The 40453-nt window shown below is 66.0% G+C and carries 39 protein-coding genes; 29 read left to right on the forward strand and 10 right to left on the reverse strand.

Going from position 1 to position 40453, the window contains the following annotated elements; genetic code table 11:
• Window positions 1–106 precede the first annotated feature (106 nt).
• From QQL87_RS34930 to QQL87_RS34940, 3 genes are all read right to left on the reverse strand, one after another.
• Window positions 107–691 carry a tautomerase family protein gene (locus QQL87_RS34930; RefSeq protein WP_284423636.1) on the reverse strand — a complete coding sequence of 195 codons (585 nt, stop codon included), beginning with the start codon at window positions 689–691 and terminating at the stop codon, window positions 107–109.
• Complete coding sequence (hisS, locus tag QQL87_RS34935) at window positions 592–2190, reverse strand: histidine--tRNA ligase (protein ID WP_284423637.1); 1599 nt, start codon at window positions 2188–2190, stop codon at window positions 592–594. Before hisS ends, QQL87_RS34930 begins: the two co-directional genes overlap by 100 nt.
• Before the next feature lie 399 nt (window positions 2191–2589).
• Complete coding sequence (locus QQL87_RS34940; RefSeq protein WP_284423638.1) at window positions 2590–3669, reverse strand: branched-chain amino acid aminotransferase; 1080 nt, start codon at window positions 3667–3669, stop codon at window positions 2590–2592.
• 346 nt (window positions 3670–4015) lie between these two features.
• Here QQL87_RS34940 and QQL87_RS34945 point away from each other — a divergent pair, with 346 nt between their 5' ends.
• From QQL87_RS34945 to QQL87_RS34955, 3 genes are all read left to right on the forward strand, one after another.
• Window positions 4016–4567, forward strand: a complete 552-nt coding sequence (locus QQL87_RS34945) for a MarR family winged helix-turn-helix transcriptional regulator (RefSeq protein WP_284423639.1) — start codon at window positions 4016–4018, stop codon at window positions 4565–4567.
• Window positions 4564–5295, forward strand: a complete 732-nt coding sequence (locus QQL87_RS34950; protein ID WP_284423640.1) for a response regulator — start codon at window positions 4564–4566, stop codon at window positions 5293–5295. The genes QQL87_RS34945 and QQL87_RS34950 overlap by 4 nt, the downstream gene beginning before the upstream one ends.
• Window positions 5296–5821: 526 nt before the next feature.
• Complete coding sequence (locus QQL87_RS34955; RefSeq protein WP_284423641.1) at window positions 5822–7210, forward strand: ATP-binding protein; 1389 nt, start codon at window positions 5822–5824, stop codon at window positions 7208–7210.
• Between the two features lie 263 nt (window positions 7211–7473).
• Here the strand turns inward: QQL87_RS34955 and QQL87_RS34960 are convergent, their stop codons facing one another.
• Together QQL87_RS34960 and QQL87_RS34965 are read right to left on the reverse strand one after the other, a co-directional pair.
• Window positions 7474–8019, reverse strand: a complete 546-nt coding sequence (locus QQL87_RS34960; protein ID WP_284423642.1) for a DUF3617 domain-containing protein — start codon at window positions 8017–8019, stop codon at window positions 7474–7476.
• 85 nt (window positions 8020–8104) lie between these two features.
• Entirely contained in the window at window positions 8105–8410 is a 306-nt protein-coding gene (locus QQL87_RS34965) for a hypothetical protein (RefSeq protein WP_284423643.1), read from the reverse strand.
• Between the two features lie 169 nt (window positions 8411–8579).
• On the opposite strand from QQL87_RS34965, the gene QQL87_RS34970 reads away from it, so the two are divergent.
• The 4 genes from QQL87_RS34970 to QQL87_RS34985 all read left to right on the forward strand — a co-directional run bounded on the left by QQL87_RS34970 (window position 8580) and on the right by QQL87_RS34985 (window position 11344).
• Window positions 8580–9044 (forward strand): hypothetical protein, encoded by a 465-nt coding sequence (locus QQL87_RS34970; protein ID WP_284423644.1) that lies wholly within the window; start codon window positions 8580–8582, stop codon window positions 9042–9044.
• 133 nt (window positions 9045–9177) lie between these two features.
• Window positions 9178–9882, forward strand: a complete 705-nt coding sequence (locus QQL87_RS34975; RefSeq protein ID WP_284423645.1) for a ribonuclease T2 family protein — start codon at window positions 9178–9180, stop codon at window positions 9880–9882.
• A gap of 132 nt (window positions 9883–10014) precedes the next feature.
• Entirely contained in the window at window positions 10015–10875 is an 861-nt protein-coding gene (locus QQL87_RS34980; RefSeq protein ID WP_284423646.1) for a 23S rRNA (adenine(2030)-N(6))-methyltransferase RlmJ, read from the forward strand.
• A gap of 253 nt (window positions 10876–11128) precedes the next feature.
• Window positions 11129–11344 (forward strand): cold-shock protein, encoded by a 216-nt coding sequence (locus QQL87_RS34985; RefSeq protein WP_006612991.1) that lies wholly within the window; start codon window positions 11129–11131, stop codon window positions 11342–11344.
• A 252-nt stretch (window positions 11345–11596) separates the two neighbouring features.
• Here the strand turns inward: QQL87_RS34985 and QQL87_RS34990 are convergent, their stop codons facing one another.
• Window positions 11597–12232 carry an outer membrane protein gene (locus QQL87_RS34990; RefSeq protein WP_284423647.1) on the reverse strand — a complete coding sequence of 212 codons (636 nt, stop codon included), beginning with the start codon at window positions 12230–12232 and terminating at the stop codon, window positions 11597–11599.
• A gap of 245 nt (window positions 12233–12477) precedes the next feature.
• Here QQL87_RS34990 and uvrC point away from each other — a divergent pair, with 245 nt between their 5' ends.
• The gene (uvrC, locus tag QQL87_RS34995; protein ID WP_284423648.1) at window positions 12478–14538 is read left to right on the forward strand and encodes an excinuclease ABC subunit UvrC; all 2061 of its coding nucleotides are present in this window, start codon (window positions 12478–12480) and stop codon (window positions 14536–14538) included.
• A gap of 12 nt (window positions 14539–14550) precedes the next feature.
• On the opposite strand, the gene QQL87_RS35000 is transcribed toward uvrC, so the two are convergent.
• Window positions 14551–15039 carry a MarR family winged helix-turn-helix transcriptional regulator gene (locus QQL87_RS35000; RefSeq protein ID WP_284423649.1) on the reverse strand — a complete coding sequence of 163 codons (489 nt, stop codon included), beginning with the start codon at window positions 15037–15039 and terminating at the stop codon, window positions 14551–14553.
• A gap of 51 nt (window positions 15040–15090) precedes the next feature.
• Here QQL87_RS35000 and QQL87_RS35005 point away from each other — a divergent pair, with 51 nt between their 5' ends.
• From QQL87_RS35005 to aptA, 7 genes are all read left to right on the forward strand, one after another.
• Window positions 15091–16044 carry a quinone oxidoreductase family protein gene (locus tag QQL87_RS35005; protein ID WP_284423650.1) on the forward strand — a complete coding sequence of 318 codons (954 nt, stop codon included), beginning with the start codon at window positions 15091–15093 and terminating at the stop codon, window positions 16042–16044.
• A gap of 103 nt (window positions 16045–16147) precedes the next feature.
• A complete protein-coding gene (locus tag QQL87_RS35010) occupies window positions 16148–16483 on the forward strand; it encodes a GIY-YIG nuclease family protein (protein WP_284423651.1) in 336 nt (111 codons plus the stop codon).
• 256 nt (window positions 16484–16739) lie between these two features.
• The gene (pgsA, locus tag QQL87_RS35015; RefSeq protein ID WP_284423652.1) at window positions 16740–17357 is read left to right on the forward strand and encodes a CDP-diacylglycerol--glycerol-3-phosphate 3-phosphatidyltransferase; all 618 of its coding nucleotides are present in this window, start codon (window positions 16740–16742) and stop codon (window positions 17355–17357) included.
• Window positions 17354–17605, forward strand: coding sequence for a molybdopterin converting factor subunit 1 (gene moaD, locus QQL87_RS35020; RefSeq protein WP_284423653.1), 252 nt, complete (start codon window positions 17354–17356; stop codon window positions 17603–17605). Before pgsA ends, moaD begins: the two co-directional genes overlap by 4 nt.
• A gap of 23 nt (window positions 17606–17628) precedes the next feature.
• A complete protein-coding gene (locus QQL87_RS35025; RefSeq protein WP_284423654.1) occupies window positions 17629–18093 on the forward strand; it encodes a molybdenum cofactor biosynthesis protein MoaE in 465 nt (154 codons plus the stop codon).
• Window positions 18090–19058: a 50S ribosomal protein L3 N(5)-glutamine methyltransferase gene (gene prmB, locus QQL87_RS35030; RefSeq protein ID WP_284423655.1), complete on the forward strand. Its 969-nt coding sequence runs from the start codon at window positions 18090–18092 to the stop codon at window positions 19056–19058. Before QQL87_RS35025 ends, prmB begins: the two co-directional genes overlap by 4 nt.
• Before the next feature lie 299 nt (window positions 19059–19357).
• Entirely contained in the window at window positions 19358–20701 is a 1344-nt protein-coding gene (gene aptA / locus QQL87_RS35035) for an omega-aminotransferase AptA (RefSeq protein ID WP_284423656.1), read from the forward strand.
• Between the two features lie 73 nt (window positions 20702–20774).
• Here aptA and QQL87_RS35040 read toward each other — a convergent pair whose 3' ends face one another.
• Together QQL87_RS35040 and QQL87_RS35045 are read right to left on the reverse strand one after the other, a co-directional pair.
• Window positions 20775–21068, reverse strand: a complete 294-nt coding sequence (locus QQL87_RS35040; protein ID WP_284423657.1) for a hypothetical protein — start codon at window positions 21066–21068, stop codon at window positions 20775–20777.
• 384 nt (window positions 21069–21452) lie between these two features.
• Window positions 21453–22031, reverse strand: a complete 579-nt coding sequence (locus QQL87_RS35045) for an imm11 family protein (RefSeq protein WP_284423658.1) — start codon at window positions 22029–22031, stop codon at window positions 21453–21455.
• Window positions 22032–22351: 320 nt separating this feature from the next.
• On the opposite strand from QQL87_RS35045, the gene QQL87_RS35050 reads away from it, so the two are divergent.
• The 3 genes from QQL87_RS35050 to QQL87_RS35060 all read left to right on the forward strand — a co-directional run bounded on the left by QQL87_RS35050 (window position 22352) and on the right by QQL87_RS35060 (window position 25695).
• Complete coding sequence (locus QQL87_RS35050) at window positions 22352–22900, forward strand: phage holin family protein (protein WP_284423659.1); 549 nt, start codon at window positions 22352–22354, stop codon at window positions 22898–22900.
• 323 nt (window positions 22901–23223) lie between these two features.
• Window positions 23224–24825: an EAL domain-containing protein gene (locus QQL87_RS35055; protein WP_284423660.1), complete on the forward strand. Its 1602-nt coding sequence runs from the start codon at window positions 23224–23226 to the stop codon at window positions 24823–24825.
• A gap of 15 nt (window positions 24826–24840) precedes the next feature.
• A complete protein-coding gene (locus tag QQL87_RS35060) occupies window positions 24841–25695 on the forward strand; it encodes a TIGR01459 family HAD-type hydrolase (protein ID WP_284423661.1) in 855 nt (284 codons plus the stop codon).
• A 71-nt stretch (window positions 25696–25766) separates the two neighbouring features.
• Here QQL87_RS35060 and QQL87_RS35065 read toward each other — a convergent pair whose 3' ends face one another.
• Entirely contained in the window at window positions 25767–26162 is a 396-nt protein-coding gene (locus QQL87_RS35065) for a response regulator (protein ID WP_006613531.1), read from the reverse strand.
• Window positions 26163–26429: 267 nt separating this feature from the next.
• Here QQL87_RS35065 and QQL87_RS35070 point away from each other — a divergent pair, with 267 nt between their 5' ends.
• The 11 genes from QQL87_RS35070 (at window position 26430) to QQL87_RS35120 (ending at window position 40233) form a co-directional block, all read left to right on the forward strand.
• On the forward strand, window positions 26430–27410 hold the full coding sequence (locus tag QQL87_RS35070; protein ID WP_284423662.1) for a bifunctional riboflavin kinase/FAD synthetase: 981 nt from the start codon (window positions 26430–26432) through the stop codon (window positions 27408–27410).
• 226 nt (window positions 27411–27636) lie between these two features.
• Window positions 27637–30636, forward strand: coding sequence for an isoleucine--tRNA ligase (ileS, locus tag QQL87_RS35075; RefSeq protein WP_284423663.1), 3000 nt, complete (start codon window positions 27637–27639; stop codon window positions 30634–30636).
• Between the two features lie 400 nt (window positions 30637–31036).
• Window positions 31037–31534 (forward strand): signal peptidase II, encoded by a 498-nt coding sequence (lspA, locus tag QQL87_RS35080; protein WP_284423664.1) that lies wholly within the window; start codon window positions 31037–31039, stop codon window positions 31532–31534.
• A gap of 216 nt (window positions 31535–31750) precedes the next feature.
• On the forward strand, window positions 31751–32416 hold the full coding sequence (locus QQL87_RS35085) for a hypothetical protein (RefSeq protein WP_284423672.1): 666 nt from the start codon (window positions 31751–31753) through the stop codon (window positions 32414–32416).
• 180 nt (window positions 32417–32596) lie between these two features.
• Window positions 32597–33979 (forward strand): M16 family metallopeptidase, encoded by a 1383-nt coding sequence (locus QQL87_RS35090; protein WP_284423665.1) that lies wholly within the window; start codon window positions 32597–32599, stop codon window positions 33977–33979.
• Window positions 33979–35358, forward strand: coding sequence for a M16 family metallopeptidase (locus tag QQL87_RS35095; RefSeq protein WP_284423666.1), 1380 nt, complete (start codon window positions 33979–33981; stop codon window positions 35356–35358). The genes QQL87_RS35090 and QQL87_RS35095 overlap by 1 nt, the downstream gene beginning before the upstream one ends.
• Window positions 35359–36548: 1190 nt before the next feature.
• The gene (gene arfB / locus QQL87_RS35100; protein WP_284423667.1) at window positions 36549–36968 is read left to right on the forward strand and encodes an alternative ribosome rescue aminoacyl-tRNA hydrolase ArfB; all 420 of its coding nucleotides are present in this window, start codon (window positions 36549–36551) and stop codon (window positions 36966–36968) included.
• Window positions 36969–37310: 342 nt separating this feature from the next.
• A complete protein-coding gene (locus QQL87_RS35105) occupies window positions 37311–37628 on the forward strand; it encodes a c-type cytochrome (protein WP_349817313.1) in 318 nt (105 codons plus the stop codon).
• 1 nt (window position 37629) lies between these two features.
• On the forward strand, window positions 37630–38025 hold the full coding sequence (locus tag QQL87_RS35110; protein WP_284423669.1) for a VOC family protein: 396 nt from the start codon (window positions 37630–37632) through the stop codon (window positions 38023–38025).
• Between the two features lie 52 nt (window positions 38026–38077).
• A complete protein-coding gene (locus QQL87_RS35115) occupies window positions 38078–38626 on the forward strand; it encodes a gluconate 2-dehydrogenase subunit 3 family protein (protein WP_284423670.1) in 549 nt (182 codons plus the stop codon).
• 38 nt (window positions 38627–38664) lie between these two features.
• Window positions 38665–40233, forward strand: a complete 1569-nt coding sequence (locus QQL87_RS35120; RefSeq protein WP_284423671.1) for a GMC family oxidoreductase — start codon at window positions 38665–38667, stop codon at window positions 40231–40233.
• Window positions 40234–40453: the final 220 nt, after the last annotated feature.

Consider the following 40453-nt stretch of genomic DNA (forward strand, 5'->3'; position numbering starts at 1 on the left):
CAAATGATGCTAAAACTATCTTAGCGCCTATGGGCTTTCGCCGGGACGACAGCGGTGGTGATCGAAACAGATGCTATTGGCTTCGCTTCGGCGTAACGGCGATCAACTACTTCTTCTGCTCGGCCGCGCGCTCGACGAAGGTCTTGCCGCCCTTCATCTTGTGCGCCAGCGGCGCCTCGTTGATCTGGATGACGACGGCCTCGGGGTCGACGCCGAGATGCGTCACCAGCGCCTTGCTGATGTCTCGCATCATGTTGGTCTTCTGCTCGTCGGTCCGGCCGGCGGCCATGTTGATGGTGATCTCGGGCATTTTTTGCTCCTTCCCATTTACCGTCGTTCCCACGACGAAGTTCTCAAAGGCTCGATCAGTTTGCCCAAATTGCCTAGGAGCATCAGCCCGCTCCTGAGCAAGTCGGGTATCAATGAGTTCGTCATCGCGAGGAGCGAAGCGACGAAGCGATCCAGGGTTGCTCCGAAAGGTCGTTCTTCTTCGCCCTGGATTGCTTCGCTTCGCTCGCAATGACGTACCAAAATCGACGATGTCGTTTGACGTGACGGATGCGCGGGTCACGCCCGCGCGTGACGAATCCCCTATCCCCAGCTCACGTCGTGGCGCGCGAGCACCTCGCGGACGGCGGCGACGAGTTCGTCCTCCTTGGCGGAGACCTGCGCCGGACGGCTCTCGCGCCATTCCTGGTTGGAGGCGATCGCGGCCGCCGCCTTGGCGCCCTCGATCAGGTCCTTGATCTGCACCTCGCCGCGCGCCTTTTCGTCCGAGCCCTGGATGATCACGCAGGGCGCGTTGCGGCGGTCGGCATATTTGAGCTGGTTGCCCATGTTCTTCGGATTGCCGAGATAGAGCTCGGCACGGATGCCGTGACTGCGCAGGGTCGAGACCATCTTCTGATAGTCCGCGACGCGCTCGCGATCGAACACCGTGACGACGACAGGCCCGAACGCCGGCTTCGTATCGAGCTTGCCGAGCAAGGTCAGCGCCGCCTGCAGCCGCGAGACGCCGATGGAGAAACCCGTCGCCGGCACCGGCTCGCCGCGGAAGCGCGAGACGAGACCGTCATAACGCCCGCCGCCGCCGACCGAGCCGAACACCACCGGCTGGCCCTTCTCGTTCGGAATTTCGGCCAGGAGCTGCGCCTCGAACACTGGCCCCGTGTAGTATTCGAGCCCGCGCACGACCGACGGATCGACCGCGATCTGGCTTTGATAGCCGGCGGCATCGACCAGGCGCGCGATTTCGACCAGCTCGTTCAAGCCATCGATCGCGAGCTTCGAGTCGGCAAAGGTCTCGCGCAGCATGTCGGCGATACGGCGAGCGATGTCGTACTCGCTCTCTTTCCGGTCGGGATCACCGACGAGGCGCTGCGCGACGTCCTTGTCGCCGGCATAAGCGAGCGTCGGCGGCGCGACCAGCGTGCGCGCGTTGACGAAGGTCTCGATCTTCTTGATCTGCGTCTCGTCGAGTCCGGCGCCCTTGGTGAAGTCGCCGCTCTCGTCCTTGCGGCCCGGTCCGAGCAACTCGCGCACGCCGCGCTCGCCGAGACGATCGAGCTTGTCGATCGCGCGCAGCACGATCAGCCGGCGGCCGAAATTCTCGTCACCCCCGAGGCCGATCGACTCCATCACGCCGTCGAGCACCTTGCGATTGTTGACCTTGATCGCGTAGTCGCCGCGCGCAATGCCCAGCGCCTCCATCGTGTCGGCCGCCATCATGCACATCTCGGCATCCGCCGCCGGCGATGCGGAGCCGACGGTGTCGGCGTCGAACTGCATGAACTGGCGGAAGCGGCCTGGTCCCGGCTTCTCGTTGCGGAACACGTAGCCCGAGCGGTAGCTGCGATAGGGCAGCACCAGGCCATCGGTGCCGTAGCGCTCGCCGACATAGCGCGCCAGCGGCGCGGTGAGGTCGTAGCGCAGCGAGATCCACTGCTCGTCATCGTCCTGGAACGAGAACACGCCCTCGTTGGGACGGTCCTGGTCGGGCAGGAATTTGCCGAGCGCGTCGGTGTATTCGAACGCCGGCGTCTCCACCGGCTCGAAGCCGTAGCGCTCGTAGACGGCGCGGATCTTCTCGACCATCTCGCGCGTGGCGGCGATCGCGGCCGGGCCGCGATCCTCCAGCCCGCGCGGCAGCCGCGCCTTCAGCTTCTGGGGTTTCTTCGGTTTGTCGGACATGGGACTCGATGCGTAGGGTGGGCAAAGCGCAGCGTGCCCACCATTGGCGGATGACGTCGCAGCGGTGGGCACGGTCCGCTGCGCGGCCCTTTGCCCACCCTACGGGATGGAATGCGTTGCTTGGGTTGGTAGCAGCCGGGGCGGGGTGCGGCAACCCGAAGGGCGGGGCTGGCGCTGGCGCGTGGCATTGCTCACACATCTCAGTGAGAGCCAAGCGCTCGCCGCGCATGCGGTGCACTCCCTCCCCCCTTGCGGGGGAGGGTCGGGGTGGGGGGTCCACACGGGAAGTCTTTGCTGGGACCCCCACCCCCGACCCCTCCCCGCAAGGGGGAGGGGAGCGCAGCGTCAGCGCGGCCAGACTGTGCCGAGAACCTGCAGAGCGTAAGCGAGCCCTGTCCTCTACTTCACATCCCGGATCCAATTGTGCGGATCCGCAGCTCGGCCGTACTGGATGTCGACCAGCTGCTTGCGCAGGCCCATGGCGACGGGGCCGGCCTCGCCGCCGTTGATCAGGACGTCGCCGCTCGCCGAGCGCACCTTGCCGATCGGCGAGATGACGGCGGCGGTGCCGCAGGCGAACGCCTCCTTCAACTTGCCGCTCGCGGCATCGGCGCGCCACTGGTCGATCGAATACAGCTCCTCGCGCACCTCCCGGCCGGCATCGCGCGCCAGCTTGATGATCGAGTCCCGCGTAATGCCCGGCAGGATGGTGCCAAGCGGCGGCGTCGACAGCGAGCCGTCGGCGAACACGAAGAACACGTTCATGCCGCCGAGCTCCTCGACATAGCGGCGCTCGATCGCGTCCAGGAACACGACCTGGTCGCAGCCCTGCGCGATCGCCTCGGCCTGCGCCTTGAGGCTCGCCGCATAATTGCCGCCGCATTTGACGCCGCCGGTGCCGCCGACCGCGGCGCGAGTGTAGTTCTCCGACACCCAGATCGAGACCGGCGCTGGGCCGCCCTTGAAATAGGAGCCGACCGGCGAGGCGATGACCGCGAAGATGTATTCCGCCGAAGGCTTCACCCCGAGGAACACCTCGTTGGCGATCATGAACGGGCGCAGATAGAGGCTGCCCTCGCCGCCCGGGATCCAGGCGCGATCGATTTGAACGAGCCGCTCGACCGCCTCGATGAAAACCTCCGGCGGCAGCTGCGCCATCGCCATGCGCTCGGCCGAGTTCCAGAAGCGCTTGGCGTTGGCGTCGGGGCGGAACAGGTTCACGCCGCCATCGTCGCGCTTGTAGGCCTTCAGGCCCTCGAAGATCTCCTGCGCGTAATGCAGCACGGCGGCCGCCGGATCGAGCGGGAAGTTGGCGCGGGATTCGACGCGCGCGCTGTGCCAGCCCTTGTCCTGGCTGTACTGGACCACGGCCATGTGATCGGTGAACACCCGGCCGAAGCCGGGGTTGGCGAGCTTGGCCGCGCGCTCCTGGTCGGAGGTCGGGTTCGTCGAAGGCCTAATGTCGAATGTCAAAGTCATGTCCTTGCTTCCCCCGCTTGATCGCCATGTGCGAGTTCTGGCGCCGACCCGCCCCATCGGACCAGTCGGCTTTTGAATTTTCAGACCTGCCGCGACCGGCCTTTCAGCCAGTCGCCGGGCAAGCGTGCCACCACAGGACATGCTTTTGCGCCCGGCGGAAGTCCAGTATGGTTTGCCGAAATGCCGCTCGACATCACACGGTTGTTCGCTGCGTGGCCCAGGTTGCCCGTCCGGGTTGCTGACGGCCCCGTTCGGACACGCCCTGAGACCATTGCCCGCCTCTGAAACGATCTAAAATTTCGTAGTGGGCGATTGTTTTGTAACATTGAACCGCAGAAACGTCAATATGGCTGACATAAATTTCTCGTCTCCGACGTTGAGCCCTGAGCTGCGGGCGGCTGAGCCCGCGACGGCCGCCGATGGCGAGCCGCTGCGCTGGGACATCATCGAGCTCCTGTTCTTCGCCTACCGCGATTTCGTCGGCGATGCCGACCACGAGCTGGAGGCGTTCGGCTTCGGCCGCGCGCACCATCGCGTGATGCATTTCGTCACACGCTATCCCGGCCTGAAGGTCGCCGATCTTCTCGACGTGCTGCGCATCACCAAGCAGTCGCTCGGACGCGTGCTGAAGCAGCTGCTCGACGAGGGCTACATCGTGCAGAAGACCGGCAACAATGATCGGAGGCAGCGCCTTCTTTTCGCCACGCCCAAGGGCGAGGCGCTGGTGGCCAAGCTGGCCGGACTGCAGACACGGCGCATCGACCGCGCGCTGGAGCAGGTCGGACCGGCCGGCGCCGAGAAGGTCCGGCAATTCCTGCGCGCGATGATCGATCGCGATGATCCGGACAAGGTGCTGGAAGCCATTTTCAGGACGCCTGTCGCCGCTGCCAAGGAGTGACCGTGACGATCGCTGCCATCGCCCCGCATCATCAGCAGACGCCGGCCGACGACGCGCCGCATCTCCTGCTCGTCGACGACGACCGCCGCATCCGCGATCTCCTGTCGCGCTTCCTGCGCGGTGAAGGCTACCGCGTGACGACCGCAGCGAGCGCGAGCGATGCCCGCGCCAAGCTGACGGGCCTGCATTTCGATCTGCTGATCCTCGACGTCATGATGCCCGGCGAAAGCGGCTTCGATCTCGCCCGCTTCATCCGCACGCAATCCTCAGTGCCGATCGTGATGCTGACGGCGCGGTCCGAGCCGGACAGCCGCATCGAGGGCCTGCAGCTCGGCGCCGACGACTATGTCGCCAAGCCGTTCGAGCCACGCGAGCTCGCGCTGCGCATCGGCAACATCCTCAAGCGCGCCGCGCCGCCGCCGGCGGAGGAGGTCATCGAGCAGATCGCGTTCGGGCCGTTCGTCTATCATCTGGCGCGCGGCGAGTTGAAGCAGGGTGAGGAGATCGTCCACCTCACCGACCGCGAGCGCGAGATGCTGCGCATCCTCGCCAATGCCCGCGGCGAGACCGTGCCGCGCGGCGCGCTGACCGGCAACGGCACCGTCAACGAGCGCGCCGTCGACGTCCAGATCAACCGCCTCCGCCGCAAGCTCGAGAGCGATCCAGCCAACCCGCTGTTCCTCCAGGCCGTGCGCGGCATCGGCTATCGGCTGATGATTTCGGGTTGAAAATGAAAACCTGCTCTGACATGACGCGCGCCGTTTTCTCCCGCAGCGATCATGCGAGTCCGCCTCTCTCGAAGGCTGAGGCGTATGGAGCTCTCCCGGCACGGTCCACGGTTATCGCATATGGAGATGCGCAGCCGTACGCGCGAACGATCCTGCCCATTTGTTACTCCGTCATGCCCGGGCTTGTCCCGGGCATCCACGCGGTCCCCAGCATGCCGAACGACGTGGATGGCCGGGACAAGCCCGGCCATGACGACGTGGAAAAGGACGAGCGCAAAACTGCGAACGTCAAATGCGATAGCCCTTCGGCACACTCGGTGCACCCTCTCCCCTTGTGGGAGAGGGTGGCTCGCATGAGCGGAGCGAAATGCGAGCCGGGTGAGGGGTCTGTCTCCGCAGACGAGATCGCGGAGGCATACCCCTCACCCGGTTTCGAACTTCGTTCGAAACCACCCTCTCCCGCAAGGGGAGAGGGTACAGCGAGTATGCCGCTCGCGATCGCGCAACAACAAAGCGCTCCTCGATCATGAGCACGCTCGACACCGGCCTCACCCTCATCCGCACCGCATCCCGCCGCGTGTCGCGGGTCAACAGCGTGGTCGGCAATGCCTTCAAGGGCTGGATGCCGACCGGGCTCTATGCGCGCGCGCTGCTGATCATGATCGTGCCGATGGTGATCCTTCAGACGGTGGTCGCCGGCGTGTTCATGGAGCGGCACTGGAACACGGTGACGCGGCGCCTGTCCGCTGCCGTCGTGCAGGACGTCGCCGCGCTGATCGACATCTACAAGGGTTATCCGCAGGACAAGGACCGCACCATGCTGCGCCGGATCGCGCAGCAGCGGCTCAACCTCGTGGTCGACTTCCTCCCCGCGGGCGACATGCCGCCGCCCGGACCGAAGCCGTTCTTCAACCTGCTCGACCAGTCGCTGTCGAGCCAGATCGGACGCCAGATCAGCCGCCCGTTCTGGATCGACACCGTCGGCCGCTCCAATCTCGTGGAGATCCGCATCGCGCTGGATGACGCCGTGATGCGCGTGTTCGCCCAGCGCGGCGCCGCCTATGCGTCGAACACCGACATCTTCCTGTTCTGGATGGTCGGCACCTCCTCGATCCTGCTGATCGTGTCGGTGCTGTTCCTGCGCAACCAGATCAAGCCGATCCTGCGGCTCGCCGACGCCGCCGAGAGCTTCGGCAAGGGCCGCGAGGTGCCGAACTTCCGGCCGCGCGGCGCGCGCGAGGTGCGGCGCGCGGCTCACGCCTTCCTGGAGATGAAGGCGCGCATCGAGCGCACGCTGGAGCAGCGCACGGCGATGCTGGCCGGCGTCAGCCACGATTTGCGCACCATCCTCACACGCTTCAAGCTCGAGCTGGCGCTGCTCGGCGACAGCCCCGAGATCGACGCCATGCGCAAGGACGTCGACGAGATGTCGCACATGCTGGAGGACTATCTGGCGTTTGCGCGCGGCGACAATGGCGAGATCGCACAGCCGACCGACATCTCCAACGCGCTCGAGGAGCTGCGCAGCGACGCCGAGCGCAACGGCCATTCCGCCACGGTGTCGTTCCACGGCCTGCCGGTGGTCACGGTGAAGCCGCAGGCGCTGAAGCGCTGCCTCGGCAACCTCGTCTCCAACGCCGCACGCCACGCCGACGCGATCGCCATCACCGGCCATCGCGACCACCGCTATCTGACGATCACCGTCGACGATGACGGCCCGGGCATTCCGGCCACCATGCGCGAGGAAGTGTTCAAGCCGTTCCTGCGTCTCGACGATGCACGCAACCAGGACGAGGGCGGCACCGGATTGGGCCTCGCCATCGCCCGCGACATCGCCCGCTCCCACGGCGGCGACATCACGCTGGGCGACAGCCCGATGGGCGGTTTGCGGGCGAGCGTGCGGATTCCGGTGTAGGCGGCGCGCAACGCGCCAATTTGACTCGAGATATCACCAGCTGACGGTGCACTCCCCTCCCCCTTGCGGGGAGGGGTCGGGGTGGGGGTCCACGAGTCCCGCTTTCAATGAGAAAGAGGCAGCCGCCGGCGCGTCGCATGCCTGCCGTCGGTGAGAGATAGCCAATACAGAACGGGCTCCCCACGACGCTCCGCGTCCGGAGACCCCCACCCCCGACCCCTCCCCGCAAGGGGGAGGGGAGCGCACCGTCACTGCGGCAACAACTACTGCTTCACGCCCGGGATCAGGTTCTTCAGCTTGGCCATGTCCTTGACGTTCATCTTCATGCCGCCGGGCATGACGATGTCGCCGGGCTTCTGGTCGGGCTTGCAGGCGCCGAGCCATTTGGCCTCGATCGTCATGGCGGTGTCCTTGGTGCCGGCGCCTGCGGCGCCGCCCTGGATCTTCGACGACGTCTTCACCGTGTAGGCCGAGTTGAAATCACCGGTGATCTCGGCATGCGAGGTCGTGCTCATGCCGCCGAAACTGCAGACGGAATCGCTGACATAGCCGGTCGCGGTCTTCTGGATGTCCTGTTTCGAGCAGGCCTGCTGCGCCATCGGCGAGGTCATGTTGTTCATGTCCTTGTCGGTGGTCTCGTCGGTGCAGTGCTGCATCGTCATCTCCGGCAGCTGCCCGCCGGACCGGATCATCTTCAGCTCCCACAGGCCTGCCTTGCGCACCGGCAGGTCGAGCGCGAAGGCCGCGCCCGCCATCCCGCCCAGGATGCTGCCACAGAGGACTCCGAGGACGAGGCGCTGACGTGTCATGATTGTGTTCCGGCTTTGATGTCGATCGGCGGACCGATGACGCCGAATCATGGCGTTAGTTTAGTCAGGCCTCGATTCGGTTCATTCAGTAGAGCGTCCGCAGCGGCCGCTGCGCCGAGCCATACGGCACCCAGCGGCAGGCGAACGAGACGTAGCCGCCGTAATGGGGATCGACGGCGCGAAACTTCGCGACCTTGCCGTAGGAGGCGCAATGGTCGACCGCGAGCTGGCGCGCATCCGTGGTCTGGGCGAGCTGGTAGGCGATGATACCGCCGGTGTCGTTGCCCTTGAAGGGCGGCACCACGTCCGCCCGGGCGGATGCGACGGCCAGCACCGTCCCAACGGCCACGAGGCCTGCAGTCTTCACGAATCCGGCCCGAAGCGTCGGCATTGCATTCTCCCTGATCTGGTTCGCCATCCTAAAGGTCCTGTCCGGCCAAGAAAAGAACACCGGCCTCGCGTTAACAGGACTAATCGTGGAGTGTTGCCGCGTTGCACTTGACCTCCTGTGGCCGCCGCGGCACGGTCCACGCTCCCGGATCAGACCTTTCGGACGGCCCATGCGCGACCTCAGCACACCTTTCAAGACTTTCGGCGCCGCCTGCGGCGCGCTGCTCGCCGCTTGCGTCATGACCGCTCCGGCCCATGCGGCCAATCCGCTGGAGATGAATTTCTGGCTCTCGGGTCCGAAATATGAAGGTCGCGTGGCGCCCTGCGAGGCCGCCATTCCGACCATCGTGTCCCGGTTCCAGGACAAGGAGAGCACGTTCTGGAATTCGTCGCTGACGATCACCGGCGTCGCCAACGTCCGTGAGATCGCCTTCCGCCCCTGGCAGTCCGACAACATTCCGCGCCGCTTCTGCACCGGCAGCGTCATGATCAGCGACGGCAAGGCGCGCACCCTCAACTACTCGATCATCGAGGATGGCGGCTTCGCCGGCTATGACCAGGGCGTCGAGTTCTGCGTCGTCGGCCTCGACCGCAACTGGGCCTTCAACCCGGCCTGCCGCGCCGCGAAGCCCTGATTTGACGGCGTTTGCCGGATCATTGTCGCCGGCTTGAGCGGGCGAGACGCGTGGCTGCCTTCGGGCAGCTATTTTTGTTCTTGAAATGTTCCCGAGTACTGCTAGGCTCCTGGCATAGTCCGGGGAGTTCGCCATGTTCGATTGCCTGCGCCGACCTGCCGCCCTTTTCGCAACAACGATCGTCTCTTTGGCGCTGCTGCTCGGCGCGCTCGCCGTCGCGCCGGCCGAGGCGCAGGACCGGCGCCAGAACGCGCCGGGGGCGTTCGACTTCTACGTGCTGTCGCTGTCCTGGTCGCCGTCGTTCTGCGCCGAGGCCGAGGAGCGCGGCGGCCGTGGCAGCCGCTCGCAGCAATGCAGCGGCCGGCCCTACTCCTTCGTCGTGCACGGGCTGTGGCCGCAATACGAGGCCGGCTATCCCGAATATTGCGAGCAGCCGTCGCCGCGCCTGCCGCGCAATATCATGTCCTCGATGCTCGACCTGATGCCGGCGCCGGGGCTGATCTACAACGAGTGGGACAAGCACGGCACCTGCTCCGGCCTGTCCGCCAAGGCCTATTTCGAAGCCATCCGCAAGGCGCGCGCCGCGATCAAGATCCCGCAGGAATTCCTCGATCTGTCACAAGCCAAGACACTGGCGCCGGCCGCGATCGAGGACGCCTTCATCAAGGCCAACCCCAAGCTGACGAACTCGGCCATCGCGGTGACCTGCAACCGCACCCGGCTGAGCGAGGTGCGGATCTGCCTCTCCAAGGATCTCGAATTCCGCAGCTGCGACGAGGTCGACCGCCAGGCCTGCCGGCGCGACGAGGTCAACATGCCGCCGTTGCGCGGCGGGTAGCGCCGCGCGCATCGCGCGGCTGCGCGGCATGCCGGCCGGCGCTTGCGGGAGCGCCGCGGCCGTCGGCTCGCTTGCGCGGCCGGCGCATCGACGGGGTACCCTTTTGGCGCGGAACGGCGTAACTCCTGCGGCATGAACTACCGACACGCCTTTCACGCCGGCGGCTTTGCCGACATCATCAAGCACATCGTGCTGACGCGCATCCTGGTCTACCTGCAGGAGAAGCCGGCGGCCTTTCGGGTGATCGACACCCATGCCGGCGCCGGCCTCTATGATCTCACCGGCGACGAGGCCACGCGCAGCGGCGAGTTCCTCACCGGCATTGCACGCCTGCTGCAGGCGCGCCTGTCGGACCAGGCCTACGCGCTGGTCGCGCCCTATCTCGACATCGTCCGACCGTTCAATCCGCCGGGCGAACTGGTCGCCTATCCGGGCTCGCCGCTGATTGCGCGGGCGCTGTTGCGGCCGCAGGACCGCATGACCCTGTGCGAGCTGGCGCCCGTGCCGCGCAAGCAGCTGATCGACGCGCTGCGGCGCGACACCCAGGCCCGCGTCGTCGATCTCGACGGCTGGGTCGCCCTGCCCGCCTTCGTGCCGCCGAACGAGCGGCGCGGCATGGTGCTGATCGATCCCGCGTTCGAGGCAAAGGATGAGTTCGAGCGCCTCGCCGACCGCTTCGCCGCAGCTTTCGCGAAATGGACGACCGGTACCTATGTGCTCTGGTATCCCGCCAAGAGCCGCCGCGCCACCGAGCAGCTCGCCGACCGGGTCGCACATCTCGCAGCTGCGGTGAAGCCGCCCGGCAAAGTGCTGCGCATCGAGTTCAGTGTTGCACCGCAGGTCGAGGGCGAGGCGCTGACCTCGACCGGGCTTCTGGTCGTGAACCCGCCCTGGACATTGCATGATGAGCTCAAGCTGATCCTGCCGGAGCTGGTCAGACCGCTCGGCCAGGGCGGCCCCGCGCGTTTCCGGCTCGACATCCCCAAAGCTTGAAGCAGATGTTCGTCGAAAAGCCGTAGTCAATCGGCGCGGAACCGTATTATTGTGTCTGATTGTAAGACTGGCTTTACGTTCCGCTTCCGCGAATGGTTGCGGCGGGGTGATCAAGGCCTAACAAGATCCGAACGGTCCGGCGTGGCGAGCGCTTGATCGTTAAGGTGGCCAACGCTTTCCGATCAAAGTGATGTCCGGTCGGACGCTGCGCGGGCGCGCAGTGGAGGAAGCATTGCGGGGGAGGAGTTTCCCGATGGCCATGACTGGGACAGTCAAGTTCTTCAACGGCGAGCGCGGCTACGGCTTCATCAAGCCGGACGACGGTGGACGCGACGTGTTCGTGCACATCACGGCCGTGGAGCGCGCCGGATTGAAGGATCTGACCGAAGGACAACGTATCAGCTTCGAGGTCGAGCCGGACAAGAAGGGCAAGGGCCCGAAGGCGGTGAACCTGGTCCTGTCGTCGTAAACCGGGCCTGCTCGGCAAGGCTCACGCCGTTGGCGTGGGCGGTCGCAGCGGGCGCGTCGACGTCAATTCATCAGATGAAAGCTGCCGGCAGCGCAGCCGGCTCGCGTGCAGAGCATTTGCTTGCGTTGTGCGTGCCGGATGCGCGCGCTCGCGCATGGCATGACGTCGCTGGTCGGCGCGAAAAAAATCCCGGCCGCGCGAGCGGCCGGGAGGTTGTCGTTGGACGTTTCTTCTACCTATCCCGTTTTGCCATCAGAAGTGGAAGTTGATGCCTGCACGCACAATTCCAGACCGATAGTCGTTCTTCGCCCCCGTGATCACGAAATTGCTGCTGTCGAGATCGACATAGAGATACTCGATCTTGGCGGTCCAGTTCTGCGCCAGCCCGAACTCGGTGCCGAGACCGAGCGTCCATCCCACTGCGGTGTGCGACTCCGACAGGCCGAAGGTCTCGGCCCGCAGGCCACCGAGCGCGAGACCGCCGGTGCCGTAGAACAGGATGTTGTTGAAGGCGTAGCCGGCACGGCCGCGTATCGTGCCGAACCACGGGTTCGAGAATTTCCACGGCGCGAAGGTGTCGTTGGCGCCGGTCAGGTTGATGTCGCCCTCGAGGCCGAACACCCACGGGCCGTTCTGCCAGTTGTAGCCGGCCGTCACCCCGCCCACGAGGCCAGACGGCTTGGTCGGGCTGTTGCCGACCGTGCCCCATTCGTAGCCCAGCGTGCCGCCGAGATAGGGGCCGGCCCAGCTATAGGCGTTGAGGGGCTGGGCCACGGTATAAGGCGCCCGCTGCCCATAGTTCAGATCGGCCGCCTGCGCCGACACCGATCCGAGAGCCGCTGCACCCAGGCCCGCCGCAGCGGCCGCACCGACCAAGAACCTGTTCATCGCTCACTCCACGCCACTTGCCGTCGCCACCCGGAGCATGCGCCGCGCGACTGAAGCGGCGCGGGCCGGATTGGTTACGGAACTCCTGCTGTTTTCGTGAGCATTTATCGAGAGTTTTAGGTTAAGCGGTTGTTAAGCCCGGTTACCCGTCGATTAATGTGCTTAACGAAGCGTTACCGCCCTGCCCTGTGCATGGGCGCCACCGCATGCTGGCGAGAGCGCGCGCCAGCGCTTAATTTGCAGCCATGACCACCCACAGCTCCGATCCATCCAAGGCGCCGGCGCCCGCATCCCGGCATGGCGCCGCGGCCGACCTGCCGCCCGAGACCATCGAGACGCCCGATCTCGATCCCGCCGCCTCGGATGAGGACGATGAGGCGCGCCTGCCGGAGCTGCCCGAGGACAACCAGGAGGCGGTCGGCGAGGGTCCACTGGCGGTCGGCCATGCCGCCATCGAGAACGCGGTGCGGCTGGCGCCGACCTCGCCCGGCGTCTACCGCATGCTGAATGCGGCGCATGACGTGCTCTATGTCGGCAAGGCCAAGAACGTCAAAAAGCGCCTGTCGTCCTATGCCCGCGCCAACGCGCCGCTGCCGGCGCGCATCCTGCGGATGATCGCGGCCACCGTGACTGTCGAGATCGTCTCGACGACCACGGAGACCGAGGCACTGCTGCTGGAAGCGAACCTGATCAAGCAGCTCAAGCCGCGCTTCAACGTGCAGCTGCGCGACGACAAATCTTTCCCCTACATCCTGATCAGCGGCGACCATTGGGCCCCGCAGATCCTCAAGCATCGCGGCGCGCAGTCGCGGCCCGGCCGCTATTTCGGCCCGTTCGCCTCGGCCGGCGCGGTCAACCGCACCATCACGGCGCTGCAGCGCGCCTTCCTGATCCGCTCCTGCACCGATTCGTTCTTCGAGAGCCGCACGCGCCCCTGCCTGCTGCATCAGATCCGCCGTTGCGCGGGGCCGTGCACCCAGGAGATCGACTTCCCCGGCTATACCGAGCTGGTGCGCGAGGCGACCGACTTCCTGTCCGGCCGCAGCCAGGCGGTGAAGGCGCTGCTGGCGGCCGAGATGGAGAAGGCGTCCACCGAGCTCGAATTCGAGACCGCGGCGGTCTATCGCGACCGCCTCGCGGCGCTGTCGGCGATCTCGTCGCAGCAGGGCATCAACCCGCGCACGGTCGAGGAGGCCGACGTGTTCGCGATCCACCAGGAGGGCGGCTATTCCTGCGTCGAAGTGTTCTTCTTCCGCACCGGCCAGAACTGGGGCAACCGCGCTTATTTCCCGCGCGCGGAGAAGAGCTATTTGCCGGAGGAGGTGCTGTCCGCCTTCATCACCCAGTTCTACGACGACAAGCCGCCGCCGAAGCTGATCCTGCTGTCGCACGAGATCGAGGAGGCCGAGCTGCTCGCCGAGGCGCTGTGCGTCAAGGCCGGGCACAAGGTCGAGGTGTCCACGCCGAAGCGCGGCGAGAAGAAGGACCTGGTGACGCATGCCCTGACCAACGCCCGCGAGGCGTTGGGGCGCAAGCTCGCGGACACCGCGACGCAGAGCCGGCTGCTCGAGGCGATGACCGCGACGCTCGGCCTGCCCCAGGTCCCGAAGCGCATCGAGGTCTATGACAACAGCCACATCCAGGGCACCAACGCGGTCGGCGCGATGATCGTCGCCGGCCCCGACGGCTTCATGAAAAACCAGTACCGCAAGTTCAACATCAAGTCGGAGGGGCTGACGCCCGGCGACGACTACGCGATGATGAAGGAGGTGCTGCAGCGCCGCTTCAAGCGGCTGGTCGCGCCGTCGGAAAAGGACGTCGCCCGCGCGGCGAAGGAGGACGACGTACCGCAATGGCCTGATCTCGTCATCATCGACGGCGGCCGCGGCCAGCTCAATGCCGTCCGCGAGATCTTCACCGAGCTCGGCGTCGACAAGGTGGCGCTGATGTCGGTCGCCAAGGGCCCGGATCGCGACGCCGGCCGCGAGACGCTGTTCATCCCGGAGCGCGAGGCGATCAAGCTTGAGCCGCGCGATCCCGTGCTGTATTTCATCCAGCGGCTGCGCGACGAGGCGCATCGGTTCGTCATCGGCTCGCACCGCAAGCTGCGCAAGAAGGACATCCGCGAGGCCGGCCTGCAGGAGATCCCCGGCATCGGCCCGTCCCGCAAGCGCGCTTTGCTGCATCACTTCGGCACCCTGAAGGAGATCGAGCGCGCCTCGATCGCCGATCTGGGCAAGGTGCCTGGCCTCTCCGCGGAAAGCGCGCGGAAAATCTTCGAGTACTTCCACAGCAACGCGGGCTAAGCGGACGCGGCCTCACGCCCCGGCCGGCGGCTCCTGCTTCACCGCATCGGCGAACTTCCGCATCAGCCGCACCAGCTCATCCACATCGCGGATCTCCCAGCTTTCGAAGATGGCGCGGCCGATCCGCTCGCGCGCGGCGTCGACGAGGTCGGTCATGGCCTTGCCCTTCGGCGTGATCACGGCCTCGCGCACCCGCCGGTCCGCGGCGCCGGCCTGGCGTGCCACCAGCCCGAGGCTCTCGAGCTTGGCGACCTGGCGGCTGACGGTCGTGTAGTCACGACCGACCCGGTCCGCCATCTCGACCACACCGATCGGGCCGAATCGCTCGATTCCGACCAGCAGCGGAAACAGCGCGCGGTCGAGCGCAATGCCGGCTTCCCTGATCAGCACCTCGTCGCGCTGCGGCCGGTTCATCACAGCGACAATGTCGAGCAGCGCCCCGTGCAGCACGCGCAGCTGCTCACTTATATGTGTATTTTGCACATTATTCCTTGCCGACATCGATGCCCTCCGGATATATGTGCATTATACACATATATCCGGAGCTCCACCATGAAAGCCGCTATTGTCCAGAACGCCGGGCAGCCGCCGGTCTACGCCGATTTCACCGACCCGATCGCTGCTCCCGGCGAGCACCTGATCACCGTGACCGCCGCAGCGATCAGCCAGATCACCAGGGCCCGCGCCTCCGGCACGCATTACAGCTCGACCGGCGCGTTTCCCTTCGTGCCTGGGATCGATGGCGTCGGCCGCTGCGAGGACGGCCGCCGGGTCTACTTCGTGCTTCCCAGGGCCCCCCATGGCGGCATGGCCGAACAGACGGTGGTGCCGAAGGCGCGATGCCTCGCTCTTCCCGATGATCTCGATGACGTCACCGCTGCGGCCATCGCCAACCCCGGCCTGTCGTCCTGGGCGGCGCTGCGCGAGCGCGCGCACCTCGGCGCCGGCGACACCGTGCTGATCAATGGCGCCACCGGAACGTCCGGTCGGCTCGCGGTCCAGATCGCCAAGCATCTCGGTGCGGGCAAGGTGATCGCGACCGGGCGCAACGCCGCGATACTGCAATCCCTGACCGCGCTCGGCGCCGACGCCGTCATTCCCCTGGTCGGCGACGGCGACGCGCTGGAGGAACGCTTCAAGCCCCATTTCGCCGGGGGTGTCGACGTCGTGCTCGACTATCTCTGGGGCGCCAGCGCCGAGCGGCTGCTGGTGGCAGCGGCCAAGGCGGGCGCGGAGGCGAGCCCGATCCGATTCGTCCAGATCGGCTCCGTCAGCGGCAGCGACATCACCCTGCCGAGCGCGGTGCTGCGCGCATCAGCCATCGAATTGATGGGCAGCGGCATCGGCAGCATTCCACTCGAACGCCTCATCGCGCTCACCGGTGAGTTGTTGCAGGCGGCCATACCTGCCCGGCTCGAGATCGCGGTCAACCCGATCCCGCTGAGCGCGATCGAACGCAATTGGGCCAGGGATGATGCCACCCGCCGCATCGTGCTCACCATGTGAAAGCCGAGACAGCAACGAAGCGACGAGTTGGCGGGCTGTCTGCAAAAGCAATTTACCCGGGCAAAAATATGGGTTAATTACCCGGGTTAAATTGGAGCCCACCATGACCCCCGACCAGCGCAAGGCGGCCGTCGCCGCCTACAAGGAACGCAAGTCCCCCGCCGGCATCTTCGCCGTGACCTGCGCCGCCACCGGCGCGCGCTGGATCGGCTGCGCGCCGGACCTCGACAAGATCCAGAATCGCCTGTGGTTCACCCTGCGCCAGGGCGGCCACCGCCGCGGCGGGCTGCAGGCGGCCTGGACGACCCACGGCGCGGACGCGTTCAGCTTCCAAATCATCGAGACCTTCGACGAGGAGACCCTGGCCTATGTGCGCGACCGCGTGTTCGCGGAGCGGCAGGCGCATTGGTGCGCCGTTCATCGGGCGGAGGCGATCTGACGCAGGGACCGCCGTCGCACCGTTGTCGCCGCATCGCAATAGGATCGATCGGCCGCCCGATGCCGCGAACCGATCTGGAGACTGGCGCGACGGCGTCGCGTTGCTTAATGAAGCGTGATCGCTCTCTTTGTCATCGGGCAGGAGAGTTCCTATCTCCGCAAGACTTCGTTGCGATTTGCGTCATATCTGCGTCATCCTGCCCGAGCGGACCGGCTCAAAGGTTGACGTTCGAACGACGGCAGTATTGGTACACCGGATGAATATTGCGACCACACGCGTGCCCAGCAAGACATCGACGTCCCTGCCGAACATCCTGACCTATACGCGCATCGCCGCGATACCGGTCGTGGTCGGCTGTATCTACGCGCAGTCCATCATGGACTATCCGTTGTGGCTGCGCTGGGTCGCGGTGGCCGTGTTCATCGCCGCCGGCGTCACCGATTACCTGGACGGCTATTACGCCCGCATCTGGAACCAGCAGTCGGCGTTCGGCCGCATGCTCGACCCGATCGCCGACAAGCTGCTGGTCGCGTCCTGCCTGCTGATGCTCGCCGCCGACAACAGCATCCATGGCTGGACGCTGTGGGCCGCGATCGTGATCCTGTGCCGCGAGATCCTGGTCTCCGGCCTGCGCGAATATCTCGCCGCGCTGCGCGTCAGCGTGCCGGTGAGCAAGGTCGCCAAATGGAAGACCACGATGCAGCTGATCGCGATCGGGTTCCTGCTCGCCGGTGAAGCCGGCGACCTCGTGGCGCCCGTGGTCACCATGACCGGCATCGTCCTGCTGTGGGCCTCGGCGATCTTCACGATCTATACCGGCTACGATTATTTCCGCCTCGGCATTCACCACCTGATCGCGGAAGACGAGCGATGAAGGTGAAGTATTTCGCCTGGGTGCGCGAGCGCATCGGCAAGGCCGAGGAGACGGTCGAGCCGCCCGAGAGCGTGCGCACCGTGGGTGAGCTGGTCGCCTGGCTGACCGAGCGCGGCGAAGGCTACGCCTATGCGTTCGAGAAGCCGAAGGTGATCCGCGCCGCCATCGACCAGACCCATGTGCAGCCGGACACGGCCATTGCGGGCGCCCGCGAGATCGCCTTCTTCCCGCCGATGACCGGCGGCTGAAGCGCTAGCGCAGAAGATCAGTCATGACCGCGATTGTCACCGTCCGGGTGCAGCAGCAGGATTTCGACACCGCGGCCGAGATCGCCGCCCTCAGCCATGGCCGCACCGACATCGGCGCCGTCGTCAGCTTCTCCGGCCTGTGCCGCGGCAACGACCACGCCACGCCGATCGCGGCGCTGACGCTCGAGCATTATCCCGGCATGGCCGAGGCCGAGATCATGCGCCACGCCGAGCAGGCGATGGCACGCTGGCCGCTGCAGGGCCTCACCGTGATCCACCGCTTCGGCCGCATCACGCCCGGCGAGAACATCGTCCTCGTGGTCACCGCATCGAGTCACCGCCAGGCGGCGTTCGAGGCGGCCGAGTTCCTGATGGATTATCTCAAGACCAACGCGCCGTTCTGGAAGCGCGAGGAAACCACTGACGGCGGCAGCTGGGTCGAGGCCAAGAGCCACGACGACGACGCCGCAGCGCGCTGGACGAAATGATGGCGAAGACGGTCAAGACGGCAGCACCGCGCAAGGCGCCGGCGCCGAAGCTGCCCAAGGTCAATCCGGGCGAGCTGGTGAGCCTGCTCGACCATTTGCGCTATGCCGTGAGCCGCTTCCAGGATGCGGACCTCGTGTTCGCGCACGGCACCACCGATCCGGTGTCGGAAGCCGCCTTCCTGATCGGCGAGGCGCTGCATCTTCGCCCCGATCAGTTCGAGACGTTCATCACCGCGCGCGTCACCGCCGCCGAGAGCAGGACGATCATCGACCTGGTCACGGCGCGCATCACCACGCGCAAGCCGGCGGCCTATCTGGTCAACAAGGTCTATATGCGCGGCCTGCCGTTCTATGTCGACGAGCGCGTCATCGTGCCGCGCTCGTTCATCGGCGAGCTGCTGGAGACGCATTTCGGCGGCGCCGAGGCTGACGGCACCTCGCTGATCGACGACCCGCTCGCCGTCGACAGCGCGCTCGATTTGTGCACCGGCTCCGGCTGCCTCGCCATCCTCGCCAGCCGCCACTTTCCGAACGCCATGATCGATGCGGTCGACATCTCCAAGGACGCGCTCGCCGTGGCCGCGAAGAACGTCGCCGACTACGACCTCGGCGAGCGCATCTCGCTGCACCGCGGCGACCTGTTCGCGCCGCTCAGCCAGCGCCGCTATGACCTGATCATCACCAACCCGCCCTATGTCGATGCCGAGGGCATGGCCGGCCTGCCCCGGGAATGCCGCGCCGAGCCGGCGCTCGCCTTCGACGGCGGCGCCGACGGGCTCGACATCATCCACCGCATCCTCGGCGCGGCCCGCGACCACCTGACGGCGGAGGGCGGGCTGTTGTGCGAGGTCGGCCGCGACCGTCCGCAGATCGAGGCCGCCTACCCGGACCTGCCGCTGCTGTGGCTCGATACCGAGGAGTCAGAGGGCGAGGTGTTCTGGATCACCGCGCGCGACCTCGTCTGAGCAGCGCAGCGCGCGCTGGCGCGAAATGACGCAGTAACTTCCAATAAACGGCACTTTCTGCTGTTGCTGTGCGGAAACCGCTCATCAGAGCAGCGGGAACGCTGGACCTTTGACATTTCCGTCTGCCCGCGAAACTGATAGCTTGCGGTTGGCCCGGATCAGCGGCTGACGACGTCGGCGTACGCATTCAGGCCCATCAAGCACGATCCGTTCTTGAGTCTCGGCAACCGGTTTGCCTGCTTTTTCGGATCATGCCGCCGCCGTCGCCCATTCTACCTTGAACGTCCGAAGAGGTCCCCATGCTGGACAAGAGCCCCCGCCCCGCCGTCACCGTCCCGAACGATCTTGCCGCGCATTGGATGCCGTTCACTGCGAACCGCGCGTTCAAGAAGAACCCGCGCCTGCTCGCCGGCGCCAAGGACATGCACTACATCACCGTCGATGGCCGCAAGATCATCGACGCCGCCGCCGGCATGTGGTGCTGCAATGCCGGCCACGGCCGCACCGAGATCGCCGAGGCGATCGGCAAGCAGGCCGCCGCGCTCGACTACGCGCCGCCGTTCCAGTTCGGCATTCCGCAGGCGTTCGAGCTGGCGAACCGCATCGCCGACCTCGCGCCCGCCGGCCTCGACCACGTGTTCTTCTGCAACTCCGGCTCGGAGGCCGCCGACACGGCGCTGAAGATGGCGCTCGCCTATCACCAGATCAACGGCCAGGGCAGCCGCACCCGCCTGATCGGCCGCGTCCGCGGCTATCACGGCGTCGGCTTCGGCGGCACCTCGGTCGGCGGCATCGTCAACAACCGCAAGCTGTTCGGCACCCTGCTGACCGGCGTCGACCACATCCCGGCGACCTATGACCGCGAGAAGCAGGCCTTCACCAAGGGCGAGCCGGAATATGGCGCGCACTTCGCCGAGGAGCTCGAGAATCTCGTCGCCCTGCACGGCGCCAACACCATCGCCGCCGTCATCGTCGAGCCGATGGCCGGCTCCACCGGCGTGATCCCGGCGCCGAAGGGCTATCTCAAGCGCCTGCGCGAGATCACCCAGAAGCACGGCATCCTGCTGATCTTCGACGAGGTCATCACCGGCTTCGGCCGCCTCGGCCATGCCTTCGCCGCCGAGCGCTACGGCGTGACGCCGGACCTGCTGACCTTCGCCAAGGGCGTCACCAACGGTGCCGCGCCGATGGGCGGCGTGCTGGTGCGCGACACCATCCACGACGCCTTCATGAGCGGTCCGGAGCACATGGTCGAGTTCACCCATGGCTACACCTACTCGGCGCATCCGATCGCCTGCGCCGCCGGCCTCGCCACGCTCGACATCTATCGCGACCACAAGCTGTTCGAGCACGCCAAGGCGATCGAGCCGAAATTCGCCGACGCCGTGATGTCGCTGAAGGGCCTGCCCAACGTGCTCGACATCCGCACCGTGGGCCTCACCGCCGGCATCGACCTCGCAGCCCTGCCGGACGCGGTCGGCAAGCGCGGCTACTCCGCGATGGAGCAGGCCTTCCACAACAACGACCTGATGCTGCGCATCGCCGGCGACACCCTGGCGCTGACCCCGCCGCTGATCATCAACGAGGACCAGATCGGCGAGATCATCGAGAAGGTCGGCAAGGTCATCAAGGCGGTGGCGTAAGCTGCGCGGACATCGAGCCTCGATCAAATGGCGGCCCTTGAGGCCGCCATTTTTTTTCCACCGCATAGAAGTCTTATCGTGCCGGAGCGAACATCAAAGCAAAGCCCCGGTTGGCGCAGCCATCAAGGTGAAGTGAAATCGCGTATCCAGATCGTCCGGCACGAAAATGAAGCGTGTCCGGATACGAGTCCGATGGGTCGCCGATCTCATCCGCGTTGTTGAATCTGAACGAGGACCAGCATTCGAGAACCAGCTTGCAGAACGCGTCCCTCAAAATCAAAATCGTGGCGTCGCTGGTCTTCGCAGGCACCTCGAACAGGCCCACCTCGAACGTATGTCCATGTTCGGCAGCGTAGCTGCTCGACATAAGTCCTCACTTGCGTCGTGTCCAAGGACCAGAGATTCGCGCCACCCTCGCCAAATTGCCGGGCGGCAGCCATGTCCGTGACAATCTCTGGGGTTGCATGCACATCAACATTGCCAGAGGGCGCCCTGACCCTGAACAGGTACTCGAATCCTCCACATCCCTGCTCGTGTTGACCTTCAAGAATGTGATCGACGCGGCGCCATCATCGGTCTGACGATTTTTGATGCGCGGAAAAGCGAGACGCATTTTGACTTCCTCTTCACGGTCGGCCGCTCCACTCACATTCCCCGCGCAACAATGCTTCGGCTGCCCCTATCGCCGGCGCTTCGCCAACGCGAGACCGAGCCCAGCAGGTGCAGCCCCCCTTGACGATCTGAACCATCCTCAAACCTCTTCGAACAGCGGAGCATCATAAAAAGAGCGGACGTCCGCGTCCTGAAGTCTCCTGAACAATGCCTCGGAGACGAGCGGACCATCCGTCGGCATGTGCGGATCGACCCACATATGCACGTCGCCGATGCGGGCTTTGTCGAATACGAATGTTTGGGACGGTTCGGGGTGCCATTGTCCCCCGCGGCGTGTCGGAACCCACTTGGCATTTGTCTTCTCGCGGTTGACCGCATCGAGCAGCACCGTCGTAAAGAAGAAGAAGAACTGGCCGGCCTCGGAGCCGTCGTGCCAGACGCATTTCACAGGAAAATACTGAACGTCCTTTTGAAGGTCCTCGACCAGGTCAATGAAGCGGCGGCTGACCAGGAGCATGTGGTACTGGTTGTCGAAGTCGAGCAGCTTCCGCTTGCGTCCTTTCAGACGGAGTCTGGACGGCATGTTGCGGCTCGAGACCCGAGCGCCGCCGCCAAAACACTCCCGGGGAGGATAGAGCTCCAGCGCATGTGGCACTGGCTCTTCGAACGCAACCTTGTCCACGTCCCCGTCGAGCGCGTCGGCGCCGTAATCGTACATCCCTGGAGCTTTCGGCAGTAGAAACCGAGCCATCGTCGAGCGACCTTCTCATTCCGTTTGCGTCATGACCGGACGAAGCAGAGTTACCTTCAGGTTCACGCTGCGTCCCGGGGAAAGGCCTCCGGCCTGCCGTCGCCAAGTGCTTGACCCCGCCGGCCTCGGCCCCCGTGACGGCTCGTTTTTGGTGCGATCGCGATATCGTCTATCCTAAAGAGATCGCCCCATAGCTGACAGCTGAGCGGCGGGAACCTTCGCAAATCCTCCACGTTCATGTCGCGAGCCGGCGGTTCGCGCGGCGAATAGACGTTTGGAGAACGCGCATGCTGGCACCGCCAGGGGAGCTGTTGCGATTGGGGCTCGAGCAGAGGCTCAACCGCGTCAGGCGCGCCACCCAGTCCTACATGCGCGACCGTGCGCGCCAAGCGACTGGCACGGTGACGTCCTACGCGGTCGCCGCCGGGCTGTTCGCCACGGCGGGGATCTTCCTGATCGCGGCCTGCATCGTCGGCCTGACCGCGCTGTTCCGCTGGGTGGAAATGACCTACGGCCTGTTCACGGCATTCGCCGTGGTCGGCGGCCTCCTGGTCGCAATGGCGCTGATCTGCGGGATCGTCGCGGCCGCCAAGCTGCGCCGTCCGGCGCCGCATTATCCTTCGCTGTCGAGCCGCCTGCGCGTGGCGATCGCCTCGCCCGTGGCGCGCGAACCTGACAGCGACGAGATCGATCCGGGTACGATCCCCCTGGCGCCGTCAGCTTCCTCGAACCGCATGCGCACACCGGGACGCGGCGTCAATGTGCCGATTGGCGTCGCTGTCGCGGCGCTGCTGATCGGCGTCGCGGCGTTGCGCCGTCGCCGTCGCGACGCGTGACACGCGAGCGTGTGATGACGGCATGACGGCATCGGGCCTGTCGTCGCCGCAAGATCAGACAATTTATTTGAGCTGATCAGTTTTCGCCGCGACACCTGTCGCTGGCCCATTGTGTCGGAACGTTTCGCACCGGGGCTTGAGCGCATCTCCGTTGTTCTACGGGCGGGCGGCACTACGATTAAACTCCACTTCGACACGAAAACTTGCGTAAATGACACGTAGCGCGGAAATCCACCGCGCTGTCCGGTATTTGAATCCTGCCGACTATCCTCGCGAATCAGCAGAGGTGCTAAGGTTGTGTTCGGTTGGGAGCGTCGCGCAGCATGATTCGTATCTCCACGATTTTCATCGCCATCTGCATGGTTCTGGTCGCGGCGTCGCTCGGCCTGATCCTGTACTCGGTGGCCGGCATCAGTGGATCCGAATCCGCGATCGTCTCGCTGGCCGCGCTGACCTTTCTGATCCTCTACAACGCCGTGTCGATGCGGCTGCGCGACCGCTCCGACGTCGGCAGCCAGATCGCTGATCTCTCGCGCGGCACCGCGGATCTCGCGCGCCAGGTCGCCGAGTTCGGCCGTCGCCTGTCCGCCGTCGAAGGACGCATGGTGTCGTCGAACTCGGTCAGCGCCGACCGCCTGCAGGGTGTGATCGGCGAGATCAACGAGCTCGGCGGCTTGATGAAGCAGCTCGCGGTCACCGTGTCCCAGCATGAGGATCTGATCGCCGCCATCCCTCCGGCCGCGGCGGCAGCTGTCGACAGCGCCCCGGCGCCGGCCCGCGACGTCAGCCCTCCGGTCGCCGCGCCCGTGGCGTCCCCCGTCTACCCGGATGCGAGGGCCGCCTCGCCAGAGACCCACGACATCAAGCCGAGAGAAGCAACCGCCACGTTCAGCGCCGCACCGGCTCCGGCCGCGGTGTCGAGAGCGCCGGTCGCTCCGCCCGTGACCGCCGCGCCGGCAATGCCCCCGATCGCAACGTCCCCTCCGCCGGCGCACGCCATCCCGTCGGTGCCGCGCAGTCAGCCGCAGATCCTCGCCGCGGTCAAAGGCGCGATCGAGGACAACCGTCTCGACATCTACCTGCAGCCGCTGGTGACGCTGCCGCAGCGCAAGGTCCGGTTCTACGAGGCGGTGACGCGGCTTCGCGACGAGCGCGACCAGATCGTGGCGGCTGAGGACTTCATCGGCATCGCGGAGGCGGCGGGCCTGGTCGGCCGCATCGACCACATGGTGCTGCTTCGCTGTGTTCAGGTGCTGCGCCGCCTGATGGTGCGCAACAAGGATGTCGGGATCTTCTGCAACCTCTCGTCGGCGACCCTGAGCAGCCCCGCGAGCTTCGCCCAATGCCTCGACTTCCTCGAAGCCAACCGGGCGCTGGCGCCCTCCTTCGTGCTGGAGTTCAAGCAGTCGACCCTCCGCAGCCTGGGACCGACCGAGACCGAGCATCTCGCCGCCCTGGCGCAGCGCGGCTACCGCTTCTCGATCGACCATGTCACCGACCTCCGGTTTGAGCCGCGCGAGCTCGCCGATCGCGGCGTCCGCTTCATCAAGGTGCCGGCGGCACTGCTGCTCGATCCCAAGCAGAGCTCGTTGTCCGACATCCATCCGACCGATCTATCCGACCTGCTGGGCCGTTTCGGCATCGACCTGATCGCCGAGCGGATCGAGGGCGAGAGCAGCGTCGTCGACCTGCTCGACTATGACGTGCGGTTCGGCCAGGGCTTCCTGTTCGCGCCGCCCCGGCCATTGCGACCGGAGGGCGCATCTGCTACCGGCGAGCCCGCTGCCGGCCCTGCAGGTGGGCAGGACATCAAGATTCAGGACCCCAATGCCGCCGGCCCCACCACCCTCGACGTGTCGAACACCAACGCCGCGACGCGCAGCGGCAATGCCGCGCTGGCCCGCCGGATCGCCGGGACCATCTGATCTGCGGCGCCTGCCATGACCGCCCTGCGCTTTGAACAGCGGCTGCGTGACCTGGTCGGCCGCAAGCGGGTGCTGCTGAGCGACATCTGGGGCGTGGTCCATAATGGGCTGGAATCCTTCCCCGAGGCCTGCGAGGCGCTGCATCGCTTCCGGCGCGAGGGCGGTACGGTGATCCTCATCACCAATGCCCCGCGGCCGGCCGATTCGGTGCAGCGGCAGTTGCGCAAGCTCGGCGTCGCCGACGACGTCTACAGCGCCATCGTCTCGTCCGGCGACCTGACGCGCCATTACGTCGCCGACCATCCGGGCGGCAAGGTGTTCTGGCTCGGCCCCGAGCGCGACAACTCGATCCATCGCGGCCTCGAGCTGGCGCTGTCGCCGCTCGAGGAGGCCTCCTACATCATCTGCACCGGCCTCTATGACGACGAGACCGAGACCGCCGAGGACTACCGGCCGATGCTGCTGCGCGCCCGCGAGCGCAAGCTGCCGCTGATCTGCGCCAATCCGGACATCGTGGTCGAGCGCGGCGACCGCCTGATCTACTGCGCCGGCGCCATCGCCGAGCTCTATCGCGAGTTGGGCGGCGAGGTGATCTTCTACGGCAAGCCGCACCGGCCGATCTACGAGCGGGCCATGATGCTGGCCGAGCAGCATGCCGGCCGGCCGGTCGGCCGCGAGGAGGTGCTGGCGATCGGCGATTCCGTCCGCACCGATCTCGCCGGCGCGCATGGCTTCGGCATCGACTGCCTGTTCGTGACCCGCGGCATCCATTCCGAGGAATTCGCCGGCGTCGAGCAGCTCGATCCGGCCTCGGTCAAGGAGCTGTTCGGCCATCCGCCACGGGCGCTGATGCGCGAGCTGAAATGGTGAGCGGATCGTAAAACGCAAAACGCCCGGCTCAGCGCCGGGCGTATTTCTTTCTGGAGCAGATCAGGCCGGTGTCAGGCCGTCGCCATGTCCGGGAAGACGGCGTCGATCTTGGTCTTCAGCGTCGCCGCGTTGAACGGCTTGACGATGTAGTTGTTCACGCCGGCCTTCTTGGCCGCGATCACGTTCTCGGTCTTGGATTCCGCCGTGATCATGATGAACGGCGTGGTCGCCAGATTCGGATCGGCGCGGACCTCGCGGAGCAGGTCATAGCCGGTCATCGGCTCCATGTTCCAATCGGAGATCACGAGGCCGTACTTCTTGGCGCGCATCTTGTTGAGCGCCATCGAACCGTCGCTCGCATCGTCGATGTCCTCGAACCCAATCTGTTTCAGCAGATTCCTGATGATCCGGATCATGGTGCTGTAATCGTCGACGACGAGCACCGGCATCGTCAAATCAACCGCCATCTTGACTCCCCCAGACGCGAACACAACGCGAGACTGTTACCAAAACGCTCTTTAGGCTCAGGTCTTCAGCGACCCCGCCATCCAGTCTCAGGAGTAGCACCAGCCGTTAAACAGCGCGTTAACTGCACCACCGCTGCATGTCGCTATTGCTGCACTGCATGAGCCGGGGAACCCCTCCGGCTTGACTTCGGCAGGCCGGCCGCCCACCGTCGGAGCCACCCCCCGCCGGCTGGCGGTCTTTCGAAATCTGCGAGATATTTCCGTCACATGTCCGCTTTCACGATCATCCGCGATTCCACCCCGCCACAGGACATCCTCAAGGGCGCGGTGGTGGCCATGGGAAATTTCGACGGCGTGCATCTCGGCCACAGGGCCGTGATCGGCGCCGCCATCGAGATGGGCAAGACCAGGGGGCGCCCGGCGCTGGCGCTGACCTTCGAGCCGCATCCGCGGCGCTTCTTCAGCCCCAATACCCCCCAGTTCCGGCTCACCGACGAGACCGCCAAGCTGCGGCTGCTGGCCGGCGCCGGGCTCACCGGTGCCGTGGTGATGACCTTCGACAAGGGCCGGGCCCAGACCTCGGCGCAGGATTTCATTCACCATGATCTGATCGGCCGGCTCGGCGTCGCCGGAATCGCGGTCGGCTACGACTTCCATTTCGGCAAAGGGCGCGTCGGCTCGCCCAGCCTGCTCGCCAACGAGGCCCCGAAGCTCGGCATCGAGGTCGATATCCAGGCCCATGTCGACATCGACGAGCGGCCGGTGTCCTCGACCGCGATCCGCGAGGCCCTCGCCGAGGGCCAGGTCTCCGAGGCGACCGCCATGCTCGGCGGCCCTTGGTTCGTGACCTCCGAGGTGATCCACGGCGAGAAGCGCGGCCGCGACCTCGGCTACCCCACCGCCAACATGCGGCTCGACCGCGATTGCGGGCTGCGCCACGGCATCTACGCCGTCCGCGTCGGGCGCGGCCGCGGCACTGAGCGGGTGCTGATCGACGGCGTCGCCAATTTCGGCCGCCGGCCGACCTTCGACAATGGCGCGCCGCTGCTGGAAACCTTTTTGTTCGATTTCAAGGACAGCCTCTATGGCGAGGTGCTGGATGTCGCCTTCATCGGCTTCATCCGCGAGGAGGCCAAATTCACCTCGATCGAGGCCCTGATCCGGCAGATGGACGACGACAGCGCCAAGGCCCGCGCCCTGCTGGCGGCGAACGCCGGTCTCTTCCCCCGCCTCGGCGAGATCGGCTGAGCCCTCGACCGGCTCCGGGCCGGCGCACGATCGCTTTGCGATTTCGCCATCCGGCTGCTATGAGGGAGCCCCATGTTGATACGGCGCATCATCGGCATTAGCGGCCCGGCTTCCGCCTGAGCTTTTCGAGCTCGGCGCAAGACCGGGATGTCTCTGCTCGTTCCGCCGCCCGCGATCGCAGATCGCGCCTCAGCGCCCCTCTTTGAGCTCATCAAGCCAGATCAAGATGTCCGAGAAGCCGCAAAAGTCCGACGCCGCCGACTATTCCAAGACCCTGTACCTGCCGCAGACGGATTTCCCGATGCGCGCCGGCCTGCCGCAGCGCGAGCCGGAGATCCTGAAATATTGGAACGACATCGACCTCTACGGCAAGCTGCGCGCGACCGCCAAGGGACGGCCGAAATTCGTCCTGCATGACGGCCCGCCCTACGCCAACGGCAACATCCATATCGGGCATTCGCTGAACAAGATCCTCAAGGACGTCGTGACCAAGAGCCAGCAGATGCTCGGCCACGATTCCAACTACGTGCCGGGCTGGGACTGCCACGGCCTGCCGATCGAGTGGAAGATCGAGGAGGAGAACTATCGCAAGAAGGGCAAGACCAAGCCCGACTTCCGCGATAGCGCCGCCATGGTCGCGTTCCGCCGCGAGTGCCGCGCCTATGCCGACCACTGGCTCAACGTGCAGCGCGAGGAGTTCAAGCGTCTCGGCGTGATCGGCGACTGGGACCATCCCTACGCCACCATGACCTATCCGGCCGAGGCGCAGATCGCGCGCGAGCTGATGAAGTTCGCCGCCAACGGCACGCTGTATCGCGGCTCCAAGCCGGTGATGTGGAGCGTGGTCGAGAAGACCGCGCTGGCCGAGGCCGAGGTCGAGTACGAGGACTATCAGTCCGACACGGTGTGGGTGAAGTTTCCGGTGACCTCGCCGGCGCATGGCGCGCTCGCCAGTGCCTCCGTAGTGATCTGGACCACCACGCCCTGGACCCTGCCCGGCAACCGCGCCATCTCGTTCTCGCCCAAGATCGCCTATGGCCTCTATGAGGTCACCGACGCGCCCGCCGATAATTGGGCGAAGACCGGCGACAAGCTGATCCTGGCCGACGCGCTCGCCGAGAGCGTGTTCAAGCAGGCGCGCGTGACGTCGTTCGAGAAGGTCCGCGACATCCCCGGCGACACGCTGGATGCGGTCGAATGCGCGCATCCGTTCAAGGGTCTCGCCGGCGGCTACAACTTCGTGGTGCCGCTGCTCCCGGGCGACCACGTCACCGACGACACCGGCACCGGCTTCGTGCACACCGCGCCCGGCCACGGCCGCGAGGACTTCGACGTCTGGATGGCCAACGCGCGCGAGCTCGACGGCAGGGGCATCGCGACCACGATCCCCTACACCGTCGACGAGAACGGCGCGCTGACCGATCATGCCCCCGGCTTCACCGGCAAGCGGGTCATCAATGACAAGGGCGAGAAGGGCGACGCCAACGAGGCGGTCATCAAGGCGCTGACCGAGGCAGGCCAGTTGCTCGCGCGCGGCCGGCTGAAGCATCAGTACCCGCATTCCTGGCGCTCCAAGAAGCCGGTGATCTTCCGCAACACGCCGCAATGGTTCATCGCGATGGACAAGGACATTGCCGATGACGGCAAGGCCAAGTCCGGCGACACGCTGCGCGCCCGCGCGCTGCACGCGATCTCGGTCACGCAATGGGTGCCGGCCGCCGGCCAGAACCGCATCACCGGCATGATCGCCAACCGCCCGGACTGGGTGATCTCGCGTCAGCGCGCCTGGGGCGTTCCGATCGCCGTGTTCGTGCGCGAGAAGGCCGACGGCTCCGCCGAGATCCTGCAGGACGAAACCGTCAACACCCGCATCACCGACGCCTTCGCCAAGGAAGGCGCCGACGCCTGGTACGCCGACGGCGCGCGCGAGCGCTTCCTCGGATCGCGTGCGAACGAAGACTGGAAGAAGGTCGACGACATCTGCGACGTCTGGTTCGATTCCGGCTCGACCCACGCCTTCGTGCTCGAAGACCCCGTGCACTTCCCCGGCCTCTCCGGCATCAAGCGCAAGGTCGATGGCGGCCAGGACACGGTGATGTACCTGGAAGGCAGCGACCAGCATCGCGGCTGGTTTCACTCCTCGCTGCTGGAGAGTTGTGGCACCCGCGGCCGTGCGCCCTATGACGTCGTGCTCACGCACGGCTTCACGCTCGACGAGAACGGCCGCAAGATGTCGAAATCGCTCGGCAACACCATCGAACCGCAGAAGGTGATCAAGGATTCCGGCGCCGACATCCTCCGCCTGTGGGTGTGCGCGACCGACTATGCCGACGACCAGCGCATCGGCCCGGAGATCCTGAAGAACACCATCGAGACCTACCGCAAGCTGCGCAACTCGATCCGCTGGATGCTCGGCACCCTGCATCACTACAAGCGCAGCGACGCGGTCGCCTTCGCCGACATGCCGGAGCTGGAGCGGCTGATGCTGCATCAGCTCGGCCAGCATGCCGAAGTCATCGGCCGCGCCTATGCCGCGTTCGACTACAAGACGGTGATCTCCTCGCTCGCGGCGTTCATGAACACCGAGCTGTCGGCGTTCTATTTCGACATCCGCAAGGACACGCTGTATTGCGATCCGCCGTCCTCGGTGGCGCGCAAGGCGGCGCTGACCGCGATCGACCTGATCTGCGACGCGATCCTGAAATGGCTGGCGCCGGTGCTGTCCTTCACCACCGACGAGGCGTGGCGGATGGTTCGCCCCGACGCCGCGCCGTCGGTGCATCTGACGCTGTTCCCGGATGCGATGGACGGCTATCGCGACGATGCGCTCGCCGCGAAGTGGGAGACCATCCGCAACGTCCGCCGCGTCGTCACCGGCGCGCTGGAGCTCGCGCGCGCCGCCAAGACCATCGGCTCCTCGCTCGAAGCCTCGCCGATCATCTACGTCGCGGACCGCTCGCTGCTCGGCACGCTGTTCGATACGGATCTCGCCGAAATCTGCATCACCTCGAACTACGAGGTCCGCGAAGGCGAGGCACCGGAGGGCGCGTTCCGGCTCGATGCGGTGCCGGGTGTCGCCGTGGTGGTGGAGAAGGCGGTCGGCCGCAAATGCGCCCGCTCCTGGAAGATCCTGGAGAGCGTCGGCGACGACAAGGACTATCCCGACGTCTCCCCGCGCGACGCGCAAGCGCTGCGGGAGTGGAAGGCGCTGGGCGTCGGTATGTGACGCGTGACCGCGCGACACCCACAACTGTCGTCCCGGCGAACGCCGGGACCCATAACCACCGGCGTTCATGTTGACGAAGGACGATGACCCAGACTTGCTCCGCCAACACACATCACGCGGTATGGGTCCCGGCATTCGCCGGGACGACAGCAGAGATTGTGGAAACGTCTCGACCCAACAGGCAGCGGCGGCTTCTCGCGTGAGGCTGCCCAGCCGCCTACGACACCCACAATCGTCGTCCCCGCGAACGCGGGGACCCATAACCACCGGCGTTCATGTTGACGAAGGACGATGACCCAGACTTTCTCCGCCAACACACATCACGCGGTATGGGTCCCGGCGTTCGCCGGGACGACAGCGGTATTTGCCGCGAGTTGCTTCGCATGATCGCGCTCACCCGATGACCCCCCGCCTCCGCCTCGGCCTCCTCGCCGGCTTCGTCACCCTGGTGCTCGACCAGGCCTCCAAGCTGTGGCTGCTGTATGTGTTCGACCTCGCCAACCGCGGCACGGTCAAGGTCGCGCCGTTCTTCGACCTGTATCTGGCCTGGAACATCGGCATCAGCTTCGGCTGGCTGCAGAACGAGAGCGCGCTGGCGCAATATGGGCTGATGGCGGTGAAGGCTGTGGCCGTGGTGCTGCTGGCGGTCTGGATGGCGCGCTCGGAGACGAAGCTGGCCACGACGGCGCTCGGCATGATCATCGGCGGCGCCATCGGCAACGGCATCGACCGGCTGGCCTATGGCGCGGTGGTCGATTTCGCGCTGTTCCACGTCGAGATCGGCGGCACCGTCTATAACTGGTACATCTTCAATCTGGCCGACGTGGCCATCGTTGCCGGGGTGGCGGCCCTGCTGTATGACTCCTTCTTTGGGGTCCATGCCGCAAAAGCGCCCTGATCCGGGTCGATACCGGCCGGTGCCGATCCGGGTGTCAAGAGACTGACGTTCTTCACGTTTTCGGGATCGGCCGGTGACCGGACGAGCCGCGCAGGGCGCGGGTGCAAATCGGTCGGGCAGCGGCCGGTTCGTCGGAGCACGAGCACTGGACAAGCCAGCACTGGACAAGCGAGGACAGGACAAGCCATGCGCAAGACCGAAGTCAGTGGCCGCATCATGACCCACGCAGCCCTTCGTACCCTGCGGCTGTCCGCCGTCGCGCTCGGCATCGGGCTCGTCATGGCCGCCGGCGCCGCCCGCGCCCAGGACGACGAAGAGGACGACAAGACCTTCGAAGAGAAGATCGTCGACAACCTGATGCGCGGCCTCGGCGGCACCAACATGGAGACGCCGACCATCAATTACCGCGAGCGCTCGCCGCTGGTGGTGCCGCCCAAGATCGATCTCCCCCCGCCGGCCTCCGAGGCCAAGGCGACCGCGCCGAACTGGCCGAAGGACCCGGACGAGCAGCAGCGCCGCGCCGCCGCCGCGGCCCGCAAGAAGGAGATCAAGGACCCCGCCAATTCGTCCCGTCAGCTGACCCCGGCCGAGATGAAGATGGGCCGCACCGCTTCGGCCAAGCAGACCGAGCCGGTGCAGCCCGGCGTGACCAACAACCCGATGCTGAGCCCGTCGCAGCTCGGCTTCAAGGGCGGCCTGTTCGGCATGTTCAAGGGTAATGACAAGGAGGAGGCCAAGTTCAGCTCCGAGCCGCAGCGCGAGAGCCTGACCCAGCCGCCCCCGGGCTACCAGACCCCGTCGCCGAATTACGCCTATGGCACCGGCCCGAAGGAGCCGCTCGGCGCCAAGCAGTTGGACATCATGACCGGCAAGGAACGGTGAGGCGGCTGGCCTCACCGGGGCGCCCCGGATTGACCGGCGGCTTGGCCGTTAGCGAAATTTAATGTCTTGCGACGGCACGATGCCATCGCCTCTTTGTGACGCCGGGCTCCGTTCCGCGCGGTGTAGCATGCTGCGCCCCAACCCGATCGCCCGACCTCGCGGGCCTTCAGAAGGATCATGATGTCCTCGCACCGGTTCAACTCCGTCGCCGCCGCGCTCGTCTCCCTCCTTGCGTTCACGGCCGGCGCGTCGGCGCAAACCACGTTCGCCTCCGAGCCCCCCGCCAGCTTCACCCTCCCCAATGGCCTGCAGGTCGTCGTGATCCAGGATCACCGCACGCCGGTGGTCACCCAGATGATCTGGTACAAGGTCGGCTCCGCCGACGAGACGCCCGGCAAATCGGGGCTGGCGCACTTCCTCGAGCATCTGATGTTCAAGGGCACCGAGAAGCATCCGGCCGGCGAGTTCTCCAAGACCGTGCTGAAGATCGGCGGCAATGAGAACGCCTTCACCTCGGTCGACTACACCGGCTACTTCCAGCGCGTGCCGCGCGACCAATTGCCGAGGATGATGGAGTTCGAGGCCGACCGCATGACCGGCCTGGTGCTGAAGGACGAGAACGTGCTGCCCGAGCGCGATGTCGTGCTCGAAGAGTACAACATGCGCGTCGCCAACTCGCCGGAAGCCCGCCTCAACGAGCAGGTCATGGCGGCGCTCTACGTCAATCATCCCTACGGCCGCCCGGTGATCGGCTGGAAGCCCGAGATCGAGAAGCTCAGCCGCGAGGATGCGCTGGCGTTCTACCGCCGCTTTTACGCGCCGAACAACGCGATCCTGGTGATTGCCGGCGATACCGACGCCAAGGAGGTCCGGCCGCTGGTCGAGCAGACCTTCGCCAAGGTCCCATCGCAGGCCGACATCCCCGCACGCCGGCTGCGACCGCAGGAGCCGGAGCCGATCGCGCCGCGCACGGTCACGCTGGCCGATCCGCATGTCGAACAGCCGTCGATGCGCCGCTTCTATCTGGTGCCCTCGGCCACGACCGCAGCGACCGGCGAATCCGCAGCCCTCGATGTGCTGGCGCAGCTGATGGGCAGCGGCAGCAACTCCTATCTCTACCGCGCACTCGTCGTCGACAAGCCGCTCGCGGTCAACGCCAGCGCGTCCTATCAGGGCACCTCGCTCGATCCGAGCCAGTTCTCCGTCGCGGTGGCGCCGCGACCCGGCGTCGAGTTCGCCCAGGTGGAGGCCGTGGTCGACAGCGTCATCGCCGAGATCGCCCAGAATCCGGTGCGCGCCGAGGACCTCGAACGGGTCAAGACGCAGCTCATTGCCGAGGCAATCTACGCCCAGGACAACCAGGCGACGATGGCGCGCTGGTATGGCGGCGGCCTGACCACCGGGCTGAGCATCGAGGACATCCGAAGCTGGCCGGATCGCATCCGCGCCGTGACCGCCGAGCAGGTCCGCGCCGCCGCGCAGAAATGGCTCGACAAGAAGCGCTCGGTCACCGGCTATCTGATCAAGGACAATGCCGCCAAGCGCGAGGAGAAGCGGTCGTGATGAACACAATGACCTTCGCCCGCCGCGTCGCCTGCGCACTCACCGTCGCCACCGCGGCGTTCACGCTCGCACCGGCCGCCCAGGCCGCCACCAAGATCCAGCGCCTGGTCTCGCCCGGCGGCATCGAGGCCTGGTTCGTGCAGGACGCCACCGTGCCCTTGATCGCGATGGAGTACGCCTTCGAGGGCGGCGCCACGCAGGATCCGGCCGGAAAGCCCGGGGTCGGCAATCTCGTCGCCGATCTGCTCGACGAGGGCTCCGGCGATCTCGACTCCAAGACCTTCCATGAACGGCTCGACCGCCGTGCGATCGAGCTCTCCTTCCAGGTGGCGCGCGACAATTTCCGCGGCTCGCTGCGCATGCTGCGCGACAACAAGGACGAAGCCTTCGACCTCCTGCGCACGGCGCTGACCTCGCCGCATTTCGACAGCGCCGATGTCGAGCGCGTCCGCTCCCAGGTGATCTCAGGCCTGCGCCGCGAGACGACCAATCCGAGCTCGCTGGCGGGACGCAAGTTCCTCGAGCTCGCCTTCCCCAACCACCCCTATGGCCGGCCGGCCAACGGCACGCTCGACAGCGTGCCGGCCATCACCGTCGACGATCTCAAGGATTACACCCGCCGCGTGCTCGCCAAGGACACGCTGAAGGTCGCCGTCGTCGGCGACGTCGATCCGGCCACGCTCGGCAAGCTCCTGGACCAGACCTTCGGCAGCCTGCCGGCCAAGGCCGAGCTGACGCCGGTGCCCGACGTCGCCGCCGCCAAGCCGCCGCAGCGCGTGCTGGTCGCGCTCGACGTGCCGCAGACCGTGATCACCTTCGGCGGCCCCGGCATCCGCCGCCACGACCCCAACTTCATGGCGGCCTATGTCGTCAACCACATCCTCGGCGGCGGCGGCCTGTCGTCGCGGCTGTACAAGGAAGTGCGCGAGAAGCGCGGCCTCGCCTACTCCGTCTATGACGCGCTGCTGTGGATGGATCATTCCGCCCTGTTCATCGGCAACACGGCGACCCGCTTCGACCGCGCCGGCGAGACCATCGCCGCCGTCGAGCAGGAAATCCGCCGCATCGCCGACGAAGGCCCGACCCAGCAGGAGCTCGACGAGGCCAAGTCCTACATCAACGGCTCGCAGATGCTGGCGCTCGACACCTCCTCCAAGCTCGCCCAGGCGCTGCTGCAATACCAGCTCGACAAGATGCCGATCGACTACATCGAGAAGCGCAGCGAGATCGTCAACGCGGTGACGCTCGACGACGCCAAGAAAGCGGCCAAGCAGCTCTGGAGCCAGGGTCTGCTGACCGCGGTGGTCGGCCGCACGCCGCAGGCTTCGGCGGAGCCGGCGCAGGTGCCGCCAACGGCGCCGGTGACGAAGACGAACTGAGCGTAGCACAGGGCGCTCGTCGCCCTGCTTTCAGCGCTGCACAATGGCTGTTAGTTACTCCGTCATGCCCGGGCTTGTCCCGGGCATCCACGTTTTTCAGGTCGTCGGCAGCGTGGATGGCCGCACCTTCACCGCGCCGAAGCGGATTCAACCACGCGGCGGGACAAGCCCGACCCTGACGATCGATCGCGGCTGACCGCCGCCGGCGCCACAAAAACGGTGTCGTCCCGGCCTTGAGCCGGGACCCATACCCCCCAGGGCGAGGTTTGGGGCAGACTGGTCATTGGCACCTGCCGCCTCACGTCGGCTGCGGCGTATGGGTCCCGAGTCGGCGCCGTCAGCCCCGCTTCGCGTCGCTGACGGCTTGCCCGGGACGACAGCGGAGGACCACGCGTAGGCTTCCGATTAAAATAATCATCTTGCTATTTTTCGGAATTCATGATTATCTCCGCCCATCCCGCCTCACTGCGGAGGGGCGTTGCGCGCGATCGTCACGACACGCGAGGCGGGGAGCGGTGGCCGCGAGGGATCGCAGCGTCTTCTCATCGAGGGCGCGGACGAACGATCTGTCGCGGACGTGAAGTCGCAGGGTCCTGACACCCCGACGCTGGTGTCACGTTCGCGACGGCGCTAACGCGCCGCGCGGATCATGGTGGCCAACAAGCCCGGCGCACCAGGGAGACTGCGTATAAGCGTGAAACCCATCGCGCGGGGAATGCCGGGATGTCTCGGCTGAACCTGTGGTACCTGCCGCCTGCATTTTTTAAGCAGGCGGGCCATGGGTGCGGCCAGCGCCCGGCATTCCCCGCGCCCTCTGCATGTTCGCGAGGGCCATGACGAACGCAAGCCTCGGGCGTGAGATGCCGCGAGAGCGCGAAGCCATGTCGATCGCTGTTTGAGCCGTGCATACCATCCCACCCTCGCTGTCGTCCCGGACAAGCCGCGACGCGCGCCAGCGCGGCGCTGCGCCGATCCGGGATCCATACGCCGCAGCCGACGTGAGGCGGCAGGTGTCAACGACCAGCCTGCCCCAAACCACTCCCTGGGGTTATGGATCCCGGCGTTCGCCGGGATGACAGCGGAGATCGTGATGACGGTCCCGAGCCAACGATGCCGGCGATGTGAACCCGCGCACACCTCCCCTAAACCCGCTATGGTGCGCGCGAAAACCTCGATTCCACTGGTGCCCCATGCTGCGGATTTCCCGCGACCTCGCCATCAACGAAGACGACATCGAGATCACGTTCGTGCGCGCCTCCGGCCCCGGCGGCCAGAACGTCAACAAGCTGTCGACCTCGGCGCAGCTGCGCTTCGATACCAGCCGGATCACCCTGCCCGAGGATGCGACGGCACGGCTGGCGCGGCTGGCCGGCCAGCGCATGACCAAGAACGGCGTCATCGTGATCCAGGCCGAGCGCTTCCGCACCCAGGAGCGCAACAAGGCTGATGCGATCGACCGTCTCGTCACGCTGTTGAAGGAGGCGATGATCAGGCCGAAGGTGCGGCGCCCGACCAAGCCGACCTTCGGCTCCAAGCAGCGCCGGCTCGAGGGCAAGAAGATCCGCAGCGACGTCAAGGCCGGTCGCGGCGGGCGCCGGTTCGACGATTAGTTGGCGATCATCATAGTCGAGCGAGAGACGTCCGCAGCGTGATGCAAAACGACCTGCCCACGCTTGATCTTAGCACCTTCAAATCTCGTGCCGCTGCGTCGACGATCGATGGCATGACGATCAGTCTGGATTGCTGACGCACATTCCGCGCTGCACCCACCTGCGCACGCTTTGTTCCTCGCGAAACAGCCGGCTACTACCACGGCGCGCCGGCTGCGACCTACGCTCGGAGAAAATCGCGAGCGAGGATCGATGTCGGGACGGCGTGCGGCGCAATATGCGCTTCTTCTCTGCGGGTCATTCGTGTGCGCGGTGCTGAGCACCACGATCGTATCTGCGCAGATGGCGCTGCCCGCCCCGAAGCCCGCCGACGGCGCGACCTTGTTCAAGCAGCAATGCGGCGTCTGCCACACGTTGAGCAGCGCTGAGCCTGTGCGCCAGGGACCGCCACTGGCGAAGGTCGTCGGCCGCCGCGCCGGCTCGGTCGAGGGCTTCCGCTATTCGGCCGGCTTCGCCAAGGCCGACTTCACCTGGGACGAAGCCAAGCTCGACGCCTGGCTGACCAATCCGCAAGAGCTGATCCCCGGCGCCGTGATGGCCTACCGCCAGGCCAAGCCCGACGTGCGCGCCGCGATCATCACCTATCTGAAGGACAATTGAGATGGCCAAGCCCGTCCATTCCATGATCCGCGTGCTCGACGAGGCCAGGGCGCTCGACTTCTACAAGCGCGCCTTCGGCCTGGAGATCGCCGACAATCTGCGCTTCGACGGTTTCGCGCTGATCTATCTGCGCCATCCGTCGTCGCCGTTCGAAGTCGAGCTCACCGTCAATTTCGACCGCAAGGAGCCCTACACGCTCGGCGATGGCTATGGCCATCTTGCGGTGGTGGTCGACGACCTCGACGCCGAGCATGCCCGCTTCGAGCGCGAGAACCTCGCGCCGGGTCCGCTGCGCGATTTCAAGCACAACGGCGCAACGCTCGCGCGCTTCTTCTTCGTCAGCGATCCCGACGGCTACAAGATCGAGGTGATCCAGCGCGGCGGCCGGTTCGGCTGAGGCCAAGGAACTACGACACGACACAAGTAAAAAACAAACGGAGGAAAGTGCCATGAGAGAAGTCGATCGCCGCAACAAATACGACCGCCGCGTCTTTCTCAAGGGCGCGGCTGCGACGGTGCCGGCCGCGGCCGTCGCCTCGGCAACCGGCCTCAGCGTCACCGATGCCTGGGCCGAAGATGCCAAGGCGCTGACGCCGGCTACGCTGAAGACCTTGGTGAAGGTCGCACGCGACATCTACCCGCACGACTTCCTTGCCGACCGCTACTACATCACGGCCGTCAAGCCCTGGGACGACAAGGCGGCCGAGGACGCCGCCGTCAAGGCGATGATCAATGACGGCATTGCCCGGCTCGACCAGGATGCGAAGGACCGCCACAAGGTGCCGTATGCGCAGGTGCCGTGGGAGGTCGACCGCGTCGCGCTCTTGCAGGGTATCGAGCAGACGACCTTCTTCAAGACCATCCGCGGCGACCTCGTGGTGTCGCTGTACAATCAGAAGGAGCTCTGGCCGAAGTTCGGCTACGAGGGCTCATCCGCCGAGCATGGCGGCTACATCAACCGTGGCTTCTCCGACATCGACTGGCTGCCGAAAGCCTGACGCCGGCGAACAACAAAGAGAACACGGAGGAAACCACCATGGCCAAATTCGATCAGACCGATTCGAGCGTCGTCGTCATTATCGGCTCGGGCGCCGGCGGCGGCACCTTGGGCAACGAGCTCGCGCAGAAGGGCATCAAGGTCGTCATTCTCGAAGCCGGCAATCGCTACGAGATTCCCGACTTCATCAACGACGAATGGGAGAGCTTCACCCAGCTCGCCTGGACCGACATGCGCACCACGTCCGGCAACTGGCGCGTGGCGAAGGACTTCGCCAATCTGCCGGCCTGGATCGTGAAGGCGGTCGGCGGCTCGACGGTGCACTGGGCCGGCGCCTCGCTGCGCTTCGATGAGCACGAGTTCAAGGCCCGCACCACCTATGGCGGCGTGCCCGGCACCAGCCTGCTGGACTGGCCGGTGACGCTCACCGAGATGGAGCCATGGTACGCCAAGGCCGAGTTCAAGATGGGCGTGACCCGCACCAACGACATTCCCGGCCTGCCCGGCAACAACAACTTCAAGGTCCTCGAAGCCGGCGCCCGCAAGCTCGGCTACAAGACCGTGCACACCGGCAACATGGCGATCAACTCGCAGCCGCGCGACGGCCGCGGCGCCTGCCAGCAGATCGGCTTCTGCTTCCAGGGCTGCAAGTCCGGTGCGAAATGGTCGACCTTGTACACCGAGATCCCGAAGGGCGAGGCCACCGGCAATCTCGAAGTGCGCCCCGGCAGCATGGCGATCAAGATCGAGCATGATGCCTCGGGCAAGGTGACCGGCGTGGTCTATGCCGACAGCCAGGGCAAGATGCAGCTGCAGAAGGCCCGCATCGTCGCCGTCGCCGGCAACTCGATCGAGAGCCCCAGGCTGCTGCTCAACAGCGCCTCGAACCTGTTCCCGGATGGCCTTGCCAACTCGTCGGGCCAGGTCGGCCGCAACTACATGCGGCACATGACCGGCAGCGTCTATGCGACGTTCGAAAATCCCGTGCACATGTATCGCGGCACGACGATGGCCGGCATCGTCCGCGACGAGGCGGCGTTCAATCCGAAGCGCGGCTTCGTCGGCGGCTACGAGATGGAGACCTTGTCGCTCGGCCTGCCCTTCATGGCCGCGTTCCTCAATCCCGGCGCCTGGGGCCGCAGCTTCACCGCGGCGATGGAGACCTATCCGCGCATGGCCGGCATGTGGCTGGTCGGCGAGGACATGCCGCAGGAGACCAACCGCATCACGCTCGATCCGGCCGCGAAGGACAAGTTCGGAATGCCGGTGGCGTCCGTGCATTTCGACGATCATCCCAACGACGTCGCGATGCGGGCGCATGCCTACAAGCAGGGCTCGGCGATCTACGAGGCGGTCGGCGCCACGGTCACCTACCCGACCACGCCCTATCCCTCGACGCACAATCTCGGCACCAACCGGATGAGCGAGAAGGCCAAGGACGGCGTCGTCAACAAGTTCGGCCAGACCCACGACATCAAGAACCTGTTCGTGTCCGACGGCAGCCAGTTCACCACGGGCGCGGCGTGCAATCCCACGCTGACCATCGTGGCCCTGGCGATCCGCCAGGCCGACTACATCGCGGGCGCGATGCAGAAGAAGGAGATCTGATTGGCAAGTCGTTTCCGTGTTGGGCACACGGCTTGCGACGATTGCGGTCAGCGCCTCCCCCGCTTGCGGGGGAGGTCGCATCGCATCGAAGATGCGATGCGGGTGGCGGAACGCTCCGGCGGGACTGCCCGCGCGGTGCCCCCACCCCGCCCTCCCCCGCGCGCGGGGGCTACCGGATTCACACTTCGCCTCGGGCTAAGAGGTTTGCGCCGCGTTTCAT

It is taken from the genome of Bradyrhizobium sp. SSBR45G, from assembly GCF_030159255.1.
Taxonomy (GTDB): domain Bacteria; phylum Pseudomonadota; class Alphaproteobacteria; order Rhizobiales; family Xanthobacteraceae; genus Bradyrhizobium.

What these genes read in the sequence shown, in the direction of transcription:
- QQL87_RS35025 (WP_284423654.1), top strand. Translation starts at nt 17,629, where the DNA reads ATGACCGCGATTGTCACCGTCCGGGTGCAGCAGCAGGATTTCGACACC.
- QQL87_RS35005 (WP_284423650.1), top strand. Translation starts at nt 15,091, where the DNA reads ATGAAAGCCGCTATTGTCCAGAACGCCGGGCAGCCGCCGGTCTACGCC.
- QQL87_RS34955 (WP_284423641.1), top strand. Translation starts at nt 5,822, where the DNA reads ATGAGCACGCTCGACACCGGCCTCACCCTCATCCGCACCGCATCCCGC.
- QQL87_RS35000 (WP_284423649.1), bottom strand. Translation starts at nt 15,039, where the DNA reads ATGTCGGCAAGGAATAATGTGCAAAATACACATATAAGTGAGCAGCTG.
- QQL87_RS35055 (WP_284423660.1), top strand. Translation starts at nt 23,224, where the DNA reads ATGATTCGTATCTCCACGATTTTCATCGCCATCTGCATGGTTCTGGTC.
- QQL87_RS35115 (WP_284423670.1), top strand. Translation starts at nt 38,078, where the DNA reads ATGAGAGAAGTCGATCGCCGCAACAAATACGACCGCCGCGTCTTTCTC.
- QQL87_RS34975 (WP_284423645.1), top strand. Translation starts at nt 9,178, where the DNA reads ATGTTCGATTGCCTGCGCCGACCTGCCGCCCTTTTCGCAACAACGATC.
- QQL87_RS34945 (WP_284423639.1), top strand. Translation starts at nt 4,016, where the DNA reads ATGGCTGACATAAATTTCTCGTCTCCGACGTTGAGCCCTGAGCTGCGG.
- QQL87_RS35095 (WP_284423666.1), top strand. Translation starts at nt 33,979, where the DNA reads ATGAACACAATGACCTTCGCCCGCCGCGTCGCCTGCGCACTCACCGTC.
- QQL87_RS35065 (WP_006613531.1), bottom strand. Translation starts at nt 26,162, where the DNA reads ATGGCGGTTGATTTGACGATGCCGGTGCTCGTCGTCGACGATTACAGC.
- QQL87_RS35110 (WP_284423669.1), top strand. Translation starts at nt 37,630, where the DNA reads ATGGCCAAGCCCGTCCATTCCATGATCCGCGTGCTCGACGAGGCCAGG.
- QQL87_RS34960 (WP_284423642.1), bottom strand. Translation starts at nt 8,019, where the DNA reads ATGACACGTCAGCGCCTCGTCCTCGGAGTCCTCTGTGGCAGCATCCTG.
- QQL87_RS34965 (WP_284423643.1), bottom strand. Translation starts at nt 8,410, where the DNA reads ATGCCGACGCTTCGGGCCGGATTCGTGAAGACTGCAGGCCTCGTGGCC.
- QQL87_RS34930 (WP_284423636.1), bottom strand. Translation starts at nt 691, where the DNA reads ATGGCGCGAGAGCCGTCCGGCGCAGGTCTCCGCCAAGGAGGACGAACT.
- QQL87_RS34940 (WP_284423638.1), bottom strand. Translation starts at nt 3,669, where the DNA reads ATGACTTTGACATTCGACATTAGGCCTTCGACGAACCCGACCTCCGAC.
- hisS (WP_284423637.1), bottom strand. Translation starts at nt 2,190, where the DNA reads ATGTCCGACAAACCGAAGAAACCCCAGAAGCTGAAGGCGCGGCTGCCG.
- uvrC (WP_284423648.1), top strand. Translation starts at nt 12,478, where the DNA reads ATGACCACCCACAGCTCCGATCCATCCAAGGCGCCGGCGCCCGCATCC.
- QQL87_RS35060 (WP_284423661.1), top strand. Translation starts at nt 24,841, where the DNA reads ATGACCGCCCTGCGCTTTGAACAGCGGCTGCGTGACCTGGTCGGCCGC.
- ileS (WP_284423663.1), top strand. Translation starts at nt 27,637, where the DNA reads ATGTCCGAGAAGCCGCAAAAGTCCGACGCCGCCGACTATTCCAAGACC.
- QQL87_RS35050 (WP_284423659.1), top strand. Translation starts at nt 22,352, where the DNA reads ATGCTGGCACCGCCAGGGGAGCTGTTGCGATTGGGGCTCGAGCAGAGG.
- lspA (WP_284423664.1), top strand. Translation starts at nt 31,037, where the DNA reads ATGACCCCCCGCCTCCGCCTCGGCCTCCTCGCCGGCTTCGTCACCCTG.
- QQL87_RS34990 (WP_284423647.1), bottom strand. Translation starts at nt 12,232, where the DNA reads ATGAACAGGTTCTTGGTCGGTGCGGCCGCTGCGGCGGGCCTGGGTGCA.
- QQL87_RS35105 (WP_349817313.1), top strand. Translation starts at nt 37,311, where the DNA reads ATGGCGCTGCCCGCCCCGAAGCCCGCCGACGGCGCGACCTTGTTCAAG.
- QQL87_RS35085 (WP_284423672.1), top strand. Translation starts at nt 31,751, where the DNA reads ATGACCCACGCAGCCCTTCGTACCCTGCGGCTGTCCGCCGTCGCGCTC.
- aptA (WP_284423656.1), top strand. Translation starts at nt 19,358, where the DNA reads ATGCTGGACAAGAGCCCCCGCCCCGCCGTCACCGTCCCGAACGATCTT.
- QQL87_RS35090 (WP_284423665.1), top strand. Translation starts at nt 32,597, where the DNA reads ATGTCCTCGCACCGGTTCAACTCCGTCGCCGCCGCGCTCGTCTCCCTC.
- QQL87_RS34980 (WP_284423646.1), top strand. Translation starts at nt 10,015, where the DNA reads ATGAACTACCGACACGCCTTTCACGCCGGCGGCTTTGCCGACATCATC.
- moaD (WP_284423653.1), top strand. Translation starts at nt 17,354, where the DNA reads ATGAAGGTGAAGTATTTCGCCTGGGTGCGCGAGCGCATCGGCAAGGCC.
- QQL87_RS34985 (WP_006612991.1), top strand. Translation starts at nt 11,129, where the DNA reads ATGGCCATGACTGGGACAGTCAAGTTCTTCAACGGCGAGCGCGGCTAC.
- QQL87_RS35120 (WP_284423671.1), top strand. Translation starts at nt 38,665, where the DNA reads ATGGCCAAATTCGATCAGACCGATTCGAGCGTCGTCGTCATTATCGGC.
- QQL87_RS35010 (WP_284423651.1), top strand. Translation starts at nt 16,148, where the DNA reads ATGACCCCCGACCAGCGCAAGGCGGCCGTCGCCGCCTACAAGGAACGC.
- prmB (WP_284423655.1), top strand. Translation starts at nt 18,090, where the DNA reads ATGATGGCGAAGACGGTCAAGACGGCAGCACCGCGCAAGGCGCCGGCG.
- QQL87_RS35070 (WP_284423662.1), top strand. Translation starts at nt 26,430, where the DNA reads ATGTCCGCTTTCACGATCATCCGCGATTCCACCCCGCCACAGGACATC.
- arfB (WP_284423667.1), top strand. Translation starts at nt 36,549, where the DNA reads ATGCTGCGGATTTCCCGCGACCTCGCCATCAACGAAGACGACATCGAG.
- pgsA (WP_284423652.1), top strand. Translation starts at nt 16,740, where the DNA reads ATGAATATTGCGACCACACGCGTGCCCAGCAAGACATCGACGTCCCTG.
- QQL87_RS34970 (WP_284423644.1), top strand. Translation starts at nt 8,580, where the DNA reads ATGCGCGACCTCAGCACACCTTTCAAGACTTTCGGCGCCGCCTGCGGC.
- QQL87_RS35045 (WP_284423658.1), bottom strand. Translation starts at nt 22,031, where the DNA reads ATGTACGATTACGGCGCCGACGCGCTCGACGGGGACGTGGACAAGGTT.
- QQL87_RS35040 (WP_284423657.1), bottom strand. Translation starts at nt 21,068, where the DNA reads ATGTCGAGCAGCTACGCTGCCGAACATGGACATACGTTCGAGGTGGGC.